This window comes from Erythrobacter donghaensis, from assembly GCF_001557325.1.
In the GTDB taxonomy this organism is placed as follows: Bacteria; Pseudomonadota; Alphaproteobacteria; order Sphingomonadales; family Sphingomonadaceae; genus Erythrobacter; species Erythrobacter donghaensis_B.
This window is the reverse complement of sequence record NZ_LSJS01000099.1, coordinates 1-55859: the sequence shown is the minus strand read 5'-3', so window position 1 is coordinate 55859 and position 55859 is coordinate 1. Positions and strand designations below refer to the sequence as shown.

General features: G+C 68.6%; 54 protein-coding genes and 3 tRNA genes (1 of these 57 running past the window's edge). 36 read left to right on the top strand and 21 right to left on the bottom strand.

All coding sequences use genetic code 11. The features are described 5' to 3' along the window. Both AX692_RS05600 and AX692_RS05595 read left to right on the top strand, forming a co-directional pair. Positions 1-1953, top strand: the 3' portion of a protein-coding gene (locus AX692_RS05600; RefSeq protein WP_073973400.1) for an alpha-galactosidase. 165 nt of this gene lie to the left of the window's left edge; 1953 of the gene's 2118 nt are visible here — the last part of the coding sequence; the start codon falls outside the window, past its left edge; it ends in the stop codon at positions 1951-1953. Beyond that, the gene (locus AX692_RS05595) at positions 1950-3851 is read left to right on the top strand and encodes a beta-galactosidase (protein WP_073973399.1); all 1902 of its coding nucleotides are present in this window, start codon (positions 1950-1952) and stop codon (positions 3849-3851) included. The genes AX692_RS05600 and AX692_RS05595 overlap by 4 nt, the downstream gene beginning before the upstream one ends. On the opposite strand, the gene AX692_RS05590 is transcribed toward AX692_RS05595, so the two are convergent. After that, the gene (locus AX692_RS05590; RefSeq protein WP_073973398.1) at positions 3848-4744 is read right to left on the bottom strand and encodes an NAD(P)H-binding protein; all 897 of its coding nucleotides are present in this window, start codon (positions 4742-4744) and stop codon (positions 3848-3850) included. The genes AX692_RS05595 and AX692_RS05590 overlap by 4 nt on opposite strands. 109 nt (positions 4745-4853) lie before the next feature. Here AX692_RS05590 and AX692_RS05585 point away from each other — a divergent pair, with 109 nt between their 5' ends. Further along, complete coding sequence (locus AX692_RS05585) at positions 4854-6578, top strand: N-acyl-D-amino-acid deacylase family protein (RefSeq protein ID WP_073973397.1); 1725 nt, start codon at positions 4854-4856, stop codon at positions 6576-6578. Here the strand turns inward: AX692_RS05585 and AX692_RS05580 are convergent. The 4 genes from AX692_RS05580 to AX692_RS05565 are packed head-to-tail and all read right to left on the bottom strand — an operon-like array spanning position 6560 to position 10233. Continuing rightward, positions 6560-8122, bottom strand: coding sequence for a hypothetical protein (locus AX692_RS05580; protein ID WP_073976981.1), 1563 nt, complete (start codon positions 8120-8122; stop codon positions 6560-6562). The two genes, AX692_RS05585 and AX692_RS05580, sit on opposite strands and share 19 nt — an antisense overlap. Further along, positions 8119-8502: a GtrA family protein gene (locus AX692_RS05575; RefSeq protein WP_073973395.1), complete on the bottom strand. Its 384-nt coding sequence runs from the start codon at positions 8500-8502 to the stop codon at positions 8119-8121. The genes AX692_RS05580 and AX692_RS05575 overlap by 4 nt, the downstream gene beginning before the upstream one ends. 14 nt (positions 8503-8516) lie before the next feature. After that, on the bottom strand, positions 8517-9206 hold the full coding sequence (locus AX692_RS05570; protein ID WP_073973394.1) for a class I SAM-dependent methyltransferase: 690 nt from the start codon (positions 9204-9206) through the stop codon (positions 8517-8519). Next, entirely contained in the window at positions 9193-10233 is a 1041-nt protein-coding gene (locus AX692_RS05565; protein WP_073973393.1) for a glycosyltransferase family 2 protein, read from the bottom strand. The genes AX692_RS05570 and AX692_RS05565 overlap by 14 nt, the downstream gene beginning before the upstream one ends. Before the next feature lie 554 nt (positions 10234-10787). On the opposite strand from AX692_RS05565, the gene AX692_RS20015 reads away from it, so the two are divergent. Together AX692_RS20015 and AX692_RS05555 are read left to right on the top strand one after the other, a co-directional pair. Next, the gene (locus tag AX692_RS20015) at positions 10788-12944 is read left to right on the top strand and encodes a hypothetical protein (RefSeq protein WP_073973392.1); all 2157 of its coding nucleotides are present in this window, start codon (positions 10788-10790) and stop codon (positions 12942-12944) included. Between the two features lie 125 nt (positions 12945-13069). Next, a complete protein-coding gene (locus tag AX692_RS05555; RefSeq protein WP_073973391.1) occupies positions 13070-14836 on the top strand; it encodes a hypothetical protein in 1767 nt (588 codons plus the stop codon). Between the two features lie 109 nt (positions 14837-14945). Here AX692_RS05555 and AX692_RS05550 read toward each other — a convergent pair. Next, positions 14946-15021: transfer RNA gene (locus AX692_RS05550), tRNA-Thr, on the bottom strand. Between the two features lie 56 nt (positions 15022-15077). After that, positions 15078-15151 (bottom strand) — tRNA-Cys (locus tag AX692_RS05545). 137 nt (positions 15152-15288) lie between these two features. Here AX692_RS05545 and AX692_RS05540 point away from each other — a divergent pair. From AX692_RS05540 to arsH, 6 genes are all read left to right on the top strand, one after another. Then, positions 15289-16068 (top strand): acyl-CoA thioesterase, encoded by a 780-nt coding sequence (locus tag AX692_RS05540; RefSeq protein WP_073973390.1) that lies wholly within the window; start codon positions 15289-15291, stop codon positions 16066-16068. 134 nt (positions 16069-16202) lie between these two features. Continuing rightward, positions 16203-16544, top strand: coding sequence for an ArsR/SmtB family transcription factor (locus tag AX692_RS05535; protein WP_081095156.1), 342 nt, complete (start codon positions 16203-16205; stop codon positions 16542-16544). Then, positions 16541-17020 carry an ArsI/CadI family heavy metal resistance metalloenzyme gene (locus AX692_RS05530; protein ID WP_073973388.1) on the top strand — a complete coding sequence of 160 codons (480 nt, stop codon included), beginning with the start codon at positions 16541-16543 and terminating at the stop codon, positions 17018-17020. Before AX692_RS05535 ends, AX692_RS05530 begins: the two co-directional genes overlap by 4 nt. Before the next feature lie 19 nt (positions 17021-17039). Further along, positions 17040-17531, top strand: coding sequence for an arsenate reductase ArsC (locus AX692_RS05525; RefSeq protein WP_073973387.1), 492 nt, complete (start codon positions 17040-17042; stop codon positions 17529-17531). Beyond that, positions 17528-18583 carry an ACR3 family arsenite efflux transporter gene (gene arsB, locus AX692_RS05520; protein WP_073973386.1) on the top strand — a complete coding sequence of 352 codons (1056 nt, stop codon included), beginning with the start codon at positions 17528-17530 and terminating at the stop codon, positions 18581-18583. The genes AX692_RS05525 and arsB overlap by 4 nt, the downstream gene beginning before the upstream one ends. Continuing rightward, positions 18580-19338: an arsenical resistance protein ArsH gene (gene arsH / locus AX692_RS05515; RefSeq protein WP_073973385.1), complete on the top strand. Its 759-nt coding sequence runs from the start codon at positions 18580-18582 to the stop codon at positions 19336-19338. The genes arsB and arsH overlap by 4 nt, the downstream gene beginning before the upstream one ends. On the opposite strand, the gene AX692_RS05510 is transcribed toward arsH, so the two are convergent. The 7 genes from AX692_RS05510 to AX692_RS05480 all read right to left on the bottom strand — a co-directional run bounded on the left by AX692_RS05510 (position 19335) and on the right by AX692_RS05480 (position 23889). Beyond that, positions 19335-20159 (bottom strand): crotonase/enoyl-CoA hydratase family protein, encoded by an 825-nt coding sequence (locus AX692_RS05510; protein ID WP_073973384.1) that lies wholly within the window; start codon positions 20157-20159, stop codon positions 19335-19337. The two genes, arsH and AX692_RS05510, sit on opposite strands and share 4 nt — an antisense overlap. An 88-nt stretch (positions 20160-20247) precedes the next feature. After that, entirely contained in the window at positions 20248-20592 is a 345-nt protein-coding gene (locus AX692_RS05505) for a hypothetical protein (RefSeq protein ID WP_073976983.1), read from the bottom strand. 38 nt (positions 20593-20630) lie between these two features. Continuing rightward, a complete protein-coding gene (locus AX692_RS05500) occupies positions 20631-21053 on the bottom strand; it encodes a JAB domain-containing protein (RefSeq protein WP_073973382.1) in 423 nt (140 codons plus the stop codon). A gap of 46 nt (positions 21054-21099) precedes the next feature. Next, positions 21100-21606 (bottom strand): hypothetical protein, encoded by a 507-nt coding sequence (locus AX692_RS05495; RefSeq protein WP_073973381.1) that lies wholly within the window; start codon positions 21604-21606, stop codon positions 21100-21102. Then, positions 21606-21956, bottom strand: a complete 351-nt coding sequence (locus AX692_RS05490) for a hypothetical protein (protein WP_073973380.1) — start codon at positions 21954-21956, stop codon at positions 21606-21608. The genes AX692_RS05495 and AX692_RS05490 overlap by 1 nt, the downstream gene beginning before the upstream one ends. A 25-nt stretch (positions 21957-21981) precedes the next feature. Further along, entirely contained in the window at positions 21982-22584 is a 603-nt protein-coding gene (locus tag AX692_RS05485; RefSeq protein ID WP_073973379.1) for a hypothetical protein, read from the bottom strand. Positions 22585-22689: 105 nt separating this feature from the next. Continuing rightward, positions 22690-23889, bottom strand: coding sequence for an LL-diaminopimelate aminotransferase (locus tag AX692_RS05480; RefSeq protein WP_073973378.1), 1200 nt, complete (start codon positions 23887-23889; stop codon positions 22690-22692). A 164-nt stretch (positions 23890-24053) separates the two neighbouring features. Between AX692_RS05480 and AX692_RS05475 the strand changes: the two genes are divergently transcribed. The 7 genes from AX692_RS05475 to AX692_RS05445 all read left to right on the top strand — a co-directional run bounded on the left by AX692_RS05475 (position 24054) and on the right by AX692_RS05445 (position 31050). Beyond that, a complete protein-coding gene (locus tag AX692_RS05475; RefSeq protein ID WP_073973377.1) occupies positions 24054-25958 on the top strand; it encodes a PHA/PHB synthase family protein in 1905 nt (634 codons plus the stop codon). A 150-nt stretch (positions 25959-26108) separates the two neighbouring features. After that, on the top strand, positions 26109-26945 hold the full coding sequence (locus AX692_RS05470) for a phasin family protein (RefSeq protein ID WP_073973376.1): 837 nt from the start codon (positions 26109-26111) through the stop codon (positions 26943-26945). 248 nt (positions 26946-27193) lie between these two features. Then, positions 27194-27532 carry an ATP-dependent Clp protease adapter ClpS gene (gene clpS / locus AX692_RS05465; protein WP_073976985.1) on the top strand — a complete coding sequence of 113 codons (339 nt, stop codon included), beginning with the start codon at positions 27194-27196 and terminating at the stop codon, positions 27530-27532. 24 nt (positions 27533-27556) lie between these two features. Then, positions 27557-28063, top strand: a complete 507-nt coding sequence (locus AX692_RS05460) for a DUF427 domain-containing protein (RefSeq protein WP_073975949.1) — start codon at positions 27557-27559, stop codon at positions 28061-28063. A gap of 105 nt (positions 28064-28168) precedes the next feature. After that, positions 28169-29410 (top strand): LptF/LptG family permease, encoded by a 1242-nt coding sequence (locus tag AX692_RS05455; RefSeq protein ID WP_081095155.1) that lies wholly within the window; start codon positions 28169-28171, stop codon positions 29408-29410. Between the two features lie 6 nt (positions 29411-29416). Continuing rightward, positions 29417-30526 (top strand): LPS export ABC transporter permease LptG, encoded by a 1110-nt coding sequence (gene lptG, locus AX692_RS05450; RefSeq protein WP_073975948.1) that lies wholly within the window; start codon positions 29417-29419, stop codon positions 30524-30526. Next, positions 30523-31050: a GNAT family N-acetyltransferase gene (locus tag AX692_RS05445; protein WP_230959512.1), complete on the top strand. Its 528-nt coding sequence runs from the start codon at positions 30523-30525 to the stop codon at positions 31048-31050. Before lptG ends, AX692_RS05445 begins: the two co-directional genes overlap by 4 nt. Before the next feature lie 13 nt (positions 31051-31063). On the opposite strand, the gene AX692_RS05440 is transcribed toward AX692_RS05445, so the two are convergent. Next, positions 31064-32143 carry a fatty acid desaturase family protein gene (locus tag AX692_RS05440; protein ID WP_073975947.1) on the bottom strand — a complete coding sequence of 360 codons (1080 nt, stop codon included), beginning with the start codon at positions 32141-32143 and terminating at the stop codon, positions 31064-31066. Between the two features lie 115 nt (positions 32144-32258). On the opposite strand from AX692_RS05440, the gene AX692_RS05435 reads away from it, so the two are divergent. Continuing rightward, the gene (locus AX692_RS05435) at positions 32259-33464 is read left to right on the top strand and encodes an N-acetyltransferase (RefSeq protein ID WP_230959513.1); all 1206 of its coding nucleotides are present in this window, start codon (positions 32259-32261) and stop codon (positions 33462-33464) included. Between the two features lie 322 nt (positions 33465-33786). Next, positions 33787-34578 (top strand): response regulator, encoded by a 792-nt coding sequence (locus AX692_RS05430; RefSeq protein ID WP_073975946.1) that lies wholly within the window; start codon positions 33787-33789, stop codon positions 34576-34578. 147 nt (positions 34579-34725) lie between these two features. Here AX692_RS05430 and AX692_RS05425 read toward each other — a convergent pair whose 3' ends face one another. After that, complete coding sequence (locus tag AX692_RS05425; RefSeq protein WP_330997321.1) at positions 34726-36390, bottom strand: CHASE domain-containing protein; 1665 nt, start codon at positions 36388-36390, stop codon at positions 34726-34728. 280 nt (positions 36391-36670) lie between these two features. On the opposite strand from AX692_RS05425, the gene AX692_RS05420 reads away from it, so the two are divergent. Next, entirely contained in the window at positions 36671-36868 is a 198-nt protein-coding gene (locus AX692_RS05420; RefSeq protein WP_073975945.1) for a NepR family anti-sigma factor, read from the top strand. Next, complete coding sequence (locus AX692_RS05415; protein ID WP_073975944.1) at positions 36865-37488, top strand: sigma-70 family RNA polymerase sigma factor; 624 nt, start codon at positions 36865-36867, stop codon at positions 37486-37488. The genes AX692_RS05420 and AX692_RS05415 overlap by 4 nt, the downstream gene beginning before the upstream one ends. A gap of 190 nt (positions 37489-37678) precedes the next feature. Here the strand turns inward: AX692_RS05415 and AX692_RS05410 are convergent, their stop codons facing one another. Then, positions 37679-38287: a superoxide dismutase gene (locus AX692_RS05410; protein ID WP_073975943.1), complete on the bottom strand. Its 609-nt coding sequence runs from the start codon at positions 38285-38287 to the stop codon at positions 37679-37681. Between the two features lie 70 nt (positions 38288-38357). After that, on the bottom strand, positions 38358-39647 hold the full coding sequence (locus AX692_RS05405; RefSeq protein ID WP_073975942.1) for a dicarboxylate/amino acid:cation symporter: 1290 nt from the start codon (positions 39645-39647) through the stop codon (positions 38358-38360). Positions 39648-39747: 100 nt separating this feature from the next. Here AX692_RS05405 and glmM point away from each other — a divergent pair, with 100 nt between their 5' ends. The 4 genes from glmM (at position 39748) to thiD (ending at position 43435) form a co-directional block, all read left to right on the top strand. Then, on the top strand, positions 39748-41085 hold the full coding sequence (glmM, locus tag AX692_RS05400; protein ID WP_073975941.1) for a phosphoglucosamine mutase: 1338 nt from the start codon (positions 39748-39750) through the stop codon (positions 41083-41085). 12 nt (positions 41086-41097) lie between these two features. Beyond that, positions 41098-41322: a DUF1272 domain-containing protein gene (locus tag AX692_RS05395; RefSeq protein WP_073975940.1), complete on the top strand. Its 225-nt coding sequence runs from the start codon at positions 41098-41100 to the stop codon at positions 41320-41322. A 103-nt stretch (positions 41323-41425) separates the two neighbouring features. Continuing rightward, positions 41426-42592 (top strand): hypothetical protein, encoded by a 1167-nt coding sequence (locus tag AX692_RS05390; protein WP_081095153.1) that lies wholly within the window; start codon positions 41426-41428, stop codon positions 42590-42592. A 33-nt stretch (positions 42593-42625) separates the two neighbouring features. Further along, positions 42626-43435 (top strand): bifunctional hydroxymethylpyrimidine kinase/phosphomethylpyrimidine kinase, encoded by an 810-nt coding sequence (thiD, locus tag AX692_RS05385; RefSeq protein ID WP_073975951.1) that lies wholly within the window; start codon positions 42626-42628, stop codon positions 43433-43435. A 10-nt stretch (positions 43436-43445) separates the two neighbouring features. On the opposite strand, the gene AX692_RS05380 is transcribed toward thiD, so the two are convergent. Further along, on the bottom strand, positions 43446-44333 hold the full coding sequence (locus tag AX692_RS05380; protein WP_073975939.1) for an LOG family protein: 888 nt from the start codon (positions 44331-44333) through the stop codon (positions 43446-43448). An 87-nt stretch (positions 44334-44420) separates the two neighbouring features. Beyond that, positions 44421-44494 (bottom strand) — tRNA-Gln (locus AX692_RS05375). Between the two features lie 187 nt (positions 44495-44681). Here AX692_RS05375 and AX692_RS05370 point away from each other — a divergent pair. Continuing rightward, the gene (locus tag AX692_RS05370) at positions 44682-45968 is read left to right on the top strand and encodes a Ppx/GppA phosphatase family protein (RefSeq protein ID WP_073975938.1); all 1287 of its coding nucleotides are present in this window, start codon (positions 44682-44684) and stop codon (positions 45966-45968) included. Beyond that, positions 45965-46624, top strand: coding sequence for an RlmE family RNA methyltransferase (locus AX692_RS05365; protein ID WP_073975937.1), 660 nt, complete (start codon positions 45965-45967; stop codon positions 46622-46624). The genes AX692_RS05370 and AX692_RS05365 overlap by 4 nt, the downstream gene beginning before the upstream one ends. Before the next feature lie 30 nt (positions 46625-46654). On the opposite strand, the gene AX692_RS05360 is transcribed toward AX692_RS05365, so the two are convergent. Then, on the bottom strand, positions 46655-47383 hold the full coding sequence (locus AX692_RS05360; protein ID WP_073975936.1) for a c-type cytochrome: 729 nt from the start codon (positions 47381-47383) through the stop codon (positions 46655-46657). Between the two features lie 140 nt (positions 47384-47523). Here AX692_RS05360 and AX692_RS05355 point away from each other — a divergent pair, with 140 nt between their 5' ends. The 8 genes from AX692_RS05355 to bla all read left to right on the top strand — a co-directional run bounded on the left by AX692_RS05355 (position 47524) and on the right by bla (position 55826). Further along, positions 47524-48417, top strand: coding sequence for a prephenate dehydratase (locus AX692_RS05355; protein ID WP_073975935.1), 894 nt, complete (start codon positions 47524-47526; stop codon positions 48415-48417). Positions 48418-48490: 73 nt separating this feature from the next. After that, on the top strand, positions 48491-49201 hold the full coding sequence (locus tag AX692_RS19530; protein ID WP_073975934.1) for a hypothetical protein: 711 nt from the start codon (positions 48491-48493) through the stop codon (positions 49199-49201). After that, entirely contained in the window at positions 49198-50601 is a 1404-nt protein-coding gene (locus AX692_RS05345) for a DUF4350 domain-containing protein (protein WP_073975933.1), read from the top strand. Before AX692_RS19530 ends, AX692_RS05345 begins: the two co-directional genes overlap by 4 nt. After that, entirely contained in the window at positions 50598-51560 is a 963-nt protein-coding gene (locus tag AX692_RS05340) for an AAA family ATPase (RefSeq protein WP_196489921.1), read from the top strand. Before AX692_RS05345 ends, AX692_RS05340 begins: the two co-directional genes overlap by 4 nt. A gap of 3 nt (positions 51561-51563) precedes the next feature. Beyond that, positions 51564-52874 carry a DUF58 domain-containing protein gene (locus AX692_RS05335; RefSeq protein ID WP_155646267.1) on the top strand — a complete coding sequence of 437 codons (1311 nt, stop codon included), beginning with the start codon at positions 51564-51566 and terminating at the stop codon, positions 52872-52874. Beyond that, the gene (locus AX692_RS05330) at positions 52871-53956 is read left to right on the top strand and encodes a stage II sporulation protein M (protein WP_073976984.1); all 1086 of its coding nucleotides are present in this window, start codon (positions 52871-52873) and stop codon (positions 53954-53956) included. The genes AX692_RS05335 and AX692_RS05330 overlap by 4 nt, the downstream gene beginning before the upstream one ends. Next, on the top strand, positions 53953-54894 hold the full coding sequence (locus AX692_RS05325; protein ID WP_073976006.1) for an RDD family protein: 942 nt from the start codon (positions 53953-53955) through the stop codon (positions 54892-54894). Before AX692_RS05330 ends, AX692_RS05325 begins: the two co-directional genes overlap by 4 nt. 2 nt (positions 54895-54896) lie before the next feature. Continuing rightward, positions 54897-55826, top strand: a complete 930-nt coding sequence (bla, locus tag AX692_RS05320) for a class A beta-lactamase (RefSeq protein ID WP_230961037.1) — start codon at positions 54897-54899, stop codon at positions 55824-55826. Positions 55827-55859: the final 33 nt, after the last annotated feature.

Genomic DNA, 55859 nt, shown 5'->3' with positions numbered 1-55859 from the left:
GATACGCCGCCGGTCCCGGGCGTGCTGCCCGAGCGCAAGCACGGCTGGAGCGGCACGCCCGCGCTGGAATTGCGGCGCGGCGGCGTGCGGATCGAGACCGATTGCCGCCTCACTCGCTGGGCCACGGGCTCGCAGGCGGTGCACTTCATGTTTCACGACCGGTCCACGGGGATCGACGTCGGCGTGCGCTGGGTGATCGGTGAGGGCGATGCCGTCACGGTCGGGCTGACGCTGGCTAATACCGGCAAGGCGCCGGTCGAGGTCGAGCGCCTCGCCGCGCTCGCCCTGCCCGTGCCTGCGCGGTTCACCGAAGTGACCCGCTATTCGGGCCGCTGGGCGGACGAGATGCAGGAACACCGCCGGACAATCGCGCCCGACGGCGTGTCGCACGCGAGCGCCACCGGCAAGCCCGGCTTCAGCGGCGCCAACTGGCTGCTGCTGCACGCGGGGGCAGCCAAGGAGGATGGGGAAGTGCTGGCTGCGCATCTCGGCTGGAGCGGCGATCATTGGCTGGCACTCGAACCCGACGCGCAAGGCGCGGGCGACGGGCGGGCGATGCTGCTGATGGGCGCGGTGCTGGAGGCGGGCGAGGTGGTGCTCGGGCCAGGCGAGAACTTCGCGTCGCCTCAAGCGGTTCTGGCGCTCGCCCCCGACCGCTCGGCGCTGGCGCAGGCCTTCCACGGCTTCCTGCGCAAGGCCGTGCTTCCCGCCCGAGCCGACTGGCCGGAGCGCAAGGTCCACCTCAATTCGTGGGAGGCGCTGGGCTTCGACCTGTCCGAGGCCGGGCTGATCGCACTCGCCGAAAGCGCCGCCGCGCTCGGCATCGAACGCTTCGTGCTCGACGACGGGTGGTTCGGCGGGCGACGGGATGACCGGACCAGCCTCGGCGACTGGTTCGTCTCGCCGGACGTGTTCCCGAACGGCCTCGCCCCGCTGATCGCGCGGGTCCACGAGCTCGGCATGGATTTCGGCCTGTGGGTCGAGCCCGAGATGGTCTCGCCCGACAGCGACCTCTACCGCGCCCATCCCGACTGGTGCCTCCATGTCGAGGGCCGCGAACGCCCGACCATGCGCGGCCAGCTCGCGCTCGACCTGACGCGGGCCGAGGTGCAGGAATACCTGTTCGAACGGCTCGACGCGCTGCTGCGCGATCACCCCATCGCCTACCTCAAGTGGGATCACAATCGCGACCTTTTCCCCGCAGGCGGCCAGCGGTTCATCCAGACTTTCGGCTTCTACGCCCTCCTCCACCGCCTGCGCGCCGCGCATCCGCAGGTGGAGATCGAAAGCTGTTCGAGCGGCGGGGGGCGGATCGATTTCGGGGTGCTCTCGCGCGTCCACCGAGTCTGGCCCTCAGACAACAATGACGCGATCGAGCGCCTGCGGATCATCCCGGCGTGGAGCCAGTTCCTGCCGCTGGAGGTGCTCGGCAGCCATGTCGGCCCATCGCCCAATCCGATCACGGGGCGCAGGCTCGCGATGGACTTCCGCGCCAAGGTGGCGGTCTTCGGCCACATGGGGGTTGAGGCGGACCCTGCGCGCATGACCGACAAGGAGCGCGAGTGCCTCGCCGCGCATATCGCGCTCTACAAGCAATGGCGCGGGGTGCTGCACGCGGGCGCACTCCACCGCCTTGCCCACCCCGATCCTAACGTCACCGGGATGATGGTGACGCACGCGGACAAGGCGCTGGCGCTGGTCGCGCAGACCGCCTTCTCGCCGGTGTTCGACGCCGCGCCCTTGCGGCTCGCGGGGCTCGAGCCCGAGGCGCGCTACCGCGTGACCCTGCCCGAACCGTGGGCGCCCAAGGCCCGCCACTACCTCGCCAACCCCGATGCCTGGCGCGAGGGGCTCGTCCTCTCCGGCACCGCGCTGATGACGCAGGGCCTTGCCCTCCCCCTCACCCACCCCGAAACCGCGTGGCTCGTCGCGCTGGAGAGATTGCCGCAATGAAACTCGGCTGCTGCTACTACCCCGAACACTGGCCCGAGGGCATGTGGGCCGAGGATGCGCGGCGGATGCGCGAAATGGGCCTCTCGCTGGTCAGGATCGGCGAATTCGCGTGGAGCCGTCTTGAGCCGGAGCCCGGCCGCTACGACTGGGACTGGCTCGACCGGGCCATCGACACCCTTCACGCGGAGGGGCTCAAGGTCATCCTCGGCACGCCCACGGCCACCCCGCCCAAGTGGCTGGTCGACCGGATGCCGGACATGGTCGCCATCGACGAACAAGGCCGCCCGCGTGGCTTCGGCTCGCGCCGCCATTACTGCTTCAGCCACGAAGACTATCGCGCCGAGTGCCGCCGGATCGTCACCGCGCTGGCCGAGCGATACGGCCAGCACCCCGCGCTCCACATGTGGCAGACCGACAACGAATATGGCTGCCACGACACCGTCCTCAGCTTCTCGCCTGCCGCCGCATCCGCTTTCCGCGGTTGGTGTGCGGCGCGATACGGCACCGTGGAGGCGCTCAACGCGGCCTGGGGCAACGTGTTCTGGAGCATGGAATACCGGAGCTTCGCCGAGATCGACCCGCCCAACCTCACCGTCACCGAGGCGAACCCCGCGCACTGGCTCGACTACCGCCGCTTCGCCTCGGATCAGGTGGCGAGCTTCAACCGCGAGCAGGTGGAGATCATCCGCGCCTTGTCTCCGGGCAAGGACATCACCCACAACTTCATGGGCTTCTTCACCGAGTTCGATCATCACGCCGTGGGCCGCGACATCGACGTGGCGACGTGGGATTCCTATCCGCTCGGCTTTCTCGAACAGTTCTGGTTCTCCTCCGAGGAAAAGGCCGCCTACCTCAGGCAAGGGCACCCCGATATCGCCGCCTTCCACCACGATCTCTATCGCGGATGCTCGAAGGGCCGCTGGGGAGTGATGGAGCAGCAGCCCGGCCCGGTGAACTGGGCGCGCTTCAACCCTGCGCCGCTGCCGGGGATGGTGGCGCTTTGGACGCTGGAAGCCTGCGCGCACGGAGCCGAGCTCACCTCCTACTTCCGCTGGCGGCAGGCCCCGTTCGCGCAGGAGCAGATGCACGCAGGCCTGCTGCGCCCCGACAGCAGCGAGGCCGAGGCGGCGGACGAGGTACGGCAGGCAGCGAAGGTGCTGGCGGAAATCGGGCCGCAGCCCTGCGCCAAGGCTCCGGCGGCGCTGGTGTTCTCCTACGAAGCGGCGTGGACCATCGGCATCCAGCCGCAGGGGAAGAGCTTCCGCTATCTGGAGCTGGTGTTCGAGACCTATTCGGCGCTCCGGCAGCGCGGGCTCGATGTCGATATCGTCGCGCCCGACGCGGAGCTTGCGGCCTACCGCATGGTGGTCGTCCCGACTCTGCCGATAGTGCCGCAAGGCTTCGCGCAGAAGCTGGCCGCGCTCGACTGCCCCGTGCTGCTCGGCCCCCGCTCGGGGAGCAAGACCGAAAGCTTCCGCATCCCGGAAGACCTTGCGCCGGGCGGGCTGAAGGCGGCGATCCCCCTCACCGTCACCCGCGTCGAATCCTTGCGCGATGGGGTTTTGGAGGAAGCCGAGGGCTTCACCGTCACCCGCTGGCGCGAGGATGTGGCGTCGGACCTCGCCCCTGAGCTATCGGACAACGCGGGGCGCGGGGTGGTCTACCGCCACGGCCACATCCGTTATTGCGCGATCTGGCCCGACCGGGCGCTGCTGCGCCTTCTCGTCGAACGGATGGCGGACGAGGCCAAGGTGGAACTGCTCGATCTGCCCGAGGGTATCCGATGCCGGGGCACGCTCGGCCATATCTTCACCTTCAACTATGCCGCCGAGCCGGTGTTCGTCCCGCACCTTGGCGAGACGCTCGCCCCCGCCAGCTGGCACATCGCCGCGCGCTAGTTCTCCGCGAGCAGCCGCCGGTAGTAGTCGGAGAGGGTCTCGCTCCCGTATTCGGGGGTGAGGTCGGCGGAATATACTCCCGTTGCAGGATCGAGCACCAGCATCGACTCGGTCGCATAGTAGCGCGCGATGCGGGCATATTCGGCCTTCTCGGCGAACCAGCCCGAGAAGGGCGCGCCGAGGCTCAGCACCCGCTCGGCGAAGGTGAACATCGCCGGGCTGACCGAGCGGAAGCGCGGCGCCTTCCCCGCCGCCGCGAACAGCAACTCCCCTGCATCGCGCAAGGATAAAGCCGGGCCCGGGCCGCCGATGGGGAGCACCTTGCCCAAGGCGTCGGGGTTGCCGATGCACGACGCGATGAAGCGCGCCAGATCATCGTCGCTGATCGGCTTGCAGCGGGTGAGGTTGCCGTCGCCGAATATGAGAAAGGGCTTGCCCGCTTTCACACGGCTGACCTGCCCCGAGAGCGACTTGAAAAAGGCTGTCGGGCGGACGATCGTGTAGCTCATCCCGCTCGCTTGCAGCTCGGCCTCGAACTTCAGCTTGGCGTGCTGGAAGGCCAGCAGCGGTTTCTGCACGCAGATCGCGGAGAGCAGGATGAAGTGCTCCACTCCTGCCGCCACGGCCCCGTCCAAAAGTTTGATATTCATATCGTAATCGACCGCGAGCGCATCCCTGGGCGCCCCCGATCGCGAGGCGATGCAGGATATGATCACCTCCGGCTGGGCCCCGGCCATGACCGCAGCGAGGGCATCGGGATCGGCGAGCGCGGCGCGCGGGACGGTGGTCACCGTGTGCCCCTCCGCCTCGAGCCGCCGCAGCACCGCCGAGCCGATTGTCCCGCTCGCCCCGGCCAGGGCGATGCGGCGCGGGGGTGCAGGGGCCTCGGTCATGCCCTACCCTAGCGCGGCGCGCCCGGGCGCAAAAGTGCGAGTTGCCGCTCCCCCTTGCCCGCCCCAGCATCCGCGCGCATCATTCGCGGCGGAGAGAGGAGCGCAGCCGATGGCAGCCGAATACGACTTGGTGATCCGCAGCGGCACCATCGCCGACGGGACGGGCGGCGATCTGATCGAGGGCGACGTCGCGATCGCCGGGGGACGCATCGCGATGCTGGGCAGCGTGAGCGGGCGCGGGGCCGAGGAAATCGACGCGCGCGGCAAGATCGTCACCCCCGGCTTCATCGACGTCCACACGCATTACGATGGCCAGTGCATCTGGGCCGAGGAGCTCTCGCCCTCGTCTTCGCACGGCGTCACCACCGCGGTGATGGGCAATTGCGGCGTCGGCTTCGCGCCCTGCCGCAAAGCCGATCACGACATGCTCATCAACGTGATGGAGGGGGTCGAGGACATCCCCGGCGTGGTGATGACCGAGGGGCTCGGCTGGGACTGGGAGACCTTCCCCGAATATCTCGACAAGGTCGCCGCCGGAAAGCGCGACATCGACGTTGCCGCCTATCTCCCGCACTCGCCCTTGCGGGTCTACGCCATGGGCGAGCGGGGCGCAAAGCGCGAGCCGGCAACCGCCGACGAACTCGCGATGATGCGGCGACTGACCGCCGACGCCATGCGGGCGGGCGCGCTGGGCTTTGCCACCTCGCGCCTGTCGATCCACAAGACCGCCAATGGCGAGGCAATACCCACCTTTGACACCGACATTGCCGAGCTTGAAGCCATCACCAGCGGCATGAAGGATGCGGGCGCGGGGACGTTCCAGGTGGTGCTCGACGCCTTCGTCGGGTGGGACAGGGAATACCGGGTGATCGAGCGGGTCATCGCCGCATCGGGCCGACCGGCGACCTTCACCCTCGCCTCGGGCAATGACGCGCCGCCGCGCTGGCGGCGGGTGCTCGAGATGCTCGAGGCGACCAACGCTTCCGGCGGCGTCGCCCACGCGCAGGTCATGCCGCGCCCGATCGGGCTGATCGCGGGTCTCGAGCTGACAGTGCATCCCTTCGTGCTGTGCCCGTCATGGGCGAAGATTGCGCGCCTGCCGATCCCGGAGCAAGTCGCGGCGATGCGCGATCCGGGCTTGCGTGCGGCGCTGCTGTCCGAGGACTTCACGCCGGGCCACCCCTTCAACGAACTCGCCCGCAACTGGCGCTGGCTGTTCCCGCTCGACAACCCGCCCGACTATGCCCCGCCCGCGCATATGAGCATGGCCGGGCAGGCGGCGGCGCGGGGCTGCAGCCCGCAGGAGGTCGCCTATGACCGGCTGCTCGCCACCGAGGGGCGCGGGCTGTTCCTCGCCGCGCTCGGCAATTACGAGAACGCCAGCCTCGCCAGCGCGCACGAGATGCTGCGCCACCCCTACTGCGTCCCCGGCCTCGGCGATGGCGGGGCGCATTACGGGGCGATCTGCGATGCGAGCTATTCGACCTACCTGCTGACGCAGTTCGTGCAGCAGCAGGGGCCGCTACAGCTCGGCCTTGCCGAGGCAGTGCACATGCTTGGCGCCAAGGCGGCGCGCGCGGTGGGGTTCACCGATCGGGGGACGCTTCGCCCGGGCGGGCGCGCAGACGTGAACGTGATCGACCTCGACCGCCTCACCCTGCACCTGCCCGAAGTGGTGCGCGATCTGCCCGCCGGCGGCCGCCGCCTGCATCAGCGCGCGAGCGGCTACGAGGCTACCATCGTCGCGGGCGAAGTGATCCGCCGCGGCGACGCAAGCACCGGCGCGCGCCCGGGCAAGCTGGTGCGCGGCAGCGGCTATCGCGCGGCGGCGTAGAGCCGCCCGCTGCCCGCGTCGGGCACTTCCACGAAGCCCGGCGGCGGGGTGACCGTCTTCGGGATCTCGCCGACGATCCAGATGTGGGTGAAGGCGCCGCGCGGCAGGCGGGCGAGCGCGGTCGAGAGCCTGACGCGCGAGCGGGTTTCCATGCAATCCTCGCGCACCACCAGGTGCGAGGGATCGCGCACGAAGGGCTCGGCCGCCGGGTAGCGCACCTTCAGCGGGTTCACCCCCGGCTGCTGCCACTGGTCGTTGACGAAGGCATCGCGCCGCGCCATCGCCGCGCCTGCGAGGTGATCGAGCGGGGCGAGCGCCCAGCGCGTGCGGCACGGCTTGACCGAGAAGAACGCGACCCGCGCGCCCTTGGGCATGCGCTCCAGCGCCGGAAGCGCGGCCTGCACCAGCGCGTCCTGCCGCGCGAAGGCGATGGTCGTGGTCGCCATCCGCACCCCGAAGAAGGCGAGTGCGAGCGTACCCGCCACCAGCCATGCCTTCGCCCCCGGCTTCCCCGCCCCGATCGCCACCAGCGCCAGCGCCAGCGCATAGGGCAGCAGCCGCATGTCGGCGAAGGCCGATCCGAACACCCGGAACGGCAGGGCCAGGAAGAACACGAGGCACAGCAGCGCCGCGATCCCCGTCGCGCGGTCGAACCGCACCGCCTGCGACGCCAGCGCCCAGCCGAGCAGCACCGCCAGCACGGCGAGCGAGGCCATGTCGAAATCGCGCCAATAGGTGCGCAAGGCGGAAAGCAGCCAGACGAGCTTGAACTGCCAGGCCCAGCCCGAAATCGCCGCGCCCGAGCTTTCCGCGCGCCAGATCACCATCGGCACGATCGGAATCAGCAGCGGCCAGCATGCGGCAAGGATGCGCCCGGCCGCGCGCAGCGGATGCTTCCGCGCGGTCCACACCTCGGCCAGCATGGTCGATCCGGCAAGCAGGCCGAGGAACGCCCAACCATAGGTGTGCGCGACCCAGATGGCCGCTCCGGCCACCCCCAGCCACAGCGCCGCCAGCCCCTCACGGCCCGTGCGGCGCAGGCCCAGCCACGCCGCGTAGGCCAGCAGCGCCAGCGCCATGCTCAGCGTGTAGTTGATGAAGCCGTAGTTGAAGGGAAAGCCGTAGAGCAGCGGGATCGCGGCGAGCGCGAAGGGCGTGACACGGCCGTGCACGGCGCGGCTCACCAGCACGATGCCGAGCGCGCCGAGCGCCTGCGTGACCATCACCGTCGCCCTGACCGCGCCCTCGACCCCGAACAGCGGGTGGAACAGCTCGACCAGAATGTCCCCGCCCAGATTGCCGATCAGCTTCCATTCGTAGCTGAAGAAGGGCTGGAGGCCCGGACGCTGGGCGAGTTCGGTCTGCACCGCGTGGCGACCGAGATGGCCGTAAAGGTCGGTCAGCGGGGCGATCCCCACCACCAGCAGCGGGGCGAGCGCGATCAGGCAGGCGAGCGCGATCGCCCACCAGCGGTCGAGCAGGCCGAACAGCGGCTGCCGCGTGCCGCCCAGCGGCACGATGGGCTCGGGAGTGGCGGGGCTCATTCGGATGATGCAGGCCTGAAGACGACGAACTGGGAAAGGAGAAAGAAGATCACGATATAGGCGCCGATCGCGGGCAACTGCGCCAGCGGACTGCCCTCGCCGAGCACGCCCTGCGCGGCGAGCAGCACCGCCACGTTGACGCCGTAGGCGATCGCGAAGGCGGCAAGGAAGCGCAGCACCTCGCCCGCGCGGACCTTGCCCGTCACCCCGAAGACGAAGCGGCGGTTCAAGGTGAAGGACAGCACCAGGCCGACAGCGTAGCCCGCCGCATTGGCGGCAAGCCCGCTCATCCCGGCCCACAGCCCGCCGAAGATCACCGCCCAGCCCACCGCCGAATTGGCAAGGCCGGTCAGCCCGAAACGCAGCAGGCGGGCAAGCATGGTGTCGGGGCCCCTCAGCGCGCGAGCAGGCGGTATTGCGCGCCCAGCGGCAGCCAGCCGAGCCCCGCCTCGAGCGGGCGCAGGGGCGCGGCGAAGGCGGGGAAGAACAGCGTCCACTTGAGGTCGATGTCCTCGAATCCCGCCGCGCGGAAGCGGCGGCGCATTTCGGGCGCGCTGATCAGCACGGCGTTCACGTCAAAGGGGCAGGTCGCCACTGCATGGCGGGTGAGCGGGTTCCAGGGGTTGTGCTCGAACAGCACGAACCGCCCCTTGGGGGTCAGCGTGCGGCGGATCTCGGCGAGCAGGCGGATGTGGTCTTCGGCCGGGATGTGGTGGAACACGCAGGCGGTGAAGACGAGGTCGAAGCTCGCATCCGCGAAGGGCAGGGTCTGGCCATCGTAGCACACCGTCTCGAGCGGGCGGATCGCACGTGCGGCGCAATGCGTCAGCGAGCGCGAGGACACGTCGAGCGCGGTCACTGCCGCCTCGGGGAATGCGCGCTGCAGGTGGGCGATGCAATTGCCCCGCCCCGCGCCGAAATCCATGATCCGCTGCGGCGCGAGGCCCGCCGCCGCCATCGCGCGCGCGGCCTCCTTCGCCTTGTATTCGGCGAAGAACTCCGGGTCTTCCCCGCTCAGCTTGACCGATTGGGCGTGCTGGGCGTCATATTCGTCAACATAGGCGTCGAATTCAGCCTGCGACACGGATGCCCTCGCTGCGCTTGGTTTCGATCGTGCCGCCCTCAGCCAAGTCGGCCGGTTCCTCGTTGGCGGCGATCGGGTGGCGGCGCACTTCGGAGATGATGAACAGCGGACGGCTCTTGCCCTCCATGTACATGCGGCCGAGATATTCGCCGAACACGCCGAGCACCAGCAGCTGCACCGAGCCCATGATGAGCGTCAGCGCGGCTAGGCTTGCCCAGCCCTGCACCGTGCCGCCCGCCAGCCACACCCACAGGATGCCGACCAGCGAGACCAGGCCCGCAAGCCCGAACAGCATGCCGAGATGCGAGGCGAAGCGCAGCGGAACGACCGAGAAGCTCGTGACCGCATCCACCGCCAGCGCGAGCATCTTGCGCAAGGGGTAGTGGGTCTCGCCCGCAAAGCGCGCGTCGCGTTCATAGGGAAAGGCGATCTGGTTGAAGCCGATGTAGCTCACCAGCCCGCGGATGAAGCGGTAGCGTTCCGGCATGGCGTTCAATTGGTCGACCACCCGGCGCGTCATCAGGCGGAAATCGCCGGTGTCGCGCGGGATGTGGGTGTCGACCATGCTGGCGAGCGTGCGGTAGAACAGCGATGCGGTGCCGCGCTTGAAGGCGGTCTCGCCGTGGCGCTTGGTGCGCTGGCCATAGACCACGTCATAGCCCTGCCGCAGCTGTTCGAGCATCGGCCCGAGCAGCTCGGGCGGGTCCTGCAGGTCGGCATCGAGCACGAAGATGATGTCGCCGCGCACGTGATTGAGCCCTGCGGTCAGCGCCAGCTGGTGCCCGTGGTTGCGCGAGAGGTTGATCGCGACGATGCGCGGATCATGGTCGGCGTGCTGACAGATCGCGTTCCAGCTGCCGTCCTTCGACCCGTCATTGACGAGGATGAACTCATAGCGCTCGCCGAACTGGGCATGCGCGGCCGCGGTGACGCGCGCGATCAGCGCATCGAGCCCGGCTTCCTCGTTGTAGACCGGGATGACGATGGACAGCTCGATCGAGCCGGGAAGATGGTGCGGAAGCTGCAAGTTCTCAGTCCTCCTGAAGCCTGGACGACGCGGGCGGAACGTCCAACCGGAACGCTGGGCCGAAACACATGGTCTGTCGCGCACCCCCGGCTGCCTGCCCCGGGCATGCCCCTGCGCGAAGGGCATGCGCCCCCGTGATTCCGACGTGGGAGGCCCGTGGATCGGCATTGAACGATCTTTGCGCGCGGGGCAACCGTTTTTGCCCCATTGCGGCCACATTTCGCACTTGCAGCGCCGTCGCGCCCGCACGTGCAGGCGGCTGGCCGGCCGGTCGCCGCCGAACGGGGGCCGGGGCTGATTCGCGCATCGCGCGCCGTGCGAACCGGATCGACCGGCAATGACAAGAGCGCTTCGGGGTGCCGGAAACACCGTTACCGCCTGCACCGCGACACGCCCCCGCGGCATGCCGCGGCGACCGCCTCGGGGTCATGCGATGGTTAATTCGCTGCAACCAGCCCTTTCAAAATATTGCGCTTTAATTGCTGCATTTACCCGATGTTATCCCTGAAATCGGGATTTTTGCGCGGCTCACGTCGGGCTTTAGGGGACCATGGATGACCAAACGCACAATTCGCCCGCCGCGCGCTCGCGGTATCGTCGGCGCTCTGGCTGCTTGCCTGCTGCTCGCCGCTTGCGGCGGAGGGGATGAAGGGGGCGCTCCGCCCGCAACCGGCGTGACACCCACCCCGACGCCGACGCCCACGCCCTCGCCCGTCGCCCTCGGCGATCGCCAGATCGGGCAATGGCGCGAGCTGATCATCAACGCCAACGGCACGATCAACCGTGACGAATACGTGCGCGTCGCGAACAACTACAACACCGCCGAGATCATGGACTACCGCCTCGACCCGACCGCGGCGGATTTCGGCAATGCGACGAACACCGCGCCGCAGCTGTGGGGGCCGGATCAGACCAGCGGCTTCGGCCTGTGGCCCTTCGGCACCTTCGCCGAGAACAACCCGACGGAACGCGCCAAGTGCGCCGCGCCCGCCAACCTGCCGCGCAGCGACCAGGAGGCGCGGGAGCGCGGCATGGAGGGGCCGGCGTGGCTGGTGGGCGGGGCCTTCGCCTACCTGCCCGACAATCCCAATGATCCCGACTTCCGCTTCGGCGTCGGCAACTTCAAGGGCGCCGACGGGCTCGTGTTCGAGCCCTCGGGCGGGCTGTGCATGCGGATGTTCGGCCAGTGGGACGGCGATTTCTGGGTGCGCAACAACATTGCCGCGCGCGCCAACCCGCAGGTGCGCGAGGCGGTCGCCAGCCGTCGCCCTGACCTCCCGCTGGTGCCCACCGCGATCGCACGCGGCCGCGCCAATTCGAGCCAGGTCGGCTTTGCCGCCTTCCGCGACGGGACGATCCTGCCGACGGTCGTGGGCAATTCGGCACCCGAATTCTTCGATCCGGCCGGCATCCGCCTGCCTGCGGGCATGGTTCCCACGGCGATGGCGGTGACCCCCTACAACGAGTTCCTCGTGGTGAGCATCTGGGACACCAACACGGTGACCGGAAAGCTCGCCTTCATCGCGCTGCGACCGCGGCAGATGGCGGTCGGCAGCCCGAGCCAGACGCAGAACACCCGCTGGTATTGGGGCACGCCCGGGGCATGGACGAACCGGGGGATGAAGCTGCTGGGCTTCGTCGACCTGCCCTTCGCCGCGCCGACGAGCCTCGATGTGTCGAACAACCTCTATCTCCAGAACACGCGCGGCTTCGGAAACAATGACGATCCGGCGCGCGGCGATCTGTCGCGGCAGTCGGTACGCGATCTGTGGCGGGGCGTGAATCAGGTCTATCCGGCGGGCGATGTCATGTGGCACCAGCTGGCCTCGGGCGGCTATGCCGTGGTCGCATCGCGTGCGGAAGGGCGGGTGAGCTTCGTCGACATGACGCCGCTCTACCAGCACTACCGCGATCTCTACCTGACCACGCAGGCGAACTTCAACCGCACGCTCGACACCTCGCTGACCGACGGGGCGAAGTTCCCGTTCAGCTTCGCCGCCGAGCCCGGCCAGCGTCCGGTGGTGACGACCACGCTGAGCATGCCGCAGCCGACCGGCGTCAGCGCCGGGATCATGGCCAATGGCTACATCAACACCCGCAGCCTCGAATATTTCGAATATGTCCGGCGCTCCCCGCGCGAGAACTGGTCCGGGGTCGAGCCCGAGCGCTATCTCGCCCGCAGCCGCGCCTTCGTGGCCTCGATGGACGGGACGGTGCGCGGGTTCAACGTGCAGGGGCTGACCTTCCCGACTTCGCCGGTGGGCAAGACCGTGTCGGCGACCCCGCTGTTCAGCTTCGCCGCCGGTCGCAACCCGAACTTCGCGCAGGTCAACGCCACCTCGACCGCATCGGACGATCTGTGGCTGGTCAGCCGGGGGGACCGCCGCATCACCTTCGCCTGGCCCACGGGCGACGTGCAATACAGCTTCACCGACAGCCGGCTGGTCGATCCGGTCACGGGATCGGTCTCGTTCAACCAGGGCGGCTTCGGCGGGCGCGGGCCGGGACTGGCGGTGAACACGCCCTTCATCTCGATCATGGACTACAACGGCAAGGCGATCCTGACCTACGCCGTCAATCCGCGGCCGGCGCGGCCCAATGGCGAGCTCTATCCCTTCCGCGCGCCGAGCGGGGCGGTGGACGTGCTGTTCGGTTCGCGCCGACCCTTCCCCGGCAAGCCCTTCGCGGTCGACCAGGAGGAGATCATCTGAGCCCCCCGCGCGCAGGGCAGGGTCGGCGCGTGATACGGCCCTGTCCTGCGCGCAACCTCCATCGCAGCTGCCCCTGCGGCCGATGCCGGGAACGTCGGCCGGCCGCAAAGCCAGGACCTGTCCGCATGCCGATTTCGCCCCCGCAGGTGATCCTCACCGCCGCCTTCGCAACACTCGCGCTGACCGCCTGCGGCGGCGGCGGGGAGACCGCACCTCCCGCAGCCGGTGTCACCCCGGTGCCGGGTTCGGCGCAGGCCTCCACCACTCCGGCCCCCGTGACCCCGGCCACGCTTGCCAGCAACCCGGCCTACCAGAGCGCGCTCGCGGTGTGGCGCGCGCCGCGGGTCAAGGGCGAGTGCATGTCATGCCATGGCCCCGATTTCTTCGACCTGGCACGCACGGGGTCGCCCGATAGCGACATCAGCCGCCGCGGTCAGATCGACGGCGCCTCGCCCGCCGAGGTCGAGCAGCTGATCGCCGGGATCAAGCTGGTGCGGCAGGCCTACAGCCTCAAGCCCGAGAACCCGCGCACCTTCCGCCCGCTCCAGCCCGGCGGCGCGGTGCTGCCCGGCGCGAGCACGATCGAGCGCGACCTCGCCTTCGCGGGCGAGCTGGCCCGCTTTGCGCCCACGCTCACCTCCGCTCAGCCGGTCCGCACCCTTGCCGACGCCAGGCGCGCGCGGGACGAGCTGCTGGCGATCGATTTCGACCGGATGAAGATCGGAATCCCCTTCCCGATCTGGTCAACCGACAAGTTCCACGGGGCCGCCGAGGGCAATCTCAACGACTGGGTCGCCGACGTCGCGCTCACCCCGCGGCCCGAGCGGCGCGCCGAATGGCTCGCCTTGCAGGACGCCTACCTCGCCGACCCGAGCGATCTCAATTTCTGGAAGATCTACTTTGCCATGCCGACCATGACCCAGCCCTTCGCGCTGCGTCCCGGCAACCTGCCCGCGCACGACGCGAAGATCGCGCGCGTGGCCGATCTCAAGCTGCGCAATGCCATGATCGGGCAGCACATCCTGCGCACCGAGGCGCTCGGGCGGCGCGACCAGTTCCTGCGCGGGGCGGTGCCCTTCTCCTACCTCGCCACCGCCGAACCGTTCCGCACCCAGTTCGACAAGGAGAGCGCCACCGGCGGTTCGGGCGAGCGCCTGCCGCGCTTCCTCCCCAATCCGATCTGGGAGCTGGGCGATTACGCGCGGGTCGGCTTCGATGCGGACCCCTCCACCGCCGGGCAGGTCGGCAACATCTCCTCGCGCGATGCCCTGCGCGACCGGCTCGCCAACATGGGCTATCCGCAATTCGTGGTCGACAGCGTCGATCCGGGGCTGACGGCTGGCCAGTCCGAAACCGACATCCGGATCGCCTGGTTCGTGATGGGCCTGCGCTTCGATCCGGGCCTGCAACGCACCCACCAGTCCAATGCGACGCTGCTGGGCGAGTACATGCACGCGAACCTGCATGATCTGGATTACTTCAACCACCGCGTGTTCATCGAGGCCTTTCGGCTCGTCAATCGGTCGTATCGGCCCGAGGCCTCGGCCGGCACGCCCCCGCCCTACCGCTTGTTCTTCGGCTATTTCGCCAAGTACAACCGGCAGATGCCCAGCCGCTGGAACAGCGCGGGCAACACGGCGGTCAGTCAGGACATCAAGAACGCGCAGCTTGCCGCCTACAAGCGCACCGCCGCGAACTTCTTCCGCATGAGCCTGCTGCTGCATGAGGAGGCACTCACCAGCGGAGCCATTGCGCCCTATGGTGCCAACCCGGTCAATGACGGCGAATTCGCCCAGATCCGCGCCTTCTTCGACTATGCCGGCCTGCCGGGCCGCGCAGAAGACGACGCGCTGCTCGAGCGAGTGGCCCAGCGCGCGGGGGCACCGCTGTAAGCGGGCGGGTTCGACCAGAGCGGCCCGCAGGTGGCGCGCACGACCCGCGACAGCGGCGCCAAGCCCTTCGGAAAGCGCTCTGTTCCGGCGATGTCAGAAAACAGGGGAATGGTGCCGCTTACGTGACTCGAACACGTGACCCCATCATTACGAATGATGTGCTCTACCGACTGAGCTAAAGCGGCATTCCGGTCTGCGCGCCCTAGGGCCAAGGCCGCGGGTTCGCAATCGCAAAAAGACGTGGAGGCCCGAGCCGGAATCGAACCGGCGTATACGGATTTGCAGTCCGCTGCGTCACCACTCCGCCATCGGGCCGAGCCTTCCGGGGACGAGGCCCCGGACGGAAGGCGCGCCCTAGCGATTCGGCGGCGGCTTGGCAATGTGTGATTGGCGCGCCGCCTTCCCTAACGTCAGTCTGGACGGCGCTGCGCGCGCGCGGCATGGCGCCCTGCATGACCATCGCGAGCCTTCTCGAACCCGTCACCGGCCAGCCCGGGCCTGCCCATCTTGCTCATGCCACCGACTGGATGCAGGGACGCACGCTCTATGGCGGGGCCTCGGCGCTGGTGGCCTATACCATGGCGGTGCGCGCCTTCCCGGGCCTGCCACCCCTGCGCGCCGGACAGGTCGCGTTCGTCGCGCCGGTGGGCGAGGCAATCGAACTGCGGGCCGAGATCGTCCGCCAGGGCCGCAACGTCACCCAGCTGCGCAGCGAGATCATCGCCGAGGGCCGCGTCGCCTTGAGCGCCTTCTGGCTGTTCGGCGAGGGGCGCGAGGCCAATGCCGTCCACCCCTCGGCCTTCCCTGAGGACTGGCCCGGCCCGCCCGAGGACAACGCCGAGGTAACCCACCAGTTCGCCCCGGCTTTCGTCGCCAGGAACTTCGAGCTGCGCCACGGGCAGGCCAGGGGCACCGACCGCGGCGCGACCGTGCGGCGCTGGGCACGGCTGACCGAGGCGCATGATCTCGACCCTGTGTCCAAGCTGGTGCTGATGGGCGACGTCATGCCCCCCGGCGCGATGCGGGCGATGCAGCGCCAGGGCCCGATCAGCTCGATCAACTGGTCGTTCAACGTGCTCGATCCCGAGAGCCGGTCGCGGGATGGCTGGTATCTCGCCGAGAACGCCAGCCAGCACGCCGACGCGGGCTATTCCTCCGAGCGCCTGCGGCTGTGGGACACTGAGGGCCGGCAGGTGCTCGACGGACTGCAATGCGTCGCGGTTTTCGGCTGAGCACGTCAGCCGGGGCTGTTTTTGGCTGAGCACGTCAGCCGGGGCCGTGTTCGGCTGAAGCTTTCCCAGCCGCACCCTTGACGGGCCGCGCTGGCTCGCATATTTCGATATTCATCGAATCATTGGAGTGTCACGTGCAGCCCGATCTGATCATCCGTGCCCTCGGCGCATTGGCGCAGGAGCACCGCCTTGCCGCCTTCCGCCTGCTGGTGCAGGCCGGGGCCGAGGGCATCGCCGCAGGCGCGCTGGCCGAGCGGATCGGCGTGCCGCCCTCCTCGATGAGCTTCCATCTCGCACAGCTCGCCCATGCCGGGCTCGTCACCCAGCGGCGCGAGAGCCGGTCGATCATCTACGCGGCCGACTATGCTGCGATGGCCGGGCTGATGGCCTACCTGACGGAAAACTGCTGCGGGGGCGTGCCTTGCGAGGACACGGCCGCCTGCACCCCCCAAGCTGAAATGGAGACCGCCCGATGAAACGCTTCCACCTGCACGTCGGCGTGACCGACCTCGATGCCTCGATCGCCTTCTACACCCACCTGTTCGGCGCCGCGCCGAGCGTGACGAAGGCCGACTACGCCAAGTGGATGCTCGAAGATCCGCGCATCAACTTCGCGATCTCGATGCGCGAGGGCGCCACGAAGGGCATCGAGCATGTCGGCCTGCAGGTCGAGGACGCTGGCGAACTGGCCGAGGTCTATGCCCGATTGAAGGCGGCCGACCGCCCGGTGCTGGAAGAGGGCGCAACCACCTGCTGCTATGCCAAGTCGGAGAAGAGCTGGATCGCCGATCCCGATGGCGTGGTGTGGGAGGCCTTCCTCACCAGCGGCGGCAGCACCACCTATGGCGGCAGCCCCGATCTCGAACAGCTCGCCAATGCCGGTGCGGCCACGGGTGCGTGCTGCGTGCCGCAGGCTGCCACCGCTCCGGCGGCCAACACCGGTTGCTGCTGACAGGATCGCGGGGCGACACATGAACATTCTGGTGCTGTGCACGGGCAATTCCGCCCGATCGATCCTTGGCGAGGCGATCCTTGGCCGTCTCGGCGCGGGGCGGGTCACCGCCTTCAGCGCGGGGAGCAAGCCCAAGGGCGCGGTCCATCCGGGCGCGCTCCGGCTGCTTGCGCGGCGCGGGATCGACACCGCCGCTTTCCGCTCCAAGAGCTGGAACGAATTCACCGGCCCCGATGCCCCGGCCATCGACCTTGCGATCACCGTGTGCGGCAATGCGGCGGGCGAGACATGCCCGGTGTTCCTCGGCAGCCCATTGAAGGCCCATTGGGGCCTGCCCGATCCGGCCGACGTGACCGGCAGCGAGGCGGAGGTGGACGCCGCCTTCGAGGAAACCTGGCGGCTGCTCGAGATGCGGGTCCGGGCCTTCCTTGCGCTCGACCGGACGGCGCTGGACAAGGCCGCGTGGCAGGCCGCGCTTGCCGAGATCGGCGCGATGGAGGGCGCGGCATGAGCGCCGCCGCCTCCCCGCTCGGCCTGTTCGAGCGTTACCTTTCGGTCTGGGTGCTGCTTGCCATTCTGGCCGGGCTCGCGCTGGGCATTGCCGCGCCGGATGCGGTCGGCGTGCTGGCGGGGCTCGAATATGCCTCGGTCAATCTCGTCGTCGCGGTGCTGATCTGGGCGATGATCTTCCCGATGATGGTCGGGGTCGACTTCGCCAGCATCCGCGACATCGGCAAGCGGCCCAAGGGGCTGGTGATCACGCTGGTGGTCAACTGGCTGATCAAGCCCTTCACCATGGCGGCCTTGGGCGTGCTGTTCTTCGACTACCTCTATGCGGGCCTGCTGCCGCGTGCCGACGCGCAGGAATACATCGCCGGGCTGATCCTGCTCGGCGCGGCCCCCTGCACCGCGATGGTGTTCGTCTGGTCGCAGATGACCCGCGGCGACCCCGCCTACACGCTGGTGCAGGTGGCGGCCAACGACCTCGTGATGATCGTCGCCTTCGCGCCGATCGTCGCGCTGCTGCTGGGGGTGACCGACATCGTCGTGCCGTGGGAGACGCTGCTGCTGTCGGTGGTGCTCTACGTGGTGATCCCGCTGGCGGCGGGCGCGTGGACGCGCGCGAGGGTGATCGCGGCGCGCGGCGGCGAGGCGGCGGCGATCGATGCGTTCACCGCGCGGTTGAAGCCGTGGTCGATCATCGGCCTCTTGGCAACGGTGGTACTGCTGTTCGCCTTCCAGGCGGGCACGATCCTTGCCAATCCGCTGCTGATCGCGCTGATCGCGGTGCCGATCATCATCCAGTCCTACGGCATCTTCGCGGCCGCCTATGCCTGGGCCTGGGCGTGGCGCGTGCCCCACGCGATTGCCGCGCCCTGCGCGCTGATCGGCACCTCGAACTTCTTCGAGCTGGCGGTGGCGGTCGCGATCGGCCTGTTCGGCCTGTCGAGCGGCGCGGCGCTCGCCACTGTCGTCGGCGTGCTGGTCGAGGTGCCGGTGATGCTCTCGCTGGTGGCCTTCGCCAACCGCACCCGCGCCCGTTTCCCGGATAGCCCCGCATGAGTCAATTCACCCGCCTTCGCGCCCTGCCCGATCCGGCGCACCTGCCCGCACTCAAGCCCGAATACGCCCACGCCCGCCCCGCGCTCGGCCTCGGGCCGATGGACCCGCCGCCGCGGGTGCTGCTGCTCTACGGATCGCTGCGCGAACGGTCCTTCTCCCGCCTTGCGGTGGAGGAGGCGGCGCGGCTGCTGCAATTCTTCGGCTGCGAAACGCGGATCTTCGACCCTGCCGACCTGCCGTCGCCCGACCAGCACCCCTTCGACGATCACCCCGCGGTGCACGAACTGCGCGAGCATTCCTTGTGGTCCGAGGCGCAGGTGTGGTGCAGTCCCGAGCGCCACGGCACGATCACCGGCATCATGAAGGCGCAGATCGATCACCTGCCGCTCGCCTACAAGGGCCTGCGCCCGACGCAGGGGCGCACACTGGCGGTGATGCAGGTCAATGCCGGATCGCAGAGCTTCAACACCGTCAACACCCTGCGCATCCTCGGGCGCTGGATGCGGATGTTCACCATCCCCAACCAGTCCTCGGTCGCCAAGGCCTATATGGAGTTCCACGAGGACGGACGGATGAAGCCGTCGGCCTATTACGACCGGATCGTCGACGTGATGGAGGAGCTGGTGCGCTTCACCGTGCTGTTGCGGCCCCACGCCGAAAGCCTCGTCGATCGCTACTCCGAGCGGGTCGAGCGTGATGCGCCGGTAGAAACCCCGGCGGACAGCGCCGGGATCACCACGGGCGGGGCGCGCTAGAGGTCCTCGAAGTTCGGCTTCCTGCGCTCCATCTCGGCCATCACCGCCTCGACCTGGTTGCGGCTGCGCATGATGCCGTGCTGCTCGATGCTTTCCTCCATCAGGATTGCATTGGTGTCCTGCTCCCACATCCCGGCCTGGAGCCGCTTGGCGGCACGGATAGCGTGCGGGTTCTTGAGCGCGATCTGGCGGGCGATGGCAAAGGCCCGGTCGCGGGGGTTGTCATCGACATGGGTCGCAAGGCCCAGCGCCTGTGCCTCGGCGCCGTTGAATTCGCGGTTGGTGTAGACGAGCTCACGCAGAACGTCGTCGCGCACCAGCCCGCGCCACAGCACATAGCCGCCCATGTCGGGGACGAGGCCCCACTTCATCTCCATGATCGCAAGCCGCGTTTCGGGATGGACGATGCGGATGTCCGCGCCGCTCGCGATCTGGAGCCCCCCGCCGAAGCACACCCCGTGGATCGCGGCGATCACCGGCACGGGGAGCTTCCGCCACTGCATCGCCACCTGCTGCGGGCGGTTGGCGTTGCCATAGGTGCGCTCGGTCAGGGGGGGCTCGTCCTCGGCCGGCTTGCGTGCGAAGTTCGACAGGTCGAGCCCGGCGCAGAACGCCCGGCCCTCGCCCGAAAGCACCACCGCGCGCAGGCCCTTCATCCGCTGGAGCGCGTGACCGGCCTCGATAATGCGTTCGAACATCTCGGGATCGAGCGCGTTCATCTTCTCCGCGCGCACGAAGCGGACGTCCGCGACGCCGTCCTCGCCCAGCACGATGGAGACGCGGTCATTGGCAATGGTGGTTGCGGGGGTGGTGGCGGACATGTCAGGCGGATCCCTCGGGGTTCGTGTCTGGGCCAAGATTGACCGATCCACCCCACGGTGTCCATAGGCCCCCGTCCGGAGCCCCGCCTCACCCTGCAGCGAAGCGCGAGAGGCCGTGATCGGGGGGCACTTCGAGGAAGTAGCGGCCATCGCCATCGGTGCAGATGAGGTGACCCGCGCCGGCCGCGGCAAGCTTGCCGCGCAGGCGCGCGATGTCGGCAATGATGCCCTCCGGCCCGGGCCCCTGCGAGATGCGGAAGGCTTCGGTGCGCAGCTGCTGGTCGCACAGGCGCTCGCCCGGCTGCGCGGCGAGCCGCCACAGCAGCGCGAATTCGCGCGGGTGGAGGCCGAGCCACTGGGCATCGATCCGCCCGTCGCGGTGGAACTGATCGAGCACCATCTCGCCTGCCTCGCGGAAGCGCGGACCGGGCATGTCGTTGCAAGGGAAGTGATCCGTGGGCAGCGGCGCGTTCACAGCAGGCCTCCTGCGCGCATCGAATAGACCGCGTCGGTGGTGAAGATCAGGTGATCGATCAGCGTGATCTCCAGCGCCCGCGCGACGCTGGCGAGGCGGCGGGTGGTAGCGATGTCGCAGCCGCTCGGGCGGCAGTGGCCGGAAGGGTGGCTGTGCGGAAGGATGATGCCGGCCGCTTCGTGGCGCAGCGCCTCGCCGAGCAGCGCGCGCATCCGGATCGCGAGCGTCGTCATCGTGCCGATCCCGCAGGGTGCATCGCCGAGCCAGGCGCTGTGCGCGTCGAGGAAGATCGCATGCCCGCGCTCGTACTGGGCGGGCGGGGCGAGGACGAGGCTGCGCAGATAGGCGATCATCGCCGCCGTGCGCTGATCCTGCGAGAGCGCGCTCACGCCGCTGCGGGCAAGGGCCTGCATCAGCATCGGCACACCGTGGCGGCGGCAGAGGGCGACAGGGAACAGGCCGGCATCATGCGGCCAGCCCTCCGATGGCAGGAGGCGTGATGCGCCAGTCGCGATAGGGCCCGAAGCGGCGCTCGCGCCGGACGTGGCGAATGAAGCCGGCAAGCAGCACCAGCAGCTGGCAATAGGACGGGCCGACGATCAGGATGACCAGCGCCAGCTGCGAGACATCCGGGGCAATGGTTTTGACCAGATAGGCCCCGAGCGCGACCAGCTGGAATCCGGCGATCCACAAGGGATAATTGCGGTTGGCTTTGAGCGCGATGGCGACAAAGGCGGCGGCCGCCACCACATCGACGATCAGGCGGTACTTCAAGGTCGGATCGTCGAGCGAGCGGAGCGGGGCAAACCATCGCAGCACATAGACCGACGCCACCATCGTCAGGACGAAGGCGGCGCCCAGCCAGCGTTCGGGCGCCCCGCCCCAGCGCCACATTGCTCCTGCGAGCAAGATGGCGAGGATGTGCTGGGTGGGGGCCCGATACAAGTTCAGAAAATCGAGCAGTTCGGCCATCAGGCGGCAAGCTCTTCCGCCATGCCGAGGACCTGGGGCGGCTCGACTTCGGCCGACGGGACCTTGGTGGGCAGGCCCTCGTCGCCTCCGGCGTGAACTCGGGCGACCTTGCTGAGCTCGTCATGCACCCGCAGCAGGTTGGTCGACATCGACAGCGCCTGGCTTTCGGCCTCGGTCAGCCGCACCAGCGCGCGCTGGCCCGTCGAGACTTCGACCATCGGGTTCTGCCGGGCGGCGAGCATGGCCTGCTTGAGCCGTGCCATAGCGATGATCGCTTCGTCGGCAAGGGCTTCGGCTTCACGGATCAGCTTCTTGAGATCGCGTGCGTCAGCGACAATACGATCTTCCATCGTCGGTCTCCTGCCCCGCCGGCGCTCACCCGGCAGCGGCCTCGGTTTCCACGGAGAGATAAGCCTTGCCTTCCGTTGCCTGGCTCAGGGTCATCGCGGCCGTGATCACCAGGATCACCGATGCCAGGATGCCTGCGGCGATCCCGACGATCGCCCCCAGTCGCATCAGGACGGCATGCTCACCATCGAGCACTCCGGGGACCACCCGCGGCTCGCCCGGTTTCAGCCATGGTGCCTGTTCTGTGAGAGGCAGTGCATCGCTGAGGACCAGGCGGCCCGGATCATCCCGGCCACCGAATTCAGCCAGATCGACTGCCGCGTTAATCTGAGAATTTGTGTATGCAGGTTCGCTGAAGGGCTTCAGCAAACCTCCATCCGCAATTGTGCCGAGGTCGTTTTCCGCTGCTGCCTCGGCTGCTTCGGGACTGAGCGTGGCGCGGTAGTTCTCGACCAGCTCGCCAAGGCTGGCGGCATCGTAGAAGTCCTTCAGCGCGCAGATGTGCTGGTTTATCCGGGTCTCGGACACCCCGAGCTCGGTCGCGATCACCTTGATCGGGACGCGCCGGTCGATCCGTTCCATGACGGCGCGCTGTCTGTCGGTCAGCCGCTTTGCGGCTCCGGACGCCATTGCCAACTCCTTGCGAACTTCATCCCATGTTACGCGCAAACTAACGCAAACCGGACAGGATTTCTCCCGTTTTGGACGAGATTGTCCTGACGGTCTGCGAACGGCTTAGGCTGCGGAACTGTTAACGCCCACTGACTGGAGGTAGCGCTTGATGTTGCGCGCCGCCTGGCGCAGGCGCTGCTCGTTCTCGACCATCGCGATCCGCACGAAGCCCTCGCCATTCTCGCCATAGCCGACGCCGGGCGCGACGGCGACCTGCGCCTGGGTCAGGAGCTGCTTGGAGAATTCGAGGCTGCCCATCGACTTGAGCGCCGGCGGCAGCGGGGCCCAGGCGAACATCGAGGCGGGTGGCGGCGGAATGTCCCACCCCGCGCGCCCGAAGGCCTCGACCATCACGTCGCGGCGGCGGTGATAGAGCTCGCGATTCGCCTCGATGATGTCCTGCGGCCCGTTCAATGCCGCGCAGGCCGCGGCCTGGATCGGGGTGAAGGCGCCGTAATCGAGGTAGGACTTCACCCGCGTCAGCGCCGCGATCAGCTGCTTGTTGCCGACCGCAAAGCCCATCCGCCAGCCCGCCATCGAATAGGTCTTCGACATCGAGGTGAATTCGATCGCGACGTCCTTGGCGCCGGGCACTTCCATGATCGAGCGGGTCGGCTTGCCATCGAAATAAAGCTCGGAATAGGCCAGATCGGAGACAATCCAGACCTGATTCTCCTTCGCCCAGGCCACCAGCCGCTCGTAGAACGGCAGCTCGACCGTCTCGGCCGTGGGGTTGGAGGGATAGCTCACCACCAGCACCGAGGGACGCGGCACGGTGTAGTTCATCGCCCGGTCGAGCGATTCCCAGTAATGTTCGTCGGGCGTGGTCGGCACCGAACGGATCGTCGCGCCCGCGATGATGAAGCCGAAGGTGTGGATCGGGTAGGAGGGGTTGGGCGCAAGCACCACGTCGCCCGGCGCGATGATCGCGGTGGCGAGGCTCGACAGGCCCTCCTTCGAGCCCATCGTCACCACCACCTCGCTCTCGGGATCGAGCTCGACCCCGAAGCGGCGCGCATAATAGCCAGCCTGCGCGCGGCGCAGGCCCGGGATGCCCTTGGACTGCGAATAGCCATGTGCGTCGGGCTTGGCCGCCACCTCGCACAGCTTGTCGATCACGTGCTGGGGCGGGGGCTGGTCGGGATTGCCCATGCCGAGGTCGATGATGTCCTGCCCGGCCAGACGGGCTGCATGGCGCATGGCGTTGACCTCCGCGATCACATACGGAGGCATCCGCTTCATGCGATAGAACTGGTCATTCATGGCAGGTCATCACCTTGTCTTGTGCGGCATAGAAGAGGCGCCGCAGCGCCCCTCCTAGGCCAAAGGTTCGGATCGTGGGAAGGGCGCTTTTCGGAAAGTTGCGATGGTGCCCGATAAACGGCACTATCGCCGGTGCGCGGCGATGAAGGGACGGTTTGGCAGCGATGGCACAGGACAAGGACCCTCTGGCGGTGGCCGGCGAGAGCCTGAAGGGCTTCTTCGACATGCAGGCCGAAAGCCTGCGCGGGATGATGGCGGGCGGCGCGCCCGATTCGGCGATTCCCCCCGGCATCGAGCCGGGCGACATGGCCGAATGGGCCGCCACCGCCGCGCAGCTCCAGCAGCTTTGGCTCGATTTCGCGACCCACCAGGCCAAGGCCGCGGCGGAAAAGGCGGCCACAGGCACCAACATGCTCGATCCGGCACAATGGCTGGTGATGTCACAGGCAATGCTCGGGCAGATGCCCAAGGGGATGTTCGAGGCCTCGGCCCGGCTCGCGCAGGACCAGGTGAAGCTGTGGTCGGGGGTGATGCAGAGCTTCGCCGCAGGCGCGTCGGGGGGAAAGACCGCCGAGGCGCCGGAGGCTGCCGCGCTCCCCAAATCGGACCGCCGCTTCGCCGATCCGGCGTGGCGTGAACACCCCGCCTTCCTGCTGCTGCACCAGACCTACCTGATGCTCGCCGACTATTTCCGCAATGCGGTGAAAAGCATGGACGGGCTCGATAGACCCAAGCGCCAGCAGCTCGAATTCGCAGTGACGGCGCTTGCCGAGGCGATGAGCCCGGACAATTTCCTCGCCTTGAACCCCGTGGTGCTCAAGCGCACGATGGAGACCAAGGGCGCCAACCTGGTCCGCGGGATGCAGCATCTCGTCAATGATCTGAAGCGCGGGCAGCTGACCCACACCGATCCCAACGCCTTCCGCCTCGGCGAGAACCTCGCCGCGAGCCCCGGCAAGGTGGTGCATGAGACGCCGCTCTACCAGCTGATCCAGTATTCGCCCTCGACCGGGGAAGTGCTCGAGGTGCCGCTGGTGATCTTCCCGCCGTGGATCAACCGCTTCTACATCCTGGACCTCACCCCGAAGAAGAGCTTCATCAAGTGGGCGGTCGATCAGGGGATCACGGTGTTCGTGGTCAGCTGGAAGAGCGCCGACGAGACCATGGCAGACGTGGTGTGGGACGATTACATCCGCGCCCAGATCGAGGCGATCGAGCATGTGCGCGCGCGGCTCGATGTGCCCGCCGTCCACACCATCGGCTATTGCGTGGCGGGGACGACGCTGGCGGCAACGCTGGCAGTGCTGGCGCGGCGCGGCGCGGCGGACAAGGTCAAGAGCGCGACCTTCTTCACCGCGCAGGTCGATTTCGAGAAGAGCGGCGACCTCAAGCACTTCATCGACGAAGGCCAGCTCGAGATGATCGGGCAACTCTCACCGCAGGGCTATCTCGACGGGCGCTATCTCGCCGCGACCTTCAATGCATTGCGCGGGCGCGACCTGATCTGGAACTACGTCGTCAACAACTACCTGCTGGGCGAGGATTACCCGGCCTTCGACCTGCTCCACTGGAACGGCGACGTCACCAACCTGCCCTCCAAGTGGCACAATGCCTATCTGCGCGACCTCTACCGCGACAACAAGCTGGTGGTGCCCGATGCGCTGGAGGCCGACGGGACGCCGATCGACCTGACGAAGGTCGCCACCCCGAGCTTCGTGCAAGCCGGGCGCGAGGATCACATCGCGCCCGCCGAGAGCGTGTGGCGCATCACGAAGCACTTCACCGGGCCGGTCGAGTTCCTGCTGGCGGGCTCGGGGCATATCGCGGGCGTGGTCAATCCGCCCGCTGCAGGCAAGTACCAGTACTGGGTCGGCGACAGCCATGCACCCAGCCTCAAGGACTTCGTCGCGGGCGCGACCGAGCATCCGGGCAGCTGGTGGCCGCATTGGCTGAAATGGCTGCACAAGCAATCCGACGCCCGCGTGCCCGCCGAAGGCAAGCGGGTGCCGGGCGGTAAGGGCGACCGCGTGATCGAGGACGCGCCCGGGCGCTATGTGAAGACGCGCTGAGTCGGCACGCGCCTGCGCGCCATTTTGCACCAGCACGCATGAAGTGTCTGGAAACTATGAGTTTCCATCATTTTTGTGCACTGCACAAAAGTGCTTGACTTCGCATTCGCATTCACTATTTTGTGCAGTGCAACATGAAGCGAGGTCGCCATGTCCGAAGTTGAAAATACCGCTGGTGAAGTGAAGACCGAAGCTGCGCCCAAGGCCGCGCCGGTCGCCAAGATCGATGCCGCTGCCGAGAAGGCCTATGCCGAAGCTGCCGCCAAGGTTGCTCCGGTTGCCAAGCCGGTCGCGGCCGCTCCCGCTGCCAAGGTTGTGAAGGCCGCGCCCGCTGCCAAGACCCCCGCCGCACCCCAGGCCGCCCCGGTCGCCAAGAAGGCGGCCCCGGCGAAGAAGGCTGCTGCCAAGACCGTCAAGAAGACGGCCGCCAAAACCAAGACTGCCGCAACCAAGCTCCCGGTCAGGAAGCCCGTGCTGGCCAAGAAGGCTGAGAAGCCGGCCGCCGCGCCCAAGACCAACCCCGTCATCAAGCTCAAGGATACCATCATGGCCACTGCCAACAACGCCGACATCACCGCCACCGCCAAGAACGTCGTCGCCGACCTCCAGGCGCGCGCCAAGACCGCCTACGCCAAGAGCGCCGAGCTCACCGCCGAAGCGACCGAATTCACCAAGGCGAACGTCGAAGCCGTCGTCGAAAGCGGCAAGATCTTCTTCACCGGCGCGCAGGAACTGCTCAAGGACAATGTCGAGACCGGCAAGACCGTGATCGAGACCGTCACCGAAGACGCCAAGAAGGTCGCCGCCGTCAAGTCGCCGACCGAGCTCATGCAGCTTCAGGGCGAGATCGCCCGTCGCAACTTCGACGCGCTGGTCTCCTACGGCTCGAAGCGCACCGAAGCCTGGGTGAAGCTCTACAACGACGCCTTCGCCCCGATCTCGAACCGCGTCAGCGTCGCGGTCGAGAAGGTGAAGACCGCCGCGTAAGCACACGAATTCTCCGGCCGGGCCTCTCTCCTCTCTCTCCCAACCCGGCCCACGAGAGCGCGCCGCAAGGCGCTGGCCCGAGCAAGCACGGCTTGCTCGGGCCTTTTTTCGGCGCGCTGCGCCCCAAACAATTCCAACGCAATCGCTTGCACCTCGCCCAGCGAATCCCATAATGGAGCCGCATGCTGCATCCGCGCCTTCTCGATCACGTCGCACCGGCGAAGCTGCCCTTGTCGCAGCTGCCTCGCGTGCGCGCCGAGGACGAGGACGACGGGAAGGACGGCGGCGGACAAGGCCAGGTCGGCGTCGCCACCAAGACCCGCGCCAAGCCCAAGAAGCCCAGCCAGTACAAGGTGCTGATGCTCAACGACGATTACACCCCGATGGAATTCGTGGTGCTCGTGCTGAAGCGCTTCTTCGGGATGGATCTGGAACAGGCCACCCGCGTGATGCTCCACGTCCACCAGCGCGGTGTCGGGGTGTGCGGGATCTTCACCTACGAGGTCGCCGAGACCAAGGTGAACCAGGTGATGGACTTCGCCCGCCAGAACCAGCATCCGCTCCAGTGCACGCTGGAAAAGGCGTGAGGCTCAAGCGGGCGTGACCAGCGCGTGAGGCAGCCGCACCACCCCGTGCCCGATCCGGTGCGCCCCGGGCAGGAGAGCGTGTGGGACTACCCCCGCCCGCCCCGCGCCGAGCCGACCGCGCGCCATATCCGCATCCTCCACCGCGGTGTGGTGCTGGCCGACACCCGCGCCGCGTGGCGGACGCTTGAAACCTCGCATCCGCCGACCTACTACATCCCCCAGGCCGACATCGCGATGGAGCGCCTCGTGCCCAATGCCGGAAGTTCGCTGTGCGAATGGAAGGGGATGGCGCGCTACTGGGACGTGATCGTGGGCGATGCGCGGCTGGTGGGCGCGGGCTGGTCCTACCCGGCGCCCGCACGCGGCTTCGAGCCGATCGCGGGGCACATCGCCTTTTACGCCGCCCCCTTCGACGACATCACCATCGACGGCGAAAAGGTCTTCCCCCAGCCCGGAGGTTTCTACGGCGGCTGGGTGACCTCGCGCGAGGCGGGGCCGTTCAAGGGCATCCCGAACAGCCGCTTCTGGTAGATCACCGCCCGGGTCTGCGCTTTCATAGCAATTGGGGGCATGACGCGCCCGCGCGAAGCAGCTAGGGCAATCCTGCCCTCGCGCAAACGACGGACCCCAAGCGCCTTGTTCAACCTCATCCCCGCCATCGATCGCTACATCCTGCGGCTCACGATCGTGCCGATGCTGGGCGTCTTCGCGCTCGCGGCCTCGCTGCTGATGCTCGACAAGATGCTGCGGCTGTTCGATTTCGTCGCGGTCGAAGGCGGCCCGGTGGGTGTGGTGTTCAAGATGCTCGGCGCGCTGATCCCCGAATATGCCAGCCTCGCGATCCCGCTCGGGCTGCTGCTCGGCGTGCTGCTGGCCTTCAGGAAGCTCTCGACCTCTTCCGAGCTCGACACCATGCGGGGCGTGGGCATGTCCTATTTCCGGCTGCTGCGCATGCCCTATGCGATCACGCTGGTGCTGGTCGCGGTCAACATCGCGCTGGTGTTCTACATCCAGCCGCTCTCCCGCTACTATTACGAACAGCTCGAATACGAGCTGCGCTCGGGCGCGCTCGGGGCCTCGATCAAGGTCGGCGAATTCACCACGCTGGCCGACCGCATGGCGCTCAGGATCGAGGCGAGCGAGGACGAGGGGCGGCGGCTGGTCGGAATCTTCGCCCGCGTCGCGAACGAAAAGGGCCAGGTGCTCTCGATCTCGGCGCGCGAGGGGGCGTTCCTCGCCACGCGCGACAATCCCGACACGATCATCCTGCGCCTGACCGAAGGCACGATCATCCAGGATACCGGGATGCGCGGCCAGACCCCGCGCGTGCTGAGCTTCAGCCGCCACGACCTGCCGATCGATCTGCCCGCGATCGAGAAGTTCCGCGCGCGCGGCGACGAGACGCGCGAATACATCCTCCCCGAACTCCTCCAGATGGGCTGGAGCCGCGACAGCGCACCAGGGCAGCGCGATGCGAGCGTCGCCAGCTTCAACTTCCGCCTGGTCGAGATCCTGATGATGCTGCTGATGCCGCTGCTCGCGGTGGCGCTGGCGATCCCGCCCAAGCGCTCGACCAGCGCCTTGGGCGTGTTCGTCTCGATCATCATGGTGGTCGCCTATCACAAGGTGAACCAGTACGGCGAGGACGTGGCTGCGCTCGGGAGGCTCGATCCGATGCTCGCCTTCTGGGTGCCCTTCGCGCTGTTCGCGGGGCTGATTTTGTGGATGTTCTACCGCGTCGCCTATGTCCCGGGCGGGCAGGCGATCGGGGCGTTGGAGATGGCCTTCGCCAAGCTGTCGAAGCGCATCGCCAAGCTGTTCACCCGCCGCCGCCCACGCGCCTACCGCCCCGCTCCGGAAGCGGCACCGGCCGAGTAATCCGCGATGCAGCTCGATTTCTTCCCTTCGCGCACGCTGACGCTCTACCTTGCCCGGCTGTTCGTGGTGCGGATCATCGCGGTGCTGTTCATGCTGGTGCTGGTGCTGCTGGCGCTCGACCTCTTGTCGAAGACCGGCGACATCCTCGCCGCCCCCGGCAACGGGCAGGCCGAGGTGCTGCGCTATGCCAGCCTGCGCCTGCCGCAGCTGGTGGCGAACTTCCTGCCCTATTCGGTGCTGCTCGCCTCGCTGCTGACCTTCTGGCCGCTGAACGCGAACAGCGAGGTGATCGCGATGCGCGCGGCGGGGCTTTCCGCCCATCAGGTGCTCGCGCCGATGCTGCTCACCGCGGTGCTGGTCGCGGCGGTGAGCTTCGGCTTCAACGAGCGCATCCTCACCCGCGCCAATGCGACGCTCAAGGCCTGGGAGGCGGCCGACTACGGCCCGATCCCTGAGACCGACGCCGCCGCCGGAGCCCCGCGCGCCAACATCTACCTCACCGATGGCGAGAACATCCTCTCGGCCGCCACGCTGAGCGGTGCCGGACAGAACATCGTGCTGACCGGCGTCACCTGGTATGCGCGTGGCCCCGGCGGGATCATCCGCGAGCAGGTCCGCGCCCCGCGCGCAGTCTATGCCGGGCCGGGCTGGCGGCTCGAGAACCCGGTGAGGTTCGATGTGGCGGGCGCCATCACCGAACGCCCGGCCGCGCTGGTGGTGGGGCAGAATCTTTCGCCTGAGCGGATCATGCTGCAATCGGTCGATCCCGACGCGCAGAGCTTCTGGGAGCTGAAGGAATCGATCGACGCCTACGAGACCGCGGGCCGCAACACCGACGAGATGCGCGCCAAGTGGTGGCACCGCCTGTCGGGGCCGCTCTCGGCGCTGCTGATGCCACTTCTGGGCTCGATCGCCGCATTCGGCCTCGCGCGTTCGGGCCAGTTGTTCGTGCGCGCGATCATCGGCATGGCGCTGGGGTTCGCCTATTTCGTGGTCGACAACGCCGCCCTCGCGATGGGCAGCTTCGGCGGCTACCCGCCGCTGCTCGCCGCATGGGCGCCCTTCGTGCTGTTCCTGCTGGTCGGCGAGACGGTGCTGATCCGGACCGAAGAGTGAGGCCGGGGGGCGACTGGTCGCTCCGCCTCGCGCGGGTGGAGGATGCCGCTGCCATGCCCGCGATCGAGCGCGCTGCGGCAGAGCTGTTCACCCATGGCGCGGGCCTCGAAGGCTTCGACCCGGACGACACCTGGGAGGTTCCCGACCTGCAGCGCCTGATCCGCAAGGGGCACAGTCTTGTCGCCCATGTGGGCGAGGCCATGGCAGGTTTCCTGCTCGCCCAGCCTTTCAGCCGCGAACTGCACATCTGGGAGATGGACGTCCTGCCGGCCTTCGGACGGCGCGGGATCGGGTCTGGGTTGATCCGGGCCGCGCAGATCGACGCGCGCAACACCGGGTTCAAGGCACTGACCCTCACCACCTTCCGCGACCTCGCCTGGAACGCCCCGTTCTACGCCCGCCTCGGCTTCGAGGAGGTTACTGCCCTGGACGCCCACCCGCGCCTTGCGGGCGAGCTCGCCAACGAGGTCGACGACGGCCTCCCCGCCGACCGCCGCTGCGCGATGATCTGTTTTCTGGATTGAGAGGGGGGCGGACTTACGCCCGCCTGACCATCGTGCTCCTGGCGATCCGGCCCACCAGCGTCAGCATGCCCGGATGGTTCGCGCCCTCATAGGTCGAACCCGTGCCGAGCTCGCGGACAAGCCGCCGGTGCGCTTCGGGGAGGTCATGATAGGGCATCGAAGGCATCAGGTGGTGGAGCGCATGATAGCGCAGCCCCACCGGCGCCCAGATCTCGGCGGCGATCCCCGGGGGCGGGACGTTGACCGAATCGAGGAACTGCGCGGTCACCGTCATCGCCTCGCCCTCGTTCTCCCACAGGTGGGCGACAAGGGTGCGGAGCTGGTTCAAGACCGCAGCGAGCGAGAGGATCGCGAGCGCGGTCGCCAGCGGCTGCCAGCCGAACACGAACACCGACGCGATCAGCGCCATCGCCCACAGGCTCGCGCCCGCTTCCTGCCAGCGCACCCGGCCGGCGAGCTCGCCCTCGGGCGCGCGGCGGCGGAACTCGGGGTTGATCGAGAGCGACGAGAACCGCTCCCACACGAAGGTCCGCAAGGGCGGGACAGCCAAGCCGAGCGGGTAGAGCACCCCGAAGCGCAGGATCAACGCCACCGGCAGCAGCATCGCGACGAGCACGAACAGCGGCAGGCTCCACGGCTTCATCAGCGCGAGCGGGAGGTATTCGGGGTCCTCCACCGTGCCGTATTGGGTGCGCTTGTGGTGGATCACGTGCACGCCTTCATACATGAAGGAGGGCGTGAGCATCGGGATGCCGACGAGCAGGTTCCAGGCGGTGCGGAAGCCCGGTAGGGCGTCGCGGTGGATATGGGTGAGCTCGTGGATGAACATCAGCGCGCGGTAGAGCGCCAGCGCCGCGACCAGCCCGGCGGCAAGCTTGACCGCCACGCTCCCGGCGGCGATCGCCACCGCGATCCCGGCATAGCCGACGCCCGCCGAGACCAGCATGTCGGTCCAGTAGATGGCAGGCTTCGCCTCGCCCAGCCCCTTGGTCAGGTCGCGCGCGGCGCGCAGCATCGCCTTGTCGTCCTCGGCCATGAACTGGACGCGGGTGGCCTTCTGGGGCGCGGCGGGAAGGGGCTGGTGCATGGTCATTCGGGCTAGATCCTAGGGCGCGCCCTACCCCAAATCGGGAGGCAAGCCAAACGCGGGTTGTTGGTCAATGTGATCGATAGCCTTGCGCGAATGGCGCGGGCGCGACACAGACACCTTGATCAACCGCAAATACGAGGGAAGCGGCGTGACGGATGTATCGGCGAACGTGCCCCAGATAGTGATCGAGCCGGTCAGCGACAAGCGCGGCCGGGCCGCCTTCGTCGACCTGGGCCGCGCCTTCTCCGAACGCCTGCCGCATTTCGTGCCCCAGATCCGCTCCGAACAGATCGAGCTGGTCGACCCGGACAAGAACCCCTTCTTCAGCCACGCGCGGGTGCAGCTGTTCATCGCGAAACAGGACGGCAGGCCGGTCGGGCGCATCTCGGCGCATATCGACGAACTGGCGCTCGCCGTGCCCGCGCAGCAGGGCTTCGGCCCCGGAACCGGCTTCTTCGGCTATTTCGACGCCGAGAACGAGGCCGTCGCCCGCGCGCTGCTGACCGCGGCGGAAGGCTGGCTGGCGGGCGAGGGGATGACGCGGGTGCTCGGCCCCGTCTCGCTCTCGGTCTGGGAGGAGCCGGGCCTGCTGGTCAAGGGCCAGGATCACGCGCCGATGGTGATGATGGGCCACCACCCCGCGCATTACGCCGCCTGGATCGAGGCCGCGGGATATGCCCGCGCCAAGACGCTCTACACCTATGATCTCGACATCTCGAAGCCCTTCCCGCCGCTGGTGCAGCGGATCGTGCAATCGGGGGAGAAGAACGCCCGGATCAACGTGCGCCGGGTGCGCAAGCAGGACTGGGATTCCGAGGTCGCGATCATCCTCGGCATTCTCAACGATGCGTGGTCGGACAATTGGGGCTTCGTACCCTTCACCCCGGCCGAGGTCGCCTATGCCGGCAAGAAGCTGCGCCCGCTGATCTTCGAGGAGCTGAACATGATCGCCGAGGTCGACGGACGGCCGGTGGCCTTCATGCTGACCTGGCCCGACATGAACGCTCCGCTGGCGAAGATCAGGGGCAAGCTCTTCCCCTTTGGCTGGATCACGATGCTGCGCTGGCTGCGCTTCCCCAAGGGCGCGGGGATGCGGGTGCCGCTGATGGGGGTGCTGAAGGAGCTGCACAACAGCCGGCTCGCCAGCCAGCTCGCCTTCATGATGATCGAGGCAATCCGGCATGAATCGAACACCAAATTCGGCTCGGTGCGCGGCGAGATCGGCTGGATCCTCGAGGACAACCAGGGGATGGTGGCGATCGCCGACACGATCCAGTCGAAGATCAACCGAGAGTATGTGATCTACGAGCGGAGTCTTGGTTGAGCGGTCGCGCTGGCGCGCGCCGCAGGCCTCCCGCCCACCGAAGATGGCCGAAACGAAAAAAGGCCTCCGTTGCGTAAACAACGGAGGCCTTTCGGGATCGTATCACCAGCCGCTTGGACGGGAGGGGGGTCTCGGCGGTGACAAGACGATAATGATCGTCCTTGCGGGCGGTTCCCGGCGCCCGTGAAATTTTTTTGACCCCAGGGACACTACGCAGGAAACCCCGAGGAACCAGTACCTTGCGCGACGGGGGCGACGGAGGCGCAGGGAACCGCTATGGGCATGAATCGGTTGCCTTGCAAAGACCAGCGAAAGGTCCCTCATGTCCCTCGGAAGCCAGATCGCGGCCCAACTCCCGTACCTGCGGCGCTATGCCCGCGCGCTGACCGGATCGCAGGCGAGCGGCGATGCCTTCGTGCGCGAGATGCTCGAGGCCGCGCTGGCCGACAGCGCGCTCATGGAGAGCCTGGCGGGCGGGCGCGTGCCGCTCTACCGCGCCTTCGGCAAGGTCTGGGCGAGCGGTTCGGGCGCGGCCGGGTCGGGCGGCGATCCGGCGAGCGAGCACGAGGCCGGGGCGCAGGCGCGCCTCGGCGCGATCACGCCCCCGGCGCGGCAGGCGCTGCTGCTGACCACGCTCGAGGATTTCGCGATCCCCGAGGCCGCCGCGATCCTCGAGCGCACCCCGCAAGAGGTCGAAGCCCTCGTCGCCGAGGCCATCGCCGAGATCGAGCGCGAGCAGACCACCAGCGTGCTCATCATCGAGGACGAGCCGCTGATCGCGATGCAGCTGGAGGACCTCGTCACCGGCCTCGGCCACACGGTCAGCGGCACCGCGGCGACCCGCACCCAGGCGCGCAGCGCGGTGGCCGAGGCCATGCCGGGGCTTGTGCTCGCCGACATCCAGCTCGCCGACGGCTCCTCGGGGCTCGATGCGGTCGACGACATCCTGTCGGTCGGCGCGATGCCGGTGATCTTCATCACCGCCTATCCCGAACGCCTGCTGACCGGCGACCGGCCCGAGCCGACCTATCTCGTCACCAAGCCCTTCCAGGAAGCGACCGTGCGCGCGGCGATCAGCCAGGCGCTGTTCTTCGGATCGACCAGGCCGTTGTGATGCCAAGTCCCTCCCCGTTCGCCCCGCGAAGGGGGAGGTGGCAGCCCGTAGGGCTGACGGAAGGGTAAGGCGGCAAGCAAGACCTCCCCGACCGCGCTGACGCGCGCCCACCTCCCCATCCCTTCGGGACGGGGAGGGACTGAAGGGTCAAGGCTTCTTCACCCGCCGATCCGCTTCCTTCTCCCTAATCCGGAAATCGGCCGGCCTGCGCACCGGCACGCGCAACACGCAGCGCACCCCGCTCGGGGCGAAGTCGAGCGTCACCGGCTGGCGCAGCTCATGGGCGACGACCTTTTCGATCAGCTCGGTGCCGAAGCCGCGGCGGCGCTCGCCGGGCACCGGCGGCCCGCCGGTCTCCTGCCATTCGACCTCGGCCCACTCGGTCTCGGCGGCAGGGTCGGCGGCGTTCTTCGGGCCCCGGCTCCAGCGGATCGTGACCTTGCCGCCCGGCACGCTCAGCGCGCCATACTTGGCCGCATTGGTGGCGAGCTCGTGCACCGCCAGCCCGAAGGACAGCGCGTCGTTGGGCGCCAGCTCCAGCTCCGGCCCCTCGAGCAGGATCGCATCGCCCAGCGCGATGCGGAAATGCTGGAGCTCGGCCTCGATCACCGCGCGGATCGGGGTCGTGCCCCAATCGGTCACGGTCAGGAGGTCATGCGTCGCCGAGAGCGCGCGGATGCGGCCCTCCAGCGAATCCGCGAAATCGTCGAGCCCGCTCGCCCGGCGCCGCGTCAGCGACAGGATCGAGAGCACATTGGCGAGCGTGTTCTTGACCCGGTGATTGAGTTCGCGCGTCAGGGAGTTGCGGATCGAATGCTGTTCCTCGAAGAAGGCCAGCCGCGCCTGATCCTCGAAGGCCTGCTGCGTCAGCAGCCGCGCCAGCAGCATCAGCAGGCTGGCGAGCGCGAGGCCGAACACCAGCGTCACCATCGACAGCGGGGAGAGCACCCGATGGTCGGCATGTTCGATCACCAGCATCAGCTTGCGATCGGCGATGGTGACTGCCTGCGTCACGGTGTCGCGCGCGGCATCGGCGATCGTGTCCGCCACCAGCAGGTGCCCGGTCGCCACCTCGCCGTCGTAGAGCCGCACCCCGAACCGGGCCTGCCCGGCGCGGTCGATCGCCGCATCGAGGAATTCGCGCGCACGGAAAGGGGTGTAGACGAAACCCGCGAGCCGCCGCTCGGGGCCGGTGCCCATGCGGAACACCGGCATGTAGATCGCAAAAGCGGGTGCGGTGCCGCTGGTTTTCTGCACCAGCACGATCCGGCCCGAGGCCGCCGGGCGCAGGTTGAGCTCCGCCTCGGCCATGGCGGCGGCGCGGTCGGGATCGGAATACATGTCGTAGCCCAGCGCCCGGCGGTTCACCGCGGTAGCGGGCGCGAACATGGCGACCGGCGCGACCCGGCCCGTGCTGCCTTTGGCCGGCGCGGGGAAGATGTCGGGATAGGCCGGCTGGCTCGCCCGGGTGCGCGCGAGAAAGCCGGGCAGATCGCGCGCCTCGAGCACCGGGATCCAGCCGATCCCCTCCGCCCCCGAATCCTCGGTGTTGAGCTTCAGCGCGCGCACGAAGCTGTCGAAGGTGTCCGGGCTGACTTCCTCGACGCTCGCAAACAGCGCCGCGCCCGCGCGCAGGTAGGAGGTAAAGCCGCTCCCGCTGCGGTCGAGCGCGGCGGCGAGCCCTTGCGCATATTCGCGCATCTGCGCGCGCTCGCGGGCGCGGGCATTGCTCTCGATCGAGAAGACGCTGAGCGCGGTGATTGCGGTCAACGCGAGGAAGATCAGCAGCGGGATCGCGCGCGGATAGAGCACCAGCCAGCGCCGCGCGCGGCCCGATGTATCCGGCGGCGGCTGGGCGGCCGCATCGGGTTCCGGTTGGAGGGCGAGCGGGTCGATGATGCGCGGTTCCTGCGGGGCCGGGGGGCCGCAACGGGATGTTCGCGGCCGGAGGCGGAACCAAACAGGTAGCGCATCGTTCCCGAATCGTCCAAACTCGCATCGGGGTAAGCGGTCCGTGCCCGGCACGGCGCTTCCCCCTAGCGGTATCGGCCTCAAGGCGGGCCGGGACACGGGACAGGGATTGACCGAGCACATGGCCTCGACAGACGGACAGGGCGGCAATCAGGGCGGAGGCGACCACGGCGCCCGGCGCCGACCGCCCGAATGGGCCGACGGGCTGAAGCAGCTTTACGACTCGGTGGTCGAAGAGGCCCTGCCCGACAGCTTCAAGGATCTGATCGACCGGCTCGACGCGCTACCCCCTGCCCGCGGCCGGGATGGCGGCAAGTGAGCGCGGACCAGCCTTCGGGAAGCGGGCGCAGCGCGGGCCAGAAATCCGATTTCAAGCGCGAGCTGACGGCCGTGGTGCCGCACCTGCGCGCCTTTGCGCGGGGCCTGTGCGGGCGGCCCGATCTGGCCGACGATCTGGTGCAGGAGACGCTGCTCAAGGCCTGGGCGGCGCAGGACCGCTTCGAGCCCGGCACATCGATGCGCGCCTGGACCTTCGTGATCCTGCGCAACGCCTATCTCACCGACATGCGCAGGAACCGCTTTCGCGGCGAGTATGACGAGGGGGTGGCCGAACGCATCCTGACCGCGCCCGCCGGGCAGGAGGAGCCGATCCACCTCTCCGACCTGCACCGCGCGCTGCTGACGCTGCCGGCCGAACGGCGCGAGGCGCTGCTCTTGGTCGGCGCGGGCGGCTTTTCCTACGAGGAGGCCGCGGCGATCTGCGGCTGCGCGGTCGGCACGATCAAGAGCCGCGTCGGCCGCGCGCGGGCGACGCTCACCGAAATGCTGGCGAACGGCTCGATCCCCCGCCGCTCGACCGACGACGATGTCGCCCACAGCGCAATCCTCGAGGAGCTCGACGAGGTGGCGGCGGGCAATGGGGTGAGTTCGCGGGGGTAAGCCTCATGCTCTCTCCCGTTCAAGGGAGAGATACGCAGGCTTGGCAGCTGGCTGCCTAGCCGGAGTTGCGAGGGGCATGGCCGCGCACGCCCCCTCTCCCAACCCTCTCCCCTGAAGGGTAGGAGGCTACAAGAAAAAGGCCCGGAAGCGTCTTGCGCCCCGGGCCTTCCTCATCCCGAACCCGAGAAAATCAGGCGTAGGTCCACACCGTCCCGCGCGCGAGGTTCTCGCTGGCGAAGGCCCAGTTGAGCTTGTTCTCGACCACAGCGTCGAGATAGGCGGGGCGCTTGTTCTGGTGATCGAGGTAATAGGCGTGCTCCCACACGTCGAGCACCAGCAGCGGGTTGAAACCGCTGTCGGCGAGCGTGTCGGCATCGTGGGTTTCCTCGATCGAGAGCTTGCCGTCCTTCTCGGCGAGCCACACCCAGCCCGACGCGAAGTGCCCGGTGCCGCGGTCCTTGAGCTGCTGCTTGAGCGCATCGACCGAGCCGAAAGCCTCGTCGATCTTGGCGGCGAGGTCTGCCGAAGCCTCGGTGGTCGAAGGCGCCATCGAGTGCCAGTAGAAGGCGTGGTTCCAGGTCTGCGCCGAGTTGTTGAACAGGCCCTGGTTGGTGCCGCGCGAGGCGGCGACGATCTCTTCGAGCGACTTCGTCTCATGCTCGGTGCCCGCGATCGCGGCGTTCATCTTGTCCACGTAAGTCTGGTGGTGCTTGCCGTGGTGGAACGACAGCGTCTCGGCCGAGATGGCGGGCTCGAGCGCGGTGTCGGCATAGGGCAGCGGGGAAAGTGCGAAAGCCATGGGCAGTCCTCCAGGATCGGTGTTGCAGGTCTCGGATCGGTAACGCAGATGTGCGCTAAGGGTTGCAGCTTCAAGTCGCAGGCGTCTTGTCCGTTCGTGCGCTGCGGTCAACCGCGCTCGTCACAGCCACGTTCATGGTGACGTTGGCCAAAGTGCGCATCAGATCGGGCAGCATCTCCACCGCGACCAGCAGCGCGAGCGGCTCGACGGGGACGCCCATCGCCAGGGCGATCGGGCCGATCGAGACGACGAAGCTGATCGAGCCGGGCAGGCTGACCGCGGAAAGGCTGATGACGCTGGCGATGAGGATGCCGGCGATGGCGACGGTGAGCGGCACCTCCACCCCGGCAAGCGCGGCGACGTAGTAGACCACCGCGAGGTTCATCGCCGCGCTGGTCGCACGGAACACCACCACCGCGAGCGGCAGGACGAATTCGGCGGTCGAGGCGCGCAGGCCCAGCCGCCCGGCGCTGTCGAGCATGGCGGGCAGGCTCGCGAGCGAGGACTGGGTCGACAGCGCCACTGCCTGCGCGGGCAGCACCGCGCTGGCAAAGCGCGCAAGGCCGATCCGCCCGCCGAGCACCGCGATGGCATAGGCGAGCGCCAGCACGAAGGTGCCCATCAGCGTCACCGTGACAACATAATGGCCGAGCGCGGCGAACACCCCGCTGCCGCTCTGGATGCCGACGCCATAGGCGAGCGCGAAGACGCCGACCGGCGCGGCGCTCAGCACCCACCCGATGATCAGCAGCATCGCGTTGCCAAGCGCGTGGAAGAAGCCGAGCAGCCGTTCGCCCTGATCCTCCGGCAGGCGGGTGATCGCGACCGCGAACATCACGAAGAACAGCGTCAGCGGCAGCATCGCGGTCTCGGCGGCGGCGGCGACGATGTTGGGGCTGACCAGCGAGGCGAGGAAATCGAGCACCTTGGGCACCTCGCCGACCTCGGAAGGGGTCTGGGCGAGGAAGGCCTCGGCCCCGGCGGGAACGGGCCATGCGGCTAGCAGCGGAGGCATGGCGAAGGTGGTGAAGGCCCCGCCCGCCAGCTGCGCGGCCACCAGGATCGCGAGCATCCGCCGCGCCACGGTGCCGACCCGCGCGGCGAGGATCATCTGGACGAGGCCCAGCACCAGCAGTGCGGCGACCAGCGGGATGATCGTCATCTGCAGCGCGCGCAGCCACAGCCCGCCGACCAGCCCGGCAATGTCCGACGCCCCCTGCGGCGCTCCGGCCATCGCGCCCGCTATCCCGGCAGCCAGTCCGCCGATCAGCGCGGCGAAGGTCAGCGCCACCGGCAGGCGGATCGAGACCAGCGCGAATTTCCCCTGTCCGGCGCCGCCGGCGCTCTCGCTATCGTGCAATGGTCAATCCTTATGCGGGCGGCTTGCCCTTCCCTTTGCGCCCTAACCGCGCCAGAAGCGCGAGACAATATTGGCGAGAAGGGCGAAGGCAGGGGAATTGATGGGACGCAAGCTGTTCGGAACCGACGGGATCAGGGGCCGCACCAATGCCGGCGTGATGACCGCCGCAACCGCGATGAAGGTCGGGCAGGCCGCGGGCCGCCATTTCGTGCGCGGCGGCCACCGCCACCGGGTGGTGATCGGCAAGGACACGCGCCTGTCGGGCTACATGATGGAAAGCGCGCTGGTCGCCGGGTTCACCTCGGTCGGGATCGACGTGATCATGACCGGCCCGCTCCCCACCCCCGCGATCGCGCTCCTCACCCGCGAGATGCGCGCCGATCTCGGCGTGATGATCTCGGCCAGCCACAACCCCTTCGCCGACAACGGCATCAAGCTGTTCGGCCCCGACGGCTTCAAGCTTTCCGACGCGGCCGAAGCCGAGATCGAGCGGCTGATGGAGACCGAGATCCCGCTCGTCCCCGCCGAACTGATCGGCCGCGCGCGCCGGATCGAGGATGCGCGCGGGCGCTATATCCACGCGGTCAAGGATTCGGTCTCCTCGGAAATCCGCTTCGACGGCCTGAAGGTCGTCGTCGATTGCGCCCACGGTGCGGCCTATCAGGTGGCCCCCTCGGCGATCTGGGAGCTGGGGGCGGATGTGGTGGCACTGGGCGTCTCGCCCAACGGCACCAACATCAACGACGGCGTCGGCTCGACCGCGATCGCGGCGCTCCAGGCCAAGGTGGTCGAAGAGGGCGCGGACATCGGCATCGCACTGGATGGCGATGCTGACCGGCTGATCGTGGTCGACGAGAAAGGCCGCGCGGTCGACGGCGACCAGATAATGGGACTGATCGCCGGGCGGATGCAGGAGCGCGGGTCGCTGAGGGGCGGCGGGATCGTCGCGACGGTGATGAGCAATCTCGGGCTCGAACGCTACCTGAATGGTCTTGGCCTCGATCTGGTGCGCGCCAAAGTGGGTGACCGCTACGTGCTCGAGGCGATGAAGGCGGGCGGATACAATGTCGGCGGCGAGCAGTCGGGGCACATGATCCTGCTGGACTATGCCACCACCGGCGACGGAACGGTCGCGGCCTTGCGCGTGCTGGCGAGCCTGGTGCGCTCGGGCAAGCCCGCCAGCGAGTTGCTCCACGTCTTCGATCCCGTGCCGCAGCTGCTCAAGAACGTGCGCTACGAGGGCGGCAAGCCGCTCGACAACGCGGCCGTCAAGGCGGTGATCGCCGAGGCCGAGGCGAGCCTTGCGGGCAAGGGCCGCCTGGTGATCCGCCCCTCGGGCACCGAGCCGGTGATCCGGGTGATGGCCGAAGGCGATGACCAGAGCCAGGTGGAAGAAGTGGTCGACGCGATCTGCGAGGCGGTGCGCGCGGCGGTCTGAGGAGAAGGCACGATGCTCGAAATGCGTCCCGATTGCGAAACCTGCGGCGTGCTGCTCCCGGCCGAGGCACCGGGCGCCTTCATCTGCTCGTTCGAGTGCACCTTCTGCGCCGAATGCGCCGAGGACCTCGACGACCGCTGCCCCAATTGCGGCGGCGAGCTGATGGACCGGCCGACGCGCGCCAAGGCGCTGCACGCGAAGTTCCCGCCCTCGACGCAGCGCAAGTTCAAGGGCTGAACCCCCGACGCCCGCCCCCGAGGCTTGGCGCCCTAACCCAGGTTATCGCATTCCCCGCGATGCCCCCCTACCCGGGTACCCGCGCAGCGACCCGGGGGCCCTCATGCGATACCGCAGCCTGTCGGACATGTCCGACCTGATCACCAGAAATCTCCATCGCTTCCCGCCGGATGTCGATCTCGTCGTCGGTATCGCCCGCAGCGGCATCCTGCCCGCGATCACCATCGCGCTGCTGCTCAACCTGCGCTACGCCGACCTCGAGGGCTTTCTTGCGGGGCGGCTTTCCGGCGCGGGTTCGACCAAGCAGCATGCGGGCCTGATCGAGGATTTCAGCAAGGCGCGCCATGTCCTCGTCATCGATGACAGCCTCAACCGCGGCCACGCCATGCGCGAGGCGCGCAAACGCCTTGCGCATCTGGAAGGCGACGTCCGCTTCACCTTCGCCGCGGCTTATGTCGTACCCGACGGGGTCGGCGAGGTCGATCTCGCGCTGGAAATCCTACCGCTTCCGCGCATGTTCGAGTGGAACTTCATCCACCACCCCTATCTCGAACATGCCTGCGTCGACATCGACGGCGTGCTGTGTCTCGATCCCAGTCAGGAGGACAACGACGACGCCCACCGCTACGTCGCCTTCCTCGCCGGGGCCGCGCCGCATTACCGCCCGACCCGCCGGATCGCCTGCCTCGTCACCAGTCGGCTGGAGAAGTACCGCCCCCAGACCGAGGCATGGCTGGCGCGCCACGGCATCCTTTACGACAGGCTGGTGATGCTCGATCTGCCCTCGGCCGAAGAGCGCCGTCGTCTCGGCGTCCACGGGCGGTACAAGGGTGAGGTCTACCGCGACAGCAAGGCGATGATCTTCATCGAGAGCGAATATGCCCAGGCCTGCGAGATCGCGCGGGTTTCGGGCAAGCCGGTGCTCTCGATCGAGGGCCAGCGGATCGTCACCCCCGGCGGCCTCGCGGGCGAGGTCGGCAAGCTGCGCAACTTCGCGGTGCACGCACAGATGACGGATTCGCCGCTGGCGAGCCGCGAGGCGCTGAAACGCAGGCTGCGCCGGATCCTGCCCGCGGGGCTCTACGCAGCGGGCCTTGCCACCTTCAGGCGGGTGCGCGACATCGTGCGCCCCAGGCGTCACGAGGCGGCCGCGGCGATCGGGCCGACGGGAGAAGCACTGCCGCCGTGCGAGAGCATCGCGGAGCCCGACTGTGCCCCGGCCGTTGCCGGAGCGCGCAAGCTCCCGGCTCAGGAAGCGACGCCGGTCTAGAGCCCGAAATGCGCGGCTGCTATGGCGCGCAGCATGACCGAACCCGCCGCGCCCCCCCGCATCCTCTCCATCGCCGGTTCCGACTCTTCGGGCGGGGCGGGGATACAGGCGGACATCAAGACCATCACCATGCTCGGCGGCTATGCAATGACCGCCATCACCGCAATCACCGCGCAGAACACGCTCGGCGTGCAAGGGGTGGCGGGGATCGCGCCGGGCATGGTGCTCGCGCAGATCGCCTCCTGCGTGGAGGATATCGGGGTCGATGCGGTCAAGATCGGGATGCTGGCCGATCCGCAAGTGATCGCCGCCGTGGCTGGGGCGCTTGAGGGTGTCACCTCGCCGATCGTGCTCGATCCGGTGATGATCGCCACTTCGGGGGCGGTGCTGGTGGGGCCGGAAGCGGTCGCGGTCCTGCGCGCGTCGGTGTTCCCGCGCGCCACGCTCATCACCCCCAACCTCCCCGAACTAGCGCACCTCGCAGGCCGCCCCCTTCCGGGTCACGACGCCATGGTCGAGGCCGCGCAGGAACTCGCTACCACCAGCGGCGCGGCGGTGCTGGCCAAGGGGGGTCATGCCGAAGGCGACCAGATCATTGACGTGCTGGTAACGCCCGGCGAGGCCCCGCGTCTCTACGAGCATCCCCGCATCACCACCCGCCACACCCACGGCACCGGCTGCACGCTGTCCTCGGCGGTCGCGACGCTGCTCGGGCGCGGCGAGACCCTGCCCGAGGCAGTCCGGCTTGCCCGAGAATTCGTGATTGCCGCCATCGCGGCTGCACCCGGCTACGGTGCGGGCAGCGGGCCGCTAGGACATCAGGCAGTGCGGGGAACGGATTGAGCCGCGCCCCTCAATCCTCGCCCGCGTGATCCTTGATGTCGTAGAAATCGGCGATGCAGGCCCAGGCCTCCTCCGCCGTCTCGACCCAGGTGAACAGGTCGAGGTCGCTCTTCGAGATCACGCCCTCTTCCGCCAGCGCCTCGAAATCAACCACGCGGGTCCAGAATTCCTTGCCGAACAGGATGATCGGCATCGGCTTCATCTTGCCGGTCTGGATCAGCGTGACGAGTTCGAAGAATTCGTCGAAGGTTCCGAACCCGCCCGGGAACACCGCCACCGCCCGGGCGCGCAGCAGGAAGTGCATCTTCCTGAGGGCGAAGTAGTGGAACTGGAAGCTGAGATAGGGCGTCACATAGGGGTTGGGCGCCTGCTCGTGGGGCAGCACGATGTTGAGCCCGATCGATTCGCTGCCCGCGTCCGACGCGCCGCGGTTGCCCGCCTCCATGATCGAGGGGCCCCCGCCGGTGGTGACCACGAACTGCCTGAGGCCGTTCTCGATGATGCCCTTCTCGCTCACCAGCCGCGCGAGGGCATAGGCCTCGTCGTAATACTTCGCCTTGGCGGCGAGGCGCTCGGCGACCTTCTGGTCGTATTCGGAGCCGTTCTTCGCCGCCTCGATCCGCGCCTCGGCCTGCGCCGGGCTCGGGATGCGCGCCGAACCGTACATCACCAGCGTCGAGCCCACGCGCGCCTCGTCGAGCAGCATCTCGGGCTTCAGCAGCTCGAGCTGGAAGCGCACGGGCCTGAGCTCGTCGCGCAGCAGGAAATCGGTGTCGCGGAAGGCGAGCTTGTAGGCCGGATGCGCGGTCTGCGGCGTGCGCTCGGGCCCGCCCTCGGCAAAGCGCGTTTCCTCGCCGGCGCGGTAGAACTTGCGGTTGGTCAGGTCATGATCGGTCATGGCTCATCCCCTAATGGGGGGCGGTTGCCCCCGCAATAGCCGAGGTCGGCAGCGGCGAAGGGGACGGCGATAGCGCGAAAGGCTGGCTGGATGCCCCGCAAGGATTCGAACCTTGATTGACGGAGTCAGAGTCCGCTCTCTTACCATTAGAGGACGGGGCATCGGCCATGCGCGCGGGCGGCCTTGCGGCGGCCTTGGCGAGCGCGCTCCCTAGTTTCGCGAGGGGCCGAGGTCAAGCACCGACGTGGTGCTGGCTGCTTGCTTGTATGACGCCCTTGCGATAACTTGCGGGTCAGGTGCCGCGTGCGTGGAGAGTTTTGCGCGCGGTGATATGAAAGCTGTATCGAAATGGCGGAAACACTCCCGCCGGACAGGAAAAGAAGTGCTGGGAAAAACCGGGGCGGCAAGTCCGGCAAGGTAGCCGATTTCCGCTACAAGCGCCCCCCTCAGCCCGAATCTCGCAACAATGGCGGCGGCCGGGAGCCGCGTGCCAAGGCCGCTGGCGGCGATGCGCGCCGACCGGTGCGGCCCGGCGGCAAGAACGCAGGCGCCAGCCCCGCGCGTGCGCGACCCGATCTCGCCGATATCGGCACGGTCCGCAGCACTACCCACGGCGAGGCCTATGCCGCATTGGACCTCGGCACCAACAATTGCCGGTTGCTGATCGCGCGGCCCTCGGGCCGGGATTTCACCGTGATCGACGCCTTCAGCCGGGTGGTGAAGCTCGGCGAAGGGCTTGCGACCACCGGGCGCCTTTCGGATGCGGCGATGGACCGCGCGCTGGGGGCGCTCACGATTTGCGCCGACAAGCTCCAGCGCCGCAACGTCCGCCTTGCCCGCTCGGTCGCTACCGAGGCGTGCCGGCGCGCGGCCAACGGCCTCGAATTCATCGAGCGCGTGCGGGCCGAGACCGGCATCGCGCTCGACATCATCAGCGCCGGGGAGGAGGCGCGGCTGGCCGTGCTCGGCTGCCACATCCTGCTCGAGGCCGGCGAGGGGCCCGCAGTGATCTTCGACATCGGCGGGGGCTCGACCGAGCTTGTGCTGGTCGAGGCCGATCCGGGTGCCCGCGTCCCGCGCATCCTCGACTGGCAGAGCGTGCCGTGGGGCGTGGTCTCGCTCACCGACACCGTCGGGCGCAGCGAGGACAGCGAGGCCGCGCGCATTGCCCGATTCGCGGCGATGCGAACCATGGTCGCCGAGAGCTTTGCCCCCTTTGCCGCGCGCGTGGCCGGGGCCGCGCAGCATCCCGATATCCGCCTGCTCGGCACCAGCGGCACGGTGACGACGCTCGCCAGCCTCTATCTCGAGCTGCCGAGCTATGACCGCAAGGCCGTGGATGGCCTGATCGTGCCCGCGCCCGAGATGCGCGCAATCAGCGCACGGCTTGCGGTGATGACCGCCTATGAGCGCGCGAGCTTGCCCTGCATCGGGCAGGACCGCGCCGACCTGGTGGTGGCGGGCTGCGCGATCCTCGAGGCGATCCTCGACCTGTGGCCGGCGCGGCGCCTGGGGGTCGCCGATCGCGGCATTCGCGAAGGCATTCTTCGGAGCATCATGGCCGCCGAGCGCCACTCGGAACGCTCGTTGAAGGCGCTCAAGAGCCAGCGCGGCAACGGGCGCGGCGGGCGATGACCCGCGGCGTCAAGGACACCGGCAAGCGCGTCAAGACCGCCAAGGGCCGCACCGCGAGCCAGGTGCGATGGCTCGAACGGCAGCTCAATGACCCCTATGTGCGGGCCGCCAAGGCCGACGGCTACCGCAGCCGCGCGGCCTACAAGCTGATCGAGCTCGACGAGAAGTTCGGCCTCTTGAAGGGTGCCACCCGCGTGGTCGATCTCGGCATAGCGCCGGGCGGCTGGGCGCAGGTGGTGCGCCAGAAGCGCCCCAAGGCCGAGGTGGTGGGGATCGACCTCCTGGCCGTAGAGCCGCTCGAGGGTGTGACGATCTTCCAGATGGATTTCATGGACGACAAGGCCCCAGCGATGCTGGCCGAGGCTTTGGGAGGGCCGCCCGATCTGGTGATCTCGGACATGGCCGCCAACACCGTGGGCCACAAGCAGACCGATCACCTGCGCACCATGGGCCTCGTGGAAGCGGCGGCGTGGTTCGCGGTGGAGAACCTCGCGCCGGGCGGAGGCTTTGTCGCCAAGGTGCTCGCCGGGGGGACCGACACCGATCTGCTGGCGCTGCTCAAGAAGCACTTTGCCAGCGTCAAGCACGCCAAGCCGCCGGCGAGCCGCAAGGGATCGTCGGAGTGGTATGTGATCGCTCAGGGCTTCAAGGGGTGAGAGCCGCGCGCGTCGGCGGCCCTTCGTAACTCAGCGCCCTGCGCCCGGGTTCGAGGGAACCGGCTGCTCGGTAGCATTGGCGCCCGCAGCCTCCGGCGCGCTTGCTTCCTCGCCCTCGACCGGGGCGGCCGCCGCGGCAGGATCGACGGTCCCCGTGGCCGCCGCATCGGCAACGAAGGCCGGGACGGGCAGATTGGTGCCGATCGAGTTGAGATACATCGCGATCGCGGCGCGATCCTCGATCTTGGAGAGGCCGGCGAAGCTCATCTTGGTCCCCGGGACATAGCCCTTGGGGTTCTTGAGCCAGTCGTTCATCTTGTCCCAGTCCCAGGTGCCGCCCAGCGCCTTGAGTTCGGCGCTGTAGGCGAAACCGGCCTTGGCTGCGACGGGGCCGCCCATCACGCCGGCAAGGTTGGGGCCGATCCCGTTGGCGCCGCCCGCATCGACGGTGTGGCAGCTCTGGCACTTCGCGAAAGCCTTCTGCCCGGCGGCGATCAGTTCGGCAGCGGGTGTCTGGTTGAGCGCTTCAGCCATGGTCATTTCGGCCGCGCCGCCGCCTTCCTCGACCGCGCCCTCGATCACGTAGCCGAGCTTTTCGGGACGCTGCGGCTTGTCGCCGTGGAAATACTTGCCGGAGAGGATCGACAGACCCAAGCCCAGGCCCGCCGCAAACAGCACCCAGCCGGCGGCAGTGTTGAACAGATCGCCGCCACCGTTCTGGCCTGCGGCTTTGTCTTGCGAAGAGTTGTCCTGTGTCATCCCGCGCGCTCCATAGTGACGCCCCGCGGCGCGCGCAAGACAGATCGTGGCACATATGCTTGCGCCTTTTGCAAGTGAGCGCGCAAGGAGCCCATGCGGGACTTGTGCGCCCGCGCGCACGGCTCTAGGCGCTTGGGCCCATGCGATCCTTTCCCGGCCCGGCCCTCGAAATCGTCGAGCGGATGCAGCGCAGCGCTGCCGCCGATCCGGCGCGCGCGATCGCCTTCCAGGGTTCGCCCGGCGCCAATTCCCACCGCGCAGCGACCGAAGCGCGCCCCGATCTCGCCCCGCTCCCCTGCTTCAGCTTCGAGGACGCGCTGGAGGCGGTGAAGGACGGGCGCGCGGGGGCGGCGATCATCCCGATCGAGAATTCGCAGCACGGCAGGGTCGCCGACATCCACTTCCTGCTGCCCGAAAGCGGGCTCCACATTGTCGGCGAATATTTCATGCCGATCCACCATGCGCTGATGGCGCTGGGGAGCGGCCCGTTCGAGGCGGCCTACAGCCACCCGCAGGCATTGGGCCAGTCGCGGCGCTATCTGCGCGAGCGCGGGATCGTGCCGCTGAGCCATGCCGACACCGCGGGCGCGGCGGCCTATGTCGCCGAGCGCGGCGATCCTTCGGTCGCGGCCATCGCCCCCGCGCTCGCGGCCGAGCTCTACGGGCTCACGATCATCGAGAACAATGTCGAGGACAGCGCCGACAACATGACGCGCTTCGTGATCCTCGCGCAGCAAGCGCTCGCGCCCGCGGCGCTCGCGGGCAAGCCGGTGATGACCACCTTCATCTTCGAGGTGAAGAACATCCCCGCCGCGCTCTACAAGGCGCTGGGCGGGTTCGCGACCAATGGCGTCAACATGACCAAGCTCGAAAGCTACCAGCAGGGCACCAGCTTTGCCGCGACCACTTTCTATGCCGACATCATCGGCGCGCCGGGCGATCCGGCGGTGGACCGCGCGCTCGAGGAATGCGTCTTCCATTCCAAGGAATTGCGCATCTTGGGCAGCTACGAACAGGCGCGCGCACGGCCCTGAGCCGCCAGAGCGCGGCGGCGGACGCTGTTTCCCGTTGCACCTGCGCCGAGGGCATGCCACCACCGCGTCCGGGATGACCGCAGCGGCCGCACAAGCACCTTCCGATAGCCCAGCCAATTCAGGCGGATCGCCTCCCGTCGGATGGGAGGAGCTGCGCGCCGACGACAGCATCCAGTTCGCCCCCGTCATCATCCCTGAAACGCCCCCGCCCAAGCCCAGCTGGCTGTCGCAGCAGCTCGACGCCTTCTTCAGGTGGCTGGCCGAGGTGCTCGCCCCGCTGGGCGAGGCGATGGCGGATTCCTGGTGGTGGCTGCGCTGGGTGCCGGTGGTGCTGGTCGGCCTGTTCGCGCTGGTGCTGCTGATCCGCCTGATCGACCCCTCGCTGTTTCGCTTCGGGCGCAAGGCCCGGGCCGAGGGCGCGCCGGCACCGGAGGAGACATGGCGCCCCGATGCCGCCGCCAGCCTGGCGCTGCTCGAGGATGCCGACCGGCTCGCCGCCGAAGGCCGGTTCGACGAGGCGACCCACCTGCTGCTCCAGCGCAGCGTCGCCCAGATCAGCGCCGCGCGGCCCGACTGGGTGGAGCCTTCGAGCACCGCGCGCGAACTGGCCGCGCTGCCCGCGCTCCCCGGCCCGGCGCGCGACGCCTTCGGGGTGATCGCGACGCGGGTCGAGGCCTCGCTGTTCGCGCTGCGCCGGCTCGAACGCGCCGACTGGGAGGCCGCGCGCGCCGCCTATGCCGAATTCGCGCTTGCAAGATTCGACCGCAAGGCGCTCGCCGCATGAGCGCTGCCGCCGCACCAGCCCGCCCCGCCGCCTTCTCGCGCATCGGGGCCTTCGCGCTGATCGCGGGCGGGTTTGCGCTATTTCTCGCGCTGCTGTGGCTGCTGAGCGCGGACGCCGATTTCGGCGGGACGCGCGGGCGCGGGCAGGCGCATGCGGCCAGCAACGGGCTCAACGGCTACGCGGGGCTCGTCAAGCTGGTCGAGGCGCAGGGCTACACCATCGCATTGTCGCGCAATGCGCAGGGGCTCGAGACCCGCGACCTGCTGGTGCTCACCCCCGCGCCTTTCGCCGATCCCGAGGAGCTCGAGAATATCCTCACCGAGCGCCGCATGCTCGGGCCGACCCTGGTCATCATGAGCAAGTGGTGGGCGAGCACGCCCGGCCCCAATCTGCCGCCGCGGGTGCAGGCGAAGTTCAGGCGCGGCTGGGTGACGCTGGGCGGCGCGAGCCCGAGCGAGTGGCCGACCGAACTGCCGGACGGCTATCGCTTCGCGCACGCCATCCACCCGCGCAAGGCCAACGCCGTGGCCATCGACCTGGCGCCCCCGCAAGCGGCGCCCTCCGCCGCCCCCATGCCGAAAGCCAAACCTAACAAGCCCGCCCCCCCGGCACGCTGGAGCGGGATGGGGCTGTCGGGCACGCTCCCGCGCGAGGAGCTGCTCCATGCCGAGATCGGGGACGGGCAGCAGGCGCTGATCGTCGACACCGGGGGGCGGGTGCTCGCCTTCGGCATCGACCTCGGCCTGCGCGAGGAACCGGACACGCCGGAGGAGGAAGAGGCCGACATCTTCACCGAGCGCGTCTATCCGGTGATCGTCCTTGCCGACCCCGATCTTGCCAACAACTACGGCCTTGCCGACGCCAATCGCGCGGCCGCCGCGATCGCGCTGGTCGACCGGCTGGCCGACCCCGAGGAGATCGATCACGTCGTCTTCGACATGACGTTGAACGGCTTCGGCGCCTCGGAAAACCTGCTGACCCTCGCCTTCCGCCCGCCCTTCCTTGCCGCGACGCTGTGCCTGCTGGTCGCGCTGCTCATCGTCGGCTGGCGCGCGTTCCGGCGCTTCGGCCCGGCGGCGGCGAACGGCGGCCCCGACATCGCTTTCGGCAAGCGCCAGCTGATCATGAACGGCGCGGGCCTGATCCTGCGCGCGCGGCGCTTCCGGCTGCTGGGCGCGCCCTATGCCGCGCTCGCAGGCCGACGGCTGGCCGAGCGGCTCGGCCTCACGCGCCCCGATCCGGAGGGGATCGACGCAGCCCTTGCCCGCCGCCTTCCCGACGAAGAGCCCTTCACCCACCGCGCCGCGCGGCTGGAGGCGGCGACGAAGCCCGCCGACATCCTGGCCGCCGCACGGGGCCTCGATGATCTCGCCAACCGACTGCAACAGGGACCCAAATGACCATGACACTCGAAGACGTCCGGAGCCTCACGGGCGCCATCCGTGCCGAGATCGCCAAGGCGATCGTCGGGCAGGAAGCGATGGTCGACATGCTGCTGGTGGCGCTGCTCTCCGAAGGCCACGTGCTGCTCGAAGGCCCGCCGGGCACCGCGAAGACCTTCCTCGCGCAGAGCTTCGCGACCACGCTGGGCCTCGATTTCGGGCGCATCCAGTTCACGCCCGACCTGCTGCCCGGCGACATTCTGGGTTCCAACCTGTTCAACTTCCAGACCAGCCAGTTCACCCTCACCCGCGGGCCGATCTTCTGCGACCTGCTGCTGGCCGACGAGATCAACCGCACCCCGCCCAAGACCCAGGCCGCGCTGCTCGAAGCGATGCAGGAGCGCCGCGTAACGCTCGACGGCGAGACCCACCGGCTGCCGGATCGCTTCATGGTGGTCGCAACCCAGAACCCGATCGAGAACCAGGGCGTCTATCCGCTGCCCGAGGCACAGCTCGACCGCTTCCTGTTCAAGCTGCTGGTGCCCTACCCGGCCGAGGAGGAGGAGGCGCGGATCGTCGCCACCTACGGCAAGCGTTCGCGCCCGCAGCGTCCCGCTGACCTCGGCGTCACCGCTGTCACCACCGCCGAGGGGATCGCGGCTGCCACCGCCGCGGTCGGTGAGGTGACCGTGGCCGAGGACATCACCCGCTATGTCGTGCGCCTGATCCGCGCCACCCGCGAGCATTCGGAGCTCACCGTCGGCGCTTCCCCGCGCGCCGCAGTCCTGCTGGCGGGCTCGGCGCGCGCCCGAGCCGCGCTCGAGGGCCGGGCCTATGTGATCCCCGATGACGTCAAGGCGCTCGCGGTGCCGGTGCTGCGCCACCGTCTGACGCTCTCGCCCGCCGCCGAGATCGAGGGCCGCGACATGGAGGCGCTCGTGGCCGAACTGGTCGAAGCCACGGAAGCGCCCCGCTAGAACATGACCCCGCTGCGCCGCCGCTTCCTGCTGTTCATCACCGCGCCGCTGGGGCCGTTCCTGTTTGTGGTGCCGACCGAGCGTGCGGCGTGGAGTGCGGCCGCGCTCGCGCCGGTCGCGGTCGTGATCGCGGCGGCGCTGCCGGGGGCGTGGGTGCTCGCGCCGATCCTTGGGGCCGTGCTGCTGATCCTGGTCGGGATCGACGCCTGGCTGGCAGGCAAGCTCGAGGGCTGGGAGGTGCGCTCGGCCGACGATGTCGAGGTCGGCCAGCCGACCCGCATGGCGATCACCGCGCGCTTCGCCGGACGCCAGCCCTCGCGTGCGGCGGGCGCGCTGGCCTGTGATCCGCGGCTGGCGGAGGAGGGCCGCATAGCCCTGACTCTCGCCCCCGAACCCCATGGCGATGGCTGGCGCGGCGAGACCGTGCTCACCCCTACCCGCCGCGGCACCGCGCTTGTCGAGCGCGCATGGCTGCGCTGGGAAGGCCCGCTCGGGCTCGGTGCGCGGCAGACCGCCAATCCCATCGACAAGACCGTGCGCATCTGGCCCGATCTCTCGCCGGTGCGCTCGCCCGACTTGCAGACCTTCCTGCGCAATGCCCAGATCGGCCTCATCAACCGCCGCATCGACTGGAAGGCGAGCGCGCGCCACACCCGACTCTTCGCACGCGAGAACGAGAGCGAGCGCAACAACCAGATCGTCTTCGCCTTCGATTGCGGACAGGCGATGTGCGAGCCGGTCGATGGCCTGCCGCGCATCGACCGCGCCGTCAGCGCGGCGCTGACCTGCGGCTATGTCGCGCTGAAGGGCGGGGACAAGGTCGCGCTGTTCGGCTTTGCAAGGCGGCCGCAGCTGATGACCCCCTTCATCGGTGACGCCCGCGCCTTCCACCGCTTGCAGAGCGCCGCGGCCGGGCTCGATTACGAAGCCGTGGAGCCCAACTTCACGCTCGCGCTGGCCGAATTGACCGCGCGCCTCAAGCGCCGCTCGCTGGTGGTGGTGTTCTCCGACTTCACCGATCCCACGGCGGCCGAACTGATGGTCGAAAGCCTCGGGCGGCTGGTGAACAAGCATCTCGTGCTGTTCGTCACCATGACCGACAGCGAGGTCGAGGAGCTGATCGCCGCCCCGCCCGGCGACATCGCCACCCTCGCCCGCGCCGTCACCGCCGACAGTCTCGCGCAGCAGCGAAAGCTGGTGCTCACCCGGCTGCGGCGATTGGGGATCGACGTGCTCGAGGCCCCGTGGGAAAGCATCGGCCCGCGCCTGATCGACCGCTATCTCGCGATCCGCAGCAGCGAGGCAATCGGATGAAGGCTCCCGTCATTTCCTCGTGGTTCGGGCGCGGACAGGTGGAAGCCTCCCCCGATATCGAAAGCGCGGCGCTGCGCTCCGACCGCTTCCGGCTGGAGCGTGAAGGCGAGTGGAAGCGGCTGGAGGCGATCCTTGCCCGCATGGAGAGGGGCGGCCTCAGGCGCATCGCCGACGACGACCTGATCGCGCTCCCCGCGCTCTACCGCACCGCCGCCTCTTCGCTTTCGGTGGCGCGCGAGACGTCGCTGGACGCCGCCACCCTCGCCTATCTCGAGGCGCTGGTGCAGCGCGCGTGGTTCCAGGTCTATGGCCCCCGCATGGGCTTCGTGCGCTGGCTGCGCGGCTTCATCTTCGGCGGCTGGAGCCGCGCAGTGCGCGAATTGTGGCTCGACATCTGCATCGCGCTGTTCGTGATGGTGGCGGGCACGATCGTCGGCTGGCTGCTGGTGGTGCAGGACGAGGCGTGGTTCTTCCGCCTCTTCCCCGGCGGCATGATGGACCCGCGCCAGCCCGGTGCGAGCCGCGAGGAGTTGCTGCAGGTGCTGAAGCACGACGAAGGCGCCGCCGGGCTCGCCGGGTTCGCCGCGCAGCTGTTCAGCAACAACTCGGGGGTGTGCATCCTCGCCTTCGCGCTGGGCTTCGCCTTCGGCATCCCCTCGCTGCTGCTGCTGGTGCACAACATGGCGCTGATGGGCGTCTTGCTGTGGCTCTACAACGGGCAGAACCTGGTGGTGGAGCTCGCCGCGTGGCTTTCTGTGCATGGCACCACGGAGCTGTTCGGCATCATGCTCTCGGGCGCGGCGGGGCTGCATATCGGGCGCGCGATGGCCTTCCCGGGCAAGCTCCCGGTGCTGCAGGCCGCCGCCGCGGCCGGACGCCGCTCTGCGGTGGTGATGGTCGGCGTGGTCATCATGATGGTGGTCGCGGCCCTGCTCGAGGCCTATCCGCGCCAGCTGGTCGAGGACACCGCCTCCCGCTTCATGATCGGGGGCACGATGCTGGTGTTCTGGCTCAGCTATTTCTTCCTCTACCGCCCCGCCGCCCCCCCAGGTGACGCCCTCGCGCCGGAGCGCAGCGCATGAGCCCGCGCGCTCTTGTCCCTGCCCCGCGCGACGAGAAGCGCCTGCGCACCCTTGTCACCCCCGAGGGGCTCGCGCTCCCCATCGCCATCGCCCCCCGCACCGCGCGCGCGGGCGCACTGATCATCGATTTCATGATCCTGCTGTTCGGCCTGATCGTGGTCCAGATCACGATCTACTACATCGCCCGCGGGTTGCTCGAAGCGAGCGGCTTCAACCCCGACGAGATCTCGAGCGCCGCGCTCGAATTCCTCGGCATCTGCATGGCGCTGTTCGTGTTCTGCGCGTGGTACGGCTATTTCCTGGTGCAGGAACTGGGCCCGCGCGGGGCGACGCTGGGCAAGCGCATCGTCGGCATCCGTATCGCCGCGCGGGGCGGCACGCGCCTCACCCCGGAAGCGGTGATCGCGCGCAACCTGCTGCGCGACATCGAGCTCTTCTACCCCCTCGTCACCCTGTTCATTCTCTCGGTGCTGGCCGAGCGGGGCGAGCCGATCGGGGTGCTCGGCTGGGTCGTGACCGGCTGGTTCGCGCTGTTCCTGCTGTTCCCCTTCTTCAACCGCGACGCCCTGCGCGCGGGTGACATCGTCGCGGGCACCTGGGTGGTCGAGCGCCCGCGCGCCAAGCTCGCCAAGGTGCTCTCGGTCGAGGGTGCCGCGGCCGTCGCCGGATCGAGCGAGATCACCGGGGTGCGCTATGCCTTCGGCGAGGCGGAGCTTTCGATCTATGGCGAGAAGGAGCTCCAGACCCTCGAGCGGATGCTGCGCGACAGCCCGCCCGAGGCGCTCCAGGCGGTCCACGCCACGATCTGCCGTAAGATCGGCTGGGATCCGGGCGCGGGCGACGAACGGGCTTTCCTCGAGGCCTTCTATGCGCAATTGCGGGCGAAACTGGAGGCCGACCTGAGGTTCGGCAAGCGCAAGGCGGACAAGTTTGCATGAGGATGGATCGGCGTTTCTTTCTGGGCGGCACGCTGGCGCTGGGCGCGGGCGCGTGCATTCCGCCCGACCAGTCCCCGCTCGGACGCCTCGTGGCGGAGCTGCGGATCATCGAAGCCGCGGGCGGCGGCACGCTCGGGGTCGAGATTTTCAACACCGTCACCGGGGCGAGCGTCGGGATCAATCAGGACCGCCGCTTCGGGCACGCCTCCTCGTTCAAGTTCTCGCTCGCGGCAATGGTGCTGGCGCTTGATGCGGCGGGACGGATCGACGCGGACCGACAGGTGCGCTGGAGCGAGGCCGATCTCATGTGGGTCTCGCCCTTCACCCGTGAGCGGCTTTCGACCGGTGCGACCTTGCGCGAACTGGCGCGGGCGACACAGATCACCTCCGACAATACCGCCGCCAACGTGCTTCTGCGCGAGCTGGGCGGCCCGGCGGGGCTGACCGCCTTCTGGCGCAGCATCGGCGACGAGGTCAGCCGCCTCGACCGCTACGAGCCCGAGATGAACCTCGTCACCGCCGCCGAATACCGAGACACCACCACGCCCGCCGCCATGGCGCGGACGGTGGCGAAGATCGTCTATGGCGACGTGCTGCCGGAGAAGGAACGCGCCGAGCTCAAGGGCTGGATGGTCGCAACCGAGACCGGCCTAAAGCGCGTGCGGGCGGGGCTGCCGGAAGGCTGGGTCGCAGGCGACAAGACCGGCACCAGCGGGCTTATCGGGGCGACCGAATACAACTACATCGACATCGGCTTTGCCGAAGGGCCCAAGGGCGAGGGTCCACTGACCTTCGCCTGCTATTTCCGCGCGCGCCAGACGGTCGACGAGATGCTTGCCTCGGGACAGGAGACGCTCGCCCGCGTGGGCCGCATCATCAAGGAATTCGCCGAGCCCGAGCGCGGGCTTCCGCTGGTGGGGAAGCTGTACTAGATCCTCCCTCCCTTGGGGGAGGGGGGTAGGGGG

Excerpts from the sequence above, each read along its gene's own strand:
- AX692_RS05595 (WP_073973399.1), top strand. The coding sequence starts at position 1,950 with ATGAAACTCGGCTGCTGCTACTACCCCGAACACTGGCCCGAGGGCATG.
- AX692_RS05590 (WP_073973398.1), bottom strand. The coding sequence starts at position 4,744 with ATGACCGAGGCCCCTGCACCCCCGCGCCGCATCGCCCTGGCCGGGGCG.
- AX692_RS05585 (WP_073973397.1), top strand. The coding sequence starts at position 4,854 with ATGGCAGCCGAATACGACTTGGTGATCCGCAGCGGCACCATCGCCGAC.
- AX692_RS05580 (WP_073976981.1), bottom strand. The coding sequence starts at position 8,122 with ATGAGCCCCGCCACTCCCGAGCCCATCGTGCCGCTGGGCGGCACGCGG.
- AX692_RS05575 (WP_073973395.1), bottom strand. The coding sequence starts at position 8,502 with ATGCTTGCCCGCCTGCTGCGTTTCGGGCTGACCGGCCTTGCCAATTCG.
- AX692_RS20015 (WP_073973392.1), top strand. The coding sequence starts at position 10,788 with ATGACCAAACGCACAATTCGCCCGCCGCGCGCTCGCGGTATCGTCGGC.
- AX692_RS05555 (WP_073973391.1), top strand. The coding sequence starts at position 13,070 with ATGCCGATTTCGCCCCCGCAGGTGATCCTCACCGCCGCCTTCGCAACA.
- AX692_RS05540 (WP_073973390.1), top strand. The coding sequence starts at position 15,289 with ATGACCATCGCGAGCCTTCTCGAACCCGTCACCGGCCAGCCCGGGCCT.
- AX692_RS05530 (WP_073973388.1), top strand. The coding sequence starts at position 16,541 with ATGAAACGCTTCCACCTGCACGTCGGCGTGACCGACCTCGATGCCTCG.
- AX692_RS05525 (WP_073973387.1), top strand. The coding sequence starts at position 17,040 with ATGAACATTCTGGTGCTGTGCACGGGCAATTCCGCCCGATCGATCCTT.
- arsB (WP_073973386.1), top strand. The coding sequence starts at position 17,528 with ATGAGCGCCGCCGCCTCCCCGCTCGGCCTGTTCGAGCGTTACCTTTCG.
- arsH (WP_073973385.1), top strand. The coding sequence starts at position 18,580 with ATGAGTCAATTCACCCGCCTTCGCGCCCTGCCCGATCCGGCGCACCTG.
- AX692_RS05510 (WP_073973384.1), bottom strand. The coding sequence starts at position 20,159 with ATGTCCGCCACCACCCCCGCAACCACCATTGCCAATGACCGCGTCTCC.
- AX692_RS05505 (WP_073976983.1), bottom strand. The coding sequence starts at position 20,592 with ATGCCCGGTCCGCGCTTCCGCGAGGCAGGCGAGATGGTGCTCGATCAG.
- AX692_RS05500 (WP_073973382.1), bottom strand. The coding sequence starts at position 21,053 with ATGCTGATGCAGGCCCTTGCCCGCAGCGGCGTGAGCGCGCTCTCGCAG.
- AX692_RS05495 (WP_073973381.1), bottom strand. The coding sequence starts at position 21,606 with ATGGCCGAACTGCTCGATTTTCTGAACTTGTATCGGGCCCCCACCCAG.
- AX692_RS05490 (WP_073973380.1), bottom strand. The coding sequence starts at position 21,956 with ATGGAAGATCGTATTGTCGCTGACGCACGCGATCTCAAGAAGCTGATC.
- AX692_RS05485 (WP_073973379.1), bottom strand. The coding sequence starts at position 22,584 with ATGGCGTCCGGAGCCGCAAAGCGGCTGACCGACAGACAGCGCGCCGTC.
- AX692_RS05480 (WP_073973378.1), bottom strand. The coding sequence starts at position 23,889 with ATGAATGACCAGTTCTATCGCATGAAGCGGATGCCTCCGTATGTGATC.
- AX692_RS05475 (WP_073973377.1), top strand. The coding sequence starts at position 24,054 with ATGGCACAGGACAAGGACCCTCTGGCGGTGGCCGGCGAGAGCCTGAAG.
- AX692_RS05470 (WP_073973376.1), top strand. The coding sequence starts at position 26,109 with ATGTCCGAAGTTGAAAATACCGCTGGTGAAGTGAAGACCGAAGCTGCG.
- lptG (WP_073975948.1), top strand. The coding sequence starts at position 29,417 with ATGCAGCTCGATTTCTTCCCTTCGCGCACGCTGACGCTCTACCTTGCC.
- AX692_RS05440 (WP_073975947.1), bottom strand. The coding sequence starts at position 32,143 with ATGACCATGCACCAGCCCCTTCCCGCCGCGCCCCAGAAGGCCACCCGC.
- AX692_RS05430 (WP_073975946.1), top strand. The coding sequence starts at position 33,787 with ATGTCCCTCGGAAGCCAGATCGCGGCCCAACTCCCGTACCTGCGGCGC.
- AX692_RS05420 (WP_073975945.1), top strand. The coding sequence starts at position 36,671 with ATGGCCTCGACAGACGGACAGGGCGGCAATCAGGGCGGAGGCGACCAC.
- AX692_RS05410 (WP_073975943.1), bottom strand. The coding sequence starts at position 38,287 with ATGGCTTTCGCACTTTCCCCGCTGCCCTATGCCGACACCGCGCTCGAG.
- glmM (WP_073975941.1), top strand. The coding sequence starts at position 39,748 with ATGGGACGCAAGCTGTTCGGAACCGACGGGATCAGGGGCCGCACCAAT.
- AX692_RS05395 (WP_073975940.1), top strand. The coding sequence starts at position 41,098 with ATGCTCGAAATGCGTCCCGATTGCGAAACCTGCGGCGTGCTGCTCCCG.
- AX692_RS05390 (WP_081095153.1), top strand. The coding sequence starts at position 41,426 with ATGCGATACCGCAGCCTGTCGGACATGTCCGACCTGATCACCAGAAAT.
- thiD (WP_073975951.1), top strand. The coding sequence starts at position 42,626 with ATGACCGAACCCGCCGCGCCCCCCCGCATCCTCTCCATCGCCGGTTCC.
- AX692_RS05380 (WP_073975939.1), bottom strand. The coding sequence starts at position 44,333 with ATGACCGATCATGACCTGACCAACCGCAAGTTCTACCGCGCCGGCGAG.
- AX692_RS05370 (WP_073975938.1), top strand. The coding sequence starts at position 44,682 with ATGGCGGAAACACTCCCGCCGGACAGGAAAAGAAGTGCTGGGAAAAAC.
- AX692_RS05365 (WP_073975937.1), top strand. The coding sequence starts at position 45,965 with ATGACCCGCGGCGTCAAGGACACCGGCAAGCGCGTCAAGACCGCCAAG.
- AX692_RS05360 (WP_073975936.1), bottom strand. The coding sequence starts at position 47,383 with ATGACACAGGACAACTCTTCGCAAGACAAAGCCGCAGGCCAGAACGGT.
- AX692_RS05355 (WP_073975935.1), top strand. The coding sequence starts at position 47,524 with ATGCGATCCTTTCCCGGCCCGGCCCTCGAAATCGTCGAGCGGATGCAG.
- AX692_RS19530 (WP_073975934.1), top strand. The coding sequence starts at position 48,491 with ATGACCGCAGCGGCCGCACAAGCACCTTCCGATAGCCCAGCCAATTCA.
- AX692_RS05345 (WP_073975933.1), top strand. The coding sequence starts at position 49,198 with ATGAGCGCTGCCGCCGCACCAGCCCGCCCCGCCGCCTTCTCGCGCATC.
- AX692_RS05340 (WP_196489921.1), top strand. The coding sequence starts at position 50,598 with ATGACCATGACACTCGAAGACGTCCGGAGCCTCACGGGCGCCATCCGT.
- AX692_RS05335 (WP_155646267.1), top strand. The coding sequence starts at position 51,564 with ATGACCCCGCTGCGCCGCCGCTTCCTGCTGTTCATCACCGCGCCGCTG.
- AX692_RS05330 (WP_073976984.1), top strand. The coding sequence starts at position 52,871 with ATGAAGGCTCCCGTCATTTCCTCGTGGTTCGGGCGCGGACAGGTGGAA.
- AX692_RS05325 (WP_073976006.1), top strand. The coding sequence starts at position 53,953 with ATGAGCCCGCGCGCTCTTGTCCCTGCCCCGCGCGACGAGAAGCGCCTG.
- bla (WP_230961037.1), top strand. The coding sequence starts at position 54,897 with ATGGATCGGCGTTTCTTTCTGGGCGGCACGCTGGCGCTGGGCGCGGGC.